Genomic DNA, 54,904 nt, shown 5'->3' on the forward strand with positions numbered 1-54,904 from the left:
CCGATGCCTTTGGTTGGGTCGAGTATTGGCCGCCTACGCTCAATCGGCTGGTGGCGACCGCGCTGCTGGCCGGGGTGCTCGGTTTCGTGGTCTGGAGCTGGCCTGGACGGCGCAGCAAGCGCTGGCCGGTGCGGCTTCCGTCGGGTCCGTTGGTGCTCGTCCAGATCCTGATCGGCTTGTTTGATCTGAGCGCCGCAGCGCTTGCGATGTACGTGCTGATTCCAGCAGAACTCGACGTTGAGCTCTCGCGCCTGATGGCCGTGTTCATTGCGGCCACTCTGCTGGGCTTTGCCAGCCATGCGCCGGCTGGAATAGGGATGTTCGATGCAACGATCCTGCTCGGTCTGGGAAGTGACGACAAGGATCCTGTCCTCGCCGCACTCCTTATCTTCCGGATTCTTTACCATCTGTTGCCGTTTGTGATCGCGCTTGCGCTGTTCGGCAGCGTCGAAGCATGGCGAACGCTGCGCCGTAATCATTCAGCCGCTCCAGGATCGGGCGACTAAGCGCTTGATCTTCGAGGCAAGTGCAACAGACTTGTAACAAGTCACGCGGGTCTCCCTGTCGCATAATTGCATTGCGTCGGCGCTATCCTTGTCGAATCGGTGAGCCGAGGCACGGATGACGACGCAACTGATTGCTGGAGCCACGCGCGGCAGCGGGCTTGAGAACGGGATGACGCTCTGGGATAGGGCGGTCGCGTTTTCGGTGCGACGGTTGATCCACACCCAGAGCTGGGACGATCCGGAAGCGGATCTCGCAGCCCTGCAATTGCCGCTCGGTTCCACAATCGTGACGGTCTCGTCTGGTGGTTGCAACGCTCTCTCTTACCTGACCGCACAGCCGGCGCAGATTTTTGCCGTCGATCGCAGCGAGTCCCAGTTGGCGTTGCTCAAACTGCGGCTCGCGGGTGTCCGTGCGTTTGACAGCTACGACGAGTTCTGGGAATTTTTCGGCGAGGCGGCGTCGCCAGCAAATGCCGAACGTTACCTTCAGAAGCTGCGTCCTCTGCTCGATGCGCCGACACGAAGTTATTGGGATGGACACAACGTCCTCGGGCGCCGCCGCTACACCTATTTCACCGATGGGCTCTACCGGCATGGACTGCTCGGTCGGGCGATCGGCTTTTCCCACCAGATCGCGCGTGTTCTTGGGATCGACCTTGACGTCTTGTTGATGGAGGCGGTTGATTCTCCGGCCCGGCTGGAAGCGATGGCGCGTCTTGGTCGTCTGTTTCATTCGACGCCGTTGCGGCTCGTGGCACGCGCCCAGGCGCTCTTGTTCAGCCTCGGAATTTCACCGCAACAGCGGGCTGTCTTGCAGGCCGAAGCTCCTCTCGATGTGGTTCTCTACCGGCGACTGCTACGTCTGATCGACGGTCATCCCGGCGACAGCAACTACTTTGCCTGGCAGGCTCTGCGTTGCGCCTATTCCGGTCCTGATGATCGCTGCTTGCCGCCCTATTTGCAGCGCCGTCATTTCCCTCGAATGCGCAACGGCGTTGGCGTGATCATTCCCGTCCAAGCCAATCTCGCCCAATTCCTGGACAGCCTGCCGGCGCGCGAAGTCGACGCCGTCGCATTATTGGACGTGCAGGACTCGATGAGCGTCGACGATATCCGCAAGCTGTGGACCGCGATTGATCGCGCCGGGAGCGAACGCATCCGCGTCGTATGTCGTACGACGGGCAGCGCCTCCCCGCTGGAGGCCGTCACGCTTTCTGGACTCCGCGGCCGCTGGCAGCGCGACGAAGAGCGCAGCGCCATCGGCGCCGAACTGGACCGCTCCGGGATCTATGGCGGTTTTCATTGCTACGTCAGGCGCGCGTGACCGCGCTCATCTCGCTGAAACGTCCTGTTGCGCTGCAATAGATGTTGCGGACAGAAAACGCGGCCTGAGCACGATGCCGTGACGCCAATTCCCACTGGACTTGCTAGAGTGCGATGCCTGCTTGGGTTTGTATCTCGGGAGTGAGCATGATCAGACTCGTGGAAATCCGCAGTCAGGAATATTTGTGCCGGGAACGTGCCGCGGTGGATGTGCAACGGCGGGCGTTTTGGCTGGCGCAGGCGGAGGAGTGGGAGAGGCGAGCTCTGGACGAGATCGCGCACCACTTTCGCGAGTGCCATCTGAATTGGAGTGAGGTTCGCCAAGTGACGCATTAAGCGAAGCACGAGGCCTTGAACAGCGGCGACGTGAACGTGGCTGTGCTCCGTTTCCGGCCTTCGCGTATATCATCACGCACTTGGCGGCGAACTTCGGAAGCGAAGCGCTAGTGGCGCAGAGCGGGCCTGTGCACGCTGTGTCTGACCTCGGCGCCACAATCTGCGCATTCGAAGACCAGGTCGATCCTGGCCGAGTTCCAATGCGGCTCGACTTCCCGAACATGCATCGGCAAGAACCCCAGACAACCGGGGCACACGACCGGAGCCAATCCCTGCTCTTCGCTTGGTCTCGTATAGGCTGGCATTTTCGCTCTCCTTCGCAAAGCGCACCCAACCTAGTCCCATTCTACTGCGCCTGCTCTGGAGTCCTCATCAACTGTGCCGAACGGACAGAGAACGGCGGCTGATTGTGCGCCGCTGTGACCTTCATGTAACATCTCGGCCGCAGGCCGGTTCCAATCAGCGCGCGGAGTGCTCGAACTCCAGCGGGGTCTTGATGCGGGGGAAATCATGAAGGTGTTCATCGTGCTCGCGCATCCCGAGCACCAGAGCTTCAATGGCGCGATGTATCGGGCGGCGGTCGAAGCGCTGAGCGCTGCAGGCCATGAGGTCAAGACGTCGGACCTCTATGCGATGCAGTTTGATCCCGTGTCGAGCCGGCATAATTTCATCACGGTCAAGGATCCCGACTACTTCAAGCAACAGATTGAGGAGCTGCACGCGTCCGAGAGCTACGGTTTTGCGGAGGATATCGAGCGTGAAATCCAGAAGATTGAATGGTGCGATCTGATGGTCTGGCAGTTTCCGCTGTGGTGGTTTGGCTTGCCGGGAATCCTCAAGGGCTGGGTCGACCGCGTGTTTGCGATGGGCCGCACCTATGGCGGCGGCAGGATCTATGCGGACGGCGTGTTCAAAGGCAAACGTGCCATGCTGTCACTGACAACCGGCGGCCCGAGCACCGCCTATGAGAAGGGCGGCTTCAATGGCGATATCACAGCGATCCTGCGGCCCATTCACCGCGGAATTCTCCAGTTCACCGGCTTTGACGTGCTTGCGCCGCAAATTGCTTACGGGCCCGTCCGGCTGGAGCAGAGCGAGCGGGTGACCCTGTTGGCATCTTACACCGACCGTCTCAAGACAATCGCGTCGGAGCAGCCGCTCGACGTTGGCATCTACTGATGACGCGACGTTTCGCGGGCTCAGCGCTTGTCCATCATAGTGAAGACAAAGCCGGTCAGGGTTGCGCCGACGGCAAAGACAAGTGTGAAGATGCCGACGAAGACTGCAAACGTCAGATGTGGTTCCAAGTCATGTGCGATCAGGCGGGCGATACCGAACTTGTCGACGAACGCCAGGACGAAGGCGGCACAGAGCCCAAGCGCCGTTCCCATGATGGCGTGACCCGCAAGTTCATGCCAGATCGTCAGCTCGAGCGACGCAGCGCGTCTTTTCGGAGGCATCAGTTGAGCTCCCGACTAATAGGGCCTGAACGCTCGGGCCGCTGCTCGGTTCCTAGACATCGCGTCGATTCCAGGCGCGCTGCAAAGATCTCATCGTCACGAAAGGGAGTAACGCAATGACCTACGCCATCCGTTTTCATCAACCCGGCGGACCCGAGGTGCTCAAATGGGAGAAGGTCGATGTCGGCAAGCCGGGCCGGGGTGAGGCACGCATTCGCCACACGGCGGTCGGGCTCAACTTCGTCGACATCTACAACCGCTCCGGGCTTTATCCGGCGCAATTGCCGAGCGGCCTGGGCAGTGAGGCCGCCGGCGTGGTCGAGGAGGTGGGGGAGGGCGTCACCGACCTCAAGGCCGGCGACCGTGTAGCCTATGGTTCGTCCCCGCTCGGGGCTTACGCGGAAGCACGCCTGATCCCAGCCGCTTCCCTGGTCAAGCTGCCAGATGGGATTGATGACCAGACGGCCGCGGCCATGATGCTCAAGGGCCTCACGGTGCAGTACCTGATCCGGCAGACCTATCGTGTGACGGCTGGCGACACCATTCTCCTGCATGCCGCAGCCGGCGGAGTCGGCTTGATCCTCGGCCAATGGGCCAAGCATCTCGGCGCGACCGTCATCGGCACCGTCTCGAGCGACGAGAAGGCCAAGCTGGCGCAGGCGCATGGCTGCGACCACACCATCGTCTACACGCGCGAGGACTTCGTGAAGCGCGTCAACGAGATCACGGCGGGCAGGAAAGTCCCGGTGGTCTACGATTCCGTTGGCAAGGACACCTTTCTCAAGTCGCTGGATTGCCTTGCGCCGCTCGGCTTTGCGGTTCTGTTCGGACAATCCTCGGGCGCGGTCGAGCCGCTCAATCTTGGCCTGCTCGCGCAGAAGGGCTCACTCTTCGTGACGCGGCCGACGCTCTTCACCTATGCCGCCAAGCGTGAAAGTCTGGTCGCAATGGCGAAGGAGCTGTTCGACGTCGTCCAGTCCGGCGCGGTGAAGGTGGAAGTTCACCAGACCTATCCGCTCAAGGACGCCGCCAAAGCGCATGCCGACCTGGCCGGTCGCAAGACAACGGGATCGACCGTGCTTCTGGTCTGACTGTGAGGCGAGCAAGCGGCGGCGCCGGTTCGTCCGGCGCCGCCGGCTGAGTCAGCACGCCAGGCGATCAGGCCCGCTCATGCTTGCGGAGATCGTGAATATGGTCAAACCGCACGGCCTGCAGATCCGGGCCGTCGTCTTCGATCTCGGGTAGGGCCGCCTCTGCCAGGATGTCGGTCGTCAGGTCTTCGACGGATCGATCGGCGATCTCGTGGATGAAGCTGATATTGGCGTATTCACCGGATGCGACGCGCGCAACAACGTCGCGCCGCGTCATCTCGGGATCGACCACGGCCTCGCGTCCGCGCCGTCCGTAGTCGATCATCACAACAAAATATTGCATGCAGGGCAATTCGCTTTCGGCCATCGCAACAGGCGAGCCTGTCCATAATTTCTGAAAATCGGAATTTTGTCAAGCGAAAGTTCCGACATCCGAAATCGCGCGAAGGGCCGCCGCCAGTGGACGTGGCGAAGCGTCACAATCGCCTGGCTCGGAGAACTGCTCTTATCTGGCGGCTCCCTTGGCTCCGGCCGATTTCCCCTGGCGGCCGCGGGATGCTTTCGATCGCATCCGCGAAATCTGCCCGCGCGGAAGAGTGACACAAATCTCGCCGATCCATTCAAGCTTCACGCCGATGATCGGCTTGGCGTTAAAACTGATGAGGTTCACTAGGGAAGGCGACTTTCCCCGCTCGATCGTTTTCAGATAGCGTTCACCGGTTTTCAGCCGCACTACCGCCTCTTCGCCGTAGAAGCTCGACAGCGGATGACGCTGTTCGCGATAGACGACGATGACGTCCCCGTTCTCATATTTCGGCAGCATCGAATCGCCCGTCACCTCGAAGGCGATCGTCTCTTCGGAGATTGGAAATGGCACGGCGACCTCGCCCAACCCTTCTGCCGGGACCTGCTCATATTCCGGCTCGATCACAGCGCCCGCGCCGACCCGCCCCATGATCGGCACCGCATTCAGTTCCAGATAATCGATGATCAGGCCGATCTCGGCCGCCTTGATCAGCCGTTGCCCCGAGAGGATCTCGGACACGGCGCCCGGGCGTACGCCCATCGCGCGGGCAAGCCCGCCCTTTGTCTTCCCCGGCTTTTCCAGCCCACGCTCGATCATGGTGACGTCCAGCATTGTCTTGTCCTCGCTTGCGAATCCCGCCGGAACATAGCATTTCCGATTATCAGAATTCAAGCTTGACTTTTGTTTCGGAATATCGGAAATTCAAGCAACGCTTGGCTGTGGTGCGTCAAGCAACTTTTGAGCGAGAAGAAGAGGCGAGGAATGCAATCGAGCGACTGGCCGCCGCGACACTCCGAAACGCTGCGGGAGCTTCACGCCATGGGACTATCTTATGGAGATATCGCGAAGGAAATCAATTTTAAGTTTAAGATGGCCTACACGCGAAACGCGGTATTGGGCCGGGCAAAACGGATGGGGCTGGTCAGGCCCGAACGTCCCAAGGACAGAGGACCCAAATTCAAGACCCGCAACGAGCAGCGGCGTGTCGGTTGCCACACGGAATCGGTGATCCAGGCGCGGCCAAAAGCCGAGCGGACCGAGCCGGTGCAGCTGCGTTGTGTCGGCATCAGCCCGCGCTTGATTTCTTTCGACAATCTTGAACCCGGGGATTGCCGCTATCCCTATGGGGGCGACAGGGACGATGAGCCGATCACGTTCTGCGGCCATCCGCGTCAGCCGGGATCGCCGTACTGCACGCCGCACTTCCATCTTACGCGCAATCCGGAAGGCTCGGTGGAACGGCCGCCGGCGGCGGTGGTGCTGCGGCTGGTTGCAGCTGCGTAGTGGGCCAGCGACCGCCGTTCTGTCCGCATTGATCCAATCACATCGTTCATCGGAGGTTCGCGATGGCACGCGCCAGACGCCACAAATCCCACCGCATTTCGAAGGTCCATGATCGACGCCCCAATGACCTGCCGTTCAACGCCGAGGTTGCCACCATCGAGGTCGACGATCCCCTGGCGCTGGAGCCGGGCGAGAAGATCGTCGCGCTTCGCTCGATTCGGAACGATCCATTGGGACGGCTTCACTCGCACCGGCAGATCGACGATGCGCAATATCGGGCCGGCCGCGCCTTTCAAAACGATTGGGAGCGGGCCGAGCGCGGTCCGCAAGCGATCGACCCATCACGCGAATATGTCGACGGTGCGCAGGGACGCGAGCCGGTCACAGAAGGGCAGCGTCAAGCCGTCTTGCGATTGAATCGGGTCGAGCGCGAGCTCGGCGCAGACGGTGCGGCCATCGTCCATGACATATTGGTGCAGGGGTTGACCATGGAGCAGGTCGGACTGAAACGCGATCTGTGCAGCCAGCGTTGGAATGACTATTTCGCGCGTCGCTTCCGCGAATGCCTTGACCGCTTGGCTCTGGTCTACGGCTTTGCGACTGAACGCGTTCCCAAGAAGCCGCTCTCGGCCGACGCGGTCCGCCGGCCGACCATCCCCGGACGCTGATCAGGGATGCGATAGGATCACGTAAGAGGTCGAATAGGGCTCGACGCGCAGCGACGCGTTGGCCAAAAGGCCGATCTTGGCCGTGGGCGCCATCTGCAGCTCGCCGTTCTGGCCGCGATGGACATTGTACTGCCACACCGTCAGGTCGCCCTTTTGTGCCAGCGCATGCGCGATCGCGCTGGCGTCGCCTCCGCCAAGCGTTTTCAATTCGTCCGCCGAGAGCCCGATCACGATCTCATCCTTCACCGTAACGACCTTGAACAGAGCTGTCTTGCTCTCCTCGGCGTTCGCCGGAGCTATGGCGATGGCCAAGATGGTCAGGAGGCTGCAGATCAGAGTGGCGCGGGACAACATGGCGGATCCTTACGTTCAGTGATGCGGGACGTCGGTGCGGCAGAGGGGGTTTGCGTCGACCCGCATTGGTCGCAGCAGCATGCTGGGCGGTTCGCGATCTCGGACCCAGTGGATCGGGCCGGTGCTATCGAACCCTGCGGCAAGCAGCCGCAGGAAACGGGTATCGTCGACAATTTCCCGGCTGAAATGCCAGGACACGGTGCAGAGGTTGGCCGTGCGACATCGTGCGCTTGACCTCGGTCAAGCCGTTGTCCTCGGCCTGACGTATGAAGGAGCGGCCGCCGGATTATTGTCCGCCTGACGAGGGAAACACCATGTTCAGCCGCATCAAGCCGCTCTCTTCGACCCGCCACCATGTAACCGTCGCGATGGCGGCAACCTTGGTGCTCACGCTTTCCGAACCGACGATGGTCTTCGCCCGCGAGCCGAGTTCAGTCGGCAAGCAGACGTTAGCGGCGAGCACACCCAGCAGCACAACAGATTTCAGCGCCCGTCGGCGTCATCGCCACTACTATCGGGGCAATCCTGCTGCCGGCCTCGCGATCATGGGGGCGATGATCGGCACCATCGGTGCGATCGCCGCCAGCCAGCACGACGATTATTATTATGGGCCGGGATATTATGCAGGACCCGGCTACTATTACGGGCCGCCGCCGGTCTACTACGCGCCCCGCCCTTATTATTATGGGCCGCGCGTCTATCATTACTATGGTTGGTAGGCTCGCCCTGTTGCTTCGCACCCGCGCGCGGACCGAAGTCCGCTGTGAGGCGAGCAGAGAAGAGCGGGAGGCTAGAATCCTCCCGCGCTGAAGCGGAGCGGCTGCACGACGTCATAGGCCGCTTTGCTCAGCGGCACGGCGTAGTCGACCGTCAGAGGGCCGAACGGCGAGGCCCAGGTCAGCCCGGCCCCGACTGAGGACCGGACGATGTTCTTGTTGGCGACCTGGACCGACTGAGTCGGGCCACGATATCCAAATACACTCCCGGCGTCGACGAAGGCCGACGCTTTGAGACCATACTCCTGAGGCAGGCCGGGGATGTTGCTCTGCAACTCCGCAGTCGTCGCCCAGTATAGGCTGCCGCCGACATTGTCCATCGTGGAGCCCGGCGTCAGGTCGCGAGGGCCGAATCCGTTCGGCGCAAATCCCCGCACGATGTTCGGGCCACCGAAAAAGCTGTTCAACAGCGGAGCCTGCTGGCCACCCCAGCCGGTGATGTAACCGCCCTGGGCTCGGACCATCCCGGTCAGATCATTCGATAGAGAATGATAGTAGCGGACATCCTCGGTCGTCCGCAGAAAGCGCACGTCGCCACCGAGACCGGCGAGGTCCTGGCTGAGTTGCGACCGTATGCCGCTGGTCGGGGTCGTGTTGTTATCCAGTGTGTTGAAGGTCGCGGTGTCGCCAATGGAAGAGACGAGCTGCCGCCCGGCCGCGGCGGCCTGCCGCACCGGCAGTGAGACCGTCGCGTTGGACGCGGTCGGCGACAGCGTGACGTTCTGATCGTACAATGAGTAGCGCCAGAGGATGTTGGTCTGCTCGGTGACCGGCGTGCCGAGCGTCAGGGTGCCGCCGTACGTGTTGCTGCCGTAGGACTGATAAGGGCTGAGGGTGGTCTGTCGATCGAACACCTCCGCGCCCGCCGTCGCGCGGCCCAGGCTGTAGGGGGCCGACACCGAGAGGTCGGCGCTCCGCGCATATTGGCCATAGGTCACCGCGGCCTGGACGGCGTTGCCGCTGCCGAGCACGTTGCGGTCGCCGACCTTCACCTCTGCGAGCAGCCCGTCGGTGGTCGAATAGCCGCCGGAGATGTTGAAGTCGCCGGTCGATTGATCGACGGTCTCGACATCGAGCACGACCCGATCAGGCGCCGAACCAGGCTTGGTCGTGATCTTGACCGTCTTGAAGTAGTTCAGGTTCTTCAGTCGCCGTTCCGCGCGATCAATCAGCGTCTTGTTGTAGGCGTCGCCTTCGCCGACATCGAACTCCCGGCGGATCACGTAGTCTCTGGTGCGGCTGTTGCCGTGGATCTCGATCCGCTCGACATAGGCGCGCTGGCCCTGCTCGATGACGAAGCTGACTTTGGCGCGCTGCGCCTGCACGTCGCGCGTGATGCGTGGCTCGGCCTGCGCGAACGGAAAGCCAAGTTTGGCCATTTCGGCGGTGAGCGCCTCAGTCGTCTTGTCGAGCTTGCTCGCATCGAACGTCGTGTCGTGGCGAGCGAGCAGCTGACTGCGCAGCCGATCGCAGTCGAGCCCGGGAACGTTGCAGGTGAGGTCGATATCACCGAATCGATAGGACGGGCCCTCGTCGATCACGAAAGTGACGTTGAAGCCCTTGCTCGCAGGATCGAACTCGGCGCCTGCCTTGGTCACGGCGGCGTCGGCATAGCCATGATTGCGGTAGTACTGCCGTAGCAGTTCGCGGTCCTCGTTGAGCCGATCGGCGTCGTAGACGTCGCCGCCGGTGAGGAAGCTCAGGAGGTTGGTCGGCGAGGTCTTGATGATGGCACGGAGCTGGCGCGCGCCGAAAGCCTTGTTGCCGACGAAATCGATCTTTTGCACCGTGGTCTTCTTGCCCTCGGTGATGGTGTAGACGAGATCAACCCGATCGTTGCCTCGGTCGATGATTTCCGGAACCACGCGGACGTCGTCGCGCCCGGCCCGATGGTAGGTTTCGAGGATCCGGGCGACGTCACCCTGCACCGTGGCCCGCTGCAGGCTGCCGCGCGGCTTGGACTGGACGACGGCGGTGAGATCCGTGTCCTTGACCTTCTTGTTGCCCTCGAAGGCAACGCGGTCGAGCACCTTGGCTTCCGTGAGATGGACGATGATCTGCTCGCCTGCGTGCTCGATGGTGACATTGTCGAACAGACCGCTCGCGATCAAAGCCTTCAGGCCGTCGTCGAGCGCGGCGGCATCATAGTGGCCGCTGCTATCAGGATGAAAATAGGTGCGCACCGTATCGGCTTCGATGCGGCGATTGCCTTCGACGCTGATCGTGCTCTGGGTCGCCATCGCTGCTGCCGACGCGATCAATGTGCCCAGCGCCGTGACCAGCAGCAGCGCAGCCAGCGCTCGCGGCTTCGGCCCATGTGTCGGCAAGTTCCTAAGCATCATCACGTGCAGCCTGTGCCAGCTTGAACGGATGGAAATGCAAGTCACCGCGCGGGGCGAAAGGATGTCCGACACGGGCAAGTTGCGCAATTGTGAACGGCATCACGATTTTGACGCAATGGAGAGGCCTGTCGTCGCAGAATCGTCGCAGTGCGGGATCAAACGCCTCGCTGCAACAACGCCCAAACGTTCGGGCCGCCGACACGACGGGCCCAAACGTCCTCGTCGGAGCAGCACATGCGCTACGTTGTTCTTGCGATCCTCGCCAGCCTCGTTATCCAGCCAGCCGGTGCTGCGGTCACGCCTGAGATCGATCCGCGCGCCTCGCTCGCCGTCGTGCAACAGTGGATCTACAACTATCGTACCAAACCGGACTACGCCCATGTGCCCGCTGCGGTGCGTGTGTTGTTCCATTCGCAGACCTTCAAGGAGCCGGAGAACGCCGGAATCTATCTTGGCTTCATCGCTGGCGCGATAGGCTCGAATCCCGCCAAGGCCGAGCAACTCGTCAACAGCTTCTTTCCGGTGCCGCCTGAAGATGAATGGGTCATCGTCCGCGCGATCGCCTATTCCGGCCTGCCTGACTGGCGCAATCTGATGCGCAAGATTGCGCCCCGACTGCCGGCACGGCGGGTGATGATCGAAGGCTATCTCAACGGAACGCAACCGACACTGCTCGAGATACCACTCGAAGAGACGAAGCCAGGCATGCTTGAGAAGCTGCGCGGTACGTTGACGCGCAATCCCTTTGCCAAAGAGGAGCGCAAGATCGATACCACGCTGAGCTTTGCCAGCAACCAGGACCTGCTCGACACTCTGTGGGGCTACTACTTCGCGACCGGATCGCACGTCCCGATTCAGCGCATCATGCAGTTGCTGCCGTGGTCCAAGAGCCGCGACACCGTCGACAAGCTGACCATCGGCAGCATGGCGCGCTATACGCTGGCAAGCTATGCGGTGCGCGACGGGGAGCTGCGCGACTATTTGCGCAGCGAACTCGCTCGTCAGTCGGATCCGATCAAGGCGCCCTTGACCGAGGTCGTGCAGGCGGCTGATACGGTCCAGCTCGGTGCGGTGCGTCGGGACGCGCTCGCTGCGGTCGAGGAGCTCAAGACCAAGGGCTCCGATGCGCGCCGCAATCTCGATTTCTGGGGCCAACTCGGCGTCGGCGCCGTTGCGCTTGGCTGCGTGTCGGCCGCGGCGCTCGGGCAGGTGGCCATCGGGATTCCCTGCGTGATCGGGGGCTCTGCCTCGCAGGGGCTGTTGTCGTTCTGGGAGAAGCAGCAGTGACCTCGACGCTGCACAAATCGACCGAACTTGCGCCATCCTCATGATAAGCTCAGGCCATGTCCGCCCTTGGTCGAAGAGCATTTGCGAGCTTGGCGATTGTGATCGTCGTGATGGCGATCTTGCTCTTCACCGCAGCCGGAACACTGCACTACTGGCAGGGATGGCTCTTTCTCCTGGTTTATTTCACGGCGTCGGTCGTGATCACGCTGGACCTGATGCGACGAGACCCGGCCCTCCTGGAGCGTCGTATGAGAGGTGGGCCTTTTGCCGAAAAGGAACCCGCACAGCGGTTGATCATGGCGTTCGTCTCGGTGGGCTTCATCGCTCTCGTCGTTGTTCCCGGGCTTGATCGTCGCTTCGCTCTGTCCCACATGCCGCCAGCGGTCGTCATCGCCGGCAATGTGCTTGTCCTGCTCGGCTTCGCCGGCGTGTTTCTGGTGTTCAGGGAAAGCAGCTTTGCCGCCGCGACGATCGAGGTCGCGAGTGATCAGAGAGTTGTTTCCAGCGGGCCGTACGCTCTGGTGCGCCATCCGATGTATGCGGCGGCACTCGTGATGCTCATCGGGATGCCCGTCGCGCTCGGATCCTGGTGGGGACTGCTCCTCATTGTCGCGATCTTGCCGCTCCTGATTTGGCGGCTGCTTGACGAGGAACGACTGCTGGAAATGAATCTACCCGGCTATCGGGCCTATCAGGGCAGAGTGAGGTACCGCCTGGTGCGCTGGATCTGGTAGGTCGAGCAGAGAGGTCCCGAACTGCCCGGCCAAACTACACTTTGCAGACGGACTGACCCGGAACTCGCAACCTATCCAAATGCAATAGTGTGGGGAAGCTCGCGTGGCCGGCAGGGCCCTATGTCGCACCGCGCAGGCTCCACTGAAGAGATCTTGCGCGGCGGCATGATGGCGGCCGTCCGTGCCATGACAGTGCTGCGCTATCGCGACGCTTGGCTGTCGCTGATGCTGACGCTCGCTACCATCGGGTAAACCGGTTCGCAGTGGATCTCGGTGCCGGACTCGTCGACCACAATGACCGACAGCCTGCGATCGGTGATTCGAGGATCGTGACGCAATCTGCGCGCTAGATCCCGGCTATGCTCGATCGCTCCGGCATGGGTCGCGAATTCGAGGCCCCCTCTATCCCTGGTTGGAATGGTGTCCTTCATATCAAAATAGTATGTCCGCATGGCAATTCCTGCAGTCGCATATTTCGGACAATCAGGCTGCGGCGCCATCGTGCCAGCAACCCATTGTCACCCTGCAGAAATGATTAAGGCTCCCGGAAATACCGGACAAGCTCGGCGGTACCAAATTCCGGTCGATAGCCGTAACAATCGACCATTTTTGCTGGCTTTGGAGGCCAGAAGCTGCCAGACAACTCAAAAGCTGCCATAAGAGCCGACCGCCGGTCAGTTCGGCTTGCTGCTGGAGTTGTTCCCTGGCATACTTTCAACCTCATCGGGTTCCGCGCGGTCGATTTCCAAACGTGCCATGCGAAGGATCAAGGTCGCCGTTGTCAGGCCGAGACTTTCAGCTTCGATTGCTGCAGTATCGACTTTGCGCGCTAGGCCTTCACGTTTGCTAAGAACTGCCATTACCGTTCCCTGTCAAAGGTGCGAGATGAAAAATCCCACAATCATCGCGGAGCTGCACAAAAAGCTCGGAGCTCCATCGAGCGAAGCGGTGGAAAGCCTTCGGCTGTTGAAAGCGTTCCTGAAGCTGGCGCCCAGCCAGCGGTTCGAGGTCATCGAAATGGTCGAACGTCTCTCGACGGATCCGTCGCCCGAGTCCGACCGTCACCTGTCCTGACGGTGATCAGTTTCCGGCAGCGAGACTTGCCGGCGGACGTGTCGCGATCGCGTAGATCGCATCCTCCAAAGCCTCTGATTCATGAAGCGTCCCGGCTGGTAGCAATATCTTGTCGCCGGGATTGCACACGCGCTCTCCTCCCTCCCATTTGAAATTCAGCCTGCCGCTGATCACGATGAGAATCTCGTCGACCGGGTGGGTGTGAAACGCATGGACCTTGCCTGCGGCGTCGTGCTGCAGCTCGATGCAGCCCTGTTCCGGAAGCAGCGCCAGGATGTCCGGGTCGATCGAGAAATTCGTCTTCGTTCCTGCGATGATCTGCGTCATGCTGCTTGCTCCGTATCGTCGATGGTCGAAGTCTTGGTCTGGGCAAGTTTGTGAAACGGACAGGCGGGCGGCGCCTGATTGTCGTCGTAGAGGAAGTACTGCTTGTATTCCCGCCCCTCCGGATGGCCGTAACGACCGAGCAGAGGGGACGGGCTCGTCGTATCGAACGGCACCAGCCGTTTGCGGACTTCGCCAAAAGCCGCGCCGGCGGCTTTCTCAGTTCCGAGAATCTTGTCGAACACCCAGCGCGGCTGGAATGTCATCATGAACGCGCTGGAGCGCCGGCTCTGTCGCATCACATGAGCCGGCGTGCTGCACACGACGAAGATCGGCTCGCCGGCGAATGAGAACTCCCACATCGGATGGTCGACCATGTCCGGGATCTCCGCTGGCCATGGGCTCTTGTCGATGCGAGCGAGCTGATCCAGCGTGAGCCAGAACTTCCGATAATAGGCGTCCATGGTTTGAACAGGCCGCGGCCGGGTGAACAGCACGAGCGACGTGTTCGGTCCGTGCGAGCGGCATTCGGAGACGAACAGCGCGAGCTGTTCGCCCAGGATGTCGACCTCGAACGGATCGAGAAACAGGTAGCGGAGCTGATCCTGGCGATACCCGGCGACGCCGAACACGCAGGGAAAAGGGCGCGCTTCGCTGCTCATTTGCGCTTCAAACTCAGAAAACAACACGCTCTGCCAGCTGCTAACCTGGTAGTTGGAGCGGACCTCGCCTTTACTCAAGTACAAGCGCGACATTCGGACCCTCTCTTTTCTAACTACGCACGAAGTATCAGTTTGCGTCGGATCAGCAGCGGTCCCACGATGCCGGGCAGTGACATCAAGAGCAGGATTCCGATGAGCGCGATGTAGCCGGCGTCATTTGCCGCCGGACGAGTCGTATGGATCGATGTCGCACCGAGGCCGCTCGCGGTGACCATCGCCAGCGCGATCACCGGCTGGGCGAGACCGGCGAAGATGCCCGCGGACGTCGTATTGACGGATGCGCCGACCCCGATCAGCTCCGCCGTATAGAGATGCTTCGTGCATTTCAGGACCAGCGGAACGGTGCCACCGGCAACCAGACCGAGGACCGCAAACACGGTTCCGACGTAGACGAGGCCGAATGTGTGGGCGAGCGCGGGCAGAAGCATCGCGATCAGCAGCATCCGCAATACGCAAATCCAGATCAGCGAACCGTCCAGCGACGTGGTCCTGTCCGCGGCATGACCGAGAAAGATCGAGCCGAGCGCATTCCCGACCATGAAGGCAAGCAGCGGTGCCCCTGCCGCCGAAGGAGAAATGTTGAAGTAGTGCGCGACCATGGGGATGCCCCAAACGCCGGACAGGGTGGTGACCACGGCGAAATGCGACGCGAAGGTCATCGCGCAACCCCAATTGGCGCTTGCGCCGAGCGCGCGCCAACTCGCGAGCAATACGCTTTTGAACGTCTTGTTGGTGTGCGTCGCAGCGGCCGGTTTCAGCGCCACCGACGCGCAGGCCAGGTTGGCGGCGCCAATGCAGGCGATGACGATGAAACAGGCGCGCCACCCGAAACCGCTGACCGCGGAAGCGAGCGGTGCCGTTGCGATGGCGCCACCGACGTAGCCGGACACCTGAGAAATGCCGGACATCACCCCGAAGCGCTCGTCGGCGAAGCTCTGCGCCACCAATTTGAGCAGCGCCGTGAAGACCAGCGCATCGCCGCAGGCCACGATCGATCGCGCCATGAAGACGTCAAGGAGGGTTGGCGAAAGGGCGAAAGCCGCGCTGCCGAGCGCGGAAGCCGCCATGCTGCAGAGCACAACCCGCTTGACGCCGTAACGGTCGACCAGGAGGCCTGCCGGAATTTGCATCAAGGTGTAGCCCCAGAAGTAACTGGAGGCGAGCAGCGCAACGCCGGAGGCGTCGGTGCCGAAGTCGTGCATGAAGCTCAGGCCGACCGTCTGCGGTGACACCCGCTGAAGGAACGCGATCGCATAGGCAACCGCGACGGTCGCCCAGGCAAAGTAGGCGCGGTCGACGATCCGGAGGGAAGGCGCGAGAACTGCTTGCTGTCCTGACAGTGCCATCACACCCTCGCGTAACCGACGGAAAACAGCGCATCTGCGGAGTTTGGAATCATGCGCGTCATCGCCGCATCGATCAGCGATGCCGTGCCGTGATAGTCCTGGCGATGATGCTTGATGTGGCCGTAGGCGCCGCGCATGATCATGCCGGGGACCTCGAGCGGCTTACCCGGGTAGAGCGCGGCGCACATTTCGATGCAGGCGGCCTGCAACTCCGGGTCTGGGGCATCGCCGAGCAGCGAGGGGGCGACCTTTTCGCAGATCTTGGCGTTGGCTGCCCAGACGATCGGATTGCGCGTGCGCCATCCATAGAGGATTCCAGCCTCGCCGCTCGCGGCGGCGTCCGCGCTCCTCAGGATCTGCGACGTGAAGAAACCATACAGGCCGCGCCCCTGGTGCTGTGGAAGCACTTCCGTGCCACTGCGGTAGATGGCCAAACGGTTCGCGATGCACATCGTGCGATAGACCGAAAATGCCACCAGCCCCGGCTGACCGTAGACCAGAATGAGACCGAATTTGCCGTCGAACGGTGAGGATGCTGCGGTCCAATGCGGCTCGGTTGCCTTCCAGTTAACGGCAATGATCGCATTCATCGCATCCATTAGCGGCTGCTGATCAGCGAGATCGACCTCGGAGGCATTCGCAAAGCTGTAGACCGCGTAATCGTCCCACGGGGAGGCGATCGTCTGGTATCGGCCGTCCAGTTTGCGTGACATGGCTGAAACTCCAGCTCTCTCACGTCGAGCTATACAGGCCGCGGTCTGATGGCTTAAAGGACAATATGCCCTCGAATTCTGCCAAATCCCGGCGGTCGTCGCCGCGTCAGAAGCTCCCGATGAGGCGCGTGGCGGTTGTCGCTTTCCCCGGCGTCACGCTGCTCGACATATCGGGCCCGGCACAGGTCTTTGCCGAGCTCAGCGAGATCGAACTGCCGAGTCCGAATTACACGCTGACATACGTCTCAAAATCGGGAGGGCTGGTGCCGACCGATGTCGGCTTGATGATCGACACGATGCCGATCGCGAGCGTGAAGCCGCACCAGGTCGATACATTGCTGATCCCGGGCGGGCCGGGGATCTGGAAGTTGCGGCAGGACGAGGTCGTCATGCCCTGGATCGCGCGCACGTTGCCGAGGGCGCGCCGGATCGCATCGGTCTGCCTGGGTGCCTTCGCCCTGGCCTGGGCCGGCGCCTTGGACGGCAAGCGGGCCGCGACCCATTGGCGCTATTGTCCTCGCCTTCAGGACAGCTTCCCTGAGGTCAAGGTCGAACCCGACGCGATTTTCGTCCAGGACGGTCGGGTGTGGTCATCGGCCGGGGTCAGTGCCGGGATCGACCTGGCCTTGGCGATGATCGAGGAGGATTTTGGCCACACGATCGCGCTGGATATCGCGCGGCGGCTGGTCGTGTTCCTGAAGCGCCCGGGAGGACAGAGCCAGTTCTCGACGGTGTTGGCGGCGCAAGCCTCCGACGTGGAGGGCCGCTTCAGCGCGCTCCATGCCTGGATCATCGAAAATATCGCCAGCGATCTGCGCGTGGAAACCCTCGCCGCAAAAGCGGGGATGACGCCGCGAACCTTCGCTCGGACCTATGTCAGCCGTACCGGGATGACGCCCGCCAGCGGAGTGGAGGCGCTCAGGGTCGAAACGGCGCGGCTGCTGCTCGAGAGCCGCCAGGTCGGCAACGTGGTCGAGGTGGCCAAGCGGGCGGGCTTCGGTGATGACGAGCGCATGCGCAGGGCCTTTCTGCGCCATCTCGGCGTTTCGCCGTCGGAGTACCGCAGGCGTTTTTCCGGCTGACGGAGTGCACCGCGGCATGATGCGATTTTCGGAACGGAGCCCTGGATCCGGGGTAGATATGCTGATTGGATCTCCTTGGAGGAGGAAGACGACCATGAACCAACCGAAACTGGAAGTGCCTACGGAACTACGCGACCTCGCGGAGAAGACGATCGAGCAGGCTGAGAAGGCCTTCCAAATGTTCTTTGACGCAGCCGGCAAATCGATCGCGACGGTGCCGGGCCCGGCTGCAGACATGTCTCGGCAAGCCCTCTCGCTCACCGAGCAGAATATGAGAGCTGCCTTCGAGCACGCGCGCAAACTGGTGCACGCGACCGAACTGGAAGAGGCGATGCGGATCCAGTCGGAATTTCTCCGCAGCCAGTTCACCAACGCCGGCGAGCACATGCGGACGATCACGGCCGGCATGATGTCTGCCGCAACCAAGGCGACCGAAAAGCAACCCTGAGGCTCGGTGTCAAAGAACGCGGGCGCGCACGCGGCGAAACAGCACGGAAGCGGCCGGCGCGGCGCGCGCGGCCGCCAGCGCTTATTTGCGAAGCGTGCCGATATAGGCCGCGATGTCGGCCGCTTCGAGCCGGCTCAACGGAAAGTTCGGCATCTTGGGGTGCGGGTCGAGCAGGAAGAACGCGACCTTCTCGGCTGTAAAGTCCGGCCGCTGTGCGATCTGAGCAAATGTCGGCACGTCGGCGCTCGCCTGTTTCTGAGTTCCTTCGACCAGGTGGCAGGAAGCGCACCAACGCCTGGCCAAATCGGCCCCGTGGTCGGCGTCGGCGGCATAGCCCGGAAGCGGCCCGAGTGCCACGGCAGTCAGGGCGACGATCGGGATCGTTCTCAGGAAGGCTGGCATCTGCATAATCCTATCGGTTGTGTGTGCTTGAAGCCCGCGGGGGCGCGCATGGCGTAAGGGCAGCTCGCGACCAGGGGGATGTTCGACAAGCGCGCCGGAGGCGACATAGTTAGGGCAGGTGTTGCGTTAGGGCAGGTGTTGCGAATGTCCGGCCGGAGCGGGGCGGAGATACTGATACGAGCTACGCATCAGCTACAGCAGGACCGTGGAAAATGCGACAGATCAATCCGCGCTATGGCCGATCGCAACAGCGACCAAAGGCGTCGGAGCAACGGTTGCCCGTTCGGCGCCGAATTCAGCTGGCCGGCCGCGTGTGACATCAACGGTTCTCCGCTGCTTCAAGGGCACCTTGCCAATTCCGCGGGCGCAACGTTCGCGCCCGGGGTAGGCACATGATCTTCAATTGAAATCATGACAGGTTGCGGAGGGCGGACCTTGATCTGTCTCAACGAGAACAGCCGGCCTGCGTGCTGGCTTTGTGAGATACGTTGCGTCCGGACGCCGAGAATAGGCTCCGGTCAGGGCGAAGGCTGGGATAAACTGTCGGAGCGATCGTGGTTCGAGCTTACCCGTCCAGCGCGCAGCGCGGCGTCGATCTTGGACTGCACCCGGCGTGCGGCGAGCGCTGCGAGCCTCGTCTGCGTTCGACCGGTTTTGACCTGGCCGTCGAGCTCGTAGCGCCATTCCCAAATGTCTGGTTCCGACGTCGCAACGACCGTGTATTCGACCCCGCGATGGACCACGACAAACTCCTTTCGATCGTCTGGATCAAATCAGCTGCTTGGAGGCACGCAATCAATCCGGGCAAATACGGAGCGGGAACAAGCGCCGGATGTGGCGCCCCTGCGGTGACGTGCTCTGTTTGTTCCCGGTGCGGCATGGCTATTCCGGCACGAGAGCTGGTGCAAAATGGTCGGACGCTTTTGAAGGCAGCGCGTGCAGACGCTCGGAGATCCTGCAGAATGCCAGTGCAGCGGACTTGAGGTGTGGGGAGTGCGATGGTGGCCGGTCTTCATGTCGGGACTCATGCGCCTGCCATCAGTGCCAGCAAAGACCGCCGTGATCTGCGGCTCGATGCCTGCCGCGGACTGGCACTGTGGTTCATTTTCATCGACCATGTCCCGGATAATTCCCTGTCCTGGCTGACCCTGCGCAACTACGGCTTCAGCGATACGTCCGAGGTCTTCGTTTTCGTTTCGGGTTACACCTGTATGCTCGCCTACGGCGGCGCTCTGCGGGAGCATGGATGGGCCACCACCGTGATCCGTGCGCTGCGCCGGGCCTGGGAGATCTACGCGGCCTTTCTGGTGCTGCTGATCGCCTATTTCGCGCTGGTCTGGGTGGTCGGGGGAGGGACGCGCTATCTCGACGAGACCAATACCGGCTTTTTCTTCCGCGAGCCTGGTCCGACGATCATCCATATCGCCACGCTGCAGTTTGCACCCGTCAATACCGACATTCTCTTGACCTTCGCGCTGCTGCACATGAGCTTTCCCTTTTTGCTCTGGTTGATGACGAAGAGCGCGACGATAACGCTGCTATTGTCGTTCCTCGTCTACATGATGGTGCAGCTGTTCGATTGGCACGTGCCGGCGTGGCCGAGCGGAGAACTCTATTTCAATCCGTTCGCCTGGCAATTTCTATTCGTGATCGGCGGCTGGTTTGCCTTTGAAGGCGTCCCGCGACTGCGTCCGATGCTGCAGTCGCGGCTATTGCTGTCGCTCGCGTTCGCCTGCCTCCTGTTCAGTCTCATCGTCGCGCTGAGCTGGCAATTCGAAAGCCTGGAAGGCCTTGTCCCCTCAGCTATCACGAATCTGATCTACCCGATCTACAAGAGCCATCTGGCGCCGGTCCGGCTGTTGCACTTCCTGTCGCTGGTTCTTGTCGTTTCGAGGCTGGCGCCGCCGGTATGGCATGGCGCGATCACACCCTTGACGACAGCGATGATCCGCTGCGGGGAGAACTCGCTGTCGATGTATTGCTTCGGCGTGCTCTTGGCGTTTCTTGCGCAGGTGGCGTTGGCCGAAGTCTCCGGCAGCTTCGCGATGCAGGTCGCGGTCAGCTTCGGCGGTATTGCGCTGATGATCCTTGCGGCGACGCTGCTGACGCGGGAATCGCAACTCGACCGCCGCGGACCGAAACTTTTCTGATGAGGCCAGACGGCGTCAGCGCCGTCGCGCCACGGCAATGCCGAACAGGAAGGCGACGAACAGGCTTGCCAATGGGGCTTCGCGCGTAATGGCGCTGACCGTCGAGAGCGCAGTCCCCGGCCGCCGCGCCTCTGCCACGGTCTGGCTGAGGCGGTCGACGGCTGCCCGCAAAGTTCCGACCATTTCGCCGAGTGAGCGGGACATGTCGGTCGCGGTGTCGAGCGCGCGCTCGGCTACGCCCGGCTGCGGATTGGGTTCGAATGGTTCGGTGCTCACGTGATATGCTTTCTTTGCCTCTTGAGCTTATGCCCGCGCCATCGGTCAGCGAGCCGCTCAGCTCGATGGCGGCGACGGGAAAATGCCTGCGCTCGATTTTGGTTCCACCAAAGCTGCAGGCCAGAATAAATCCGTGATTATCGGGCTGGTAGAGCGAACGAATCTCGATAAGCCTCGATATGCTCATTGCACCGGACGGAGGGTCGCGCGGTGGTCAATGCAAACAACACGGGCTCGCCCCATCGCATCGCCGTGCTTGGCGCGCCGATCGATCTCGGCGCGTCGGTTCGCGGCACCCTGATGGGGCCGGCCGCGCTGCGCACCGCCGGCCTGGTCACCCTGCTCGAAAGCCTCGGCCTCCAGGTCACCGACTATGGCGATCTGGGCATCGCCGATATCGCTGATGCCAGCGACACACCCCCGCCAAACGCCAAGTACTATCGCGAGATCCAGCGCTGGTCACGGGTCTTGGCGCACCGCGGCTATGAGCTTGCGCAAACCGGCGCGATTCCGGTGTTTCTGGGCGGCGACCATTCATTGTCGATGGGATCTGTAACCGGCGTCGCGCGCCATTGGCAGGACGTCAGGCGCGAGCTGTTCGTCTTATGGCTGGATGCCCATGCCGACTACAACACGCCGGCGACGACAATCACGGCCAACATGCACGGCATGTCGGCCGCTTTTCTGTGTGGCGAGCCGGGACTCGACGGCCTGCTCGGCGACGACCCGCGTGCATGTCTTACGCCCGAGCAATTGGAGCTGTTCGGCACGCGTTCCATTGACCGGTTGGAAAAGGAGTTGCTGCGTGCTCGGAGTGTCAGGATCGCCGACATGCGGGCGATCGACGAATTTGGAGTCGGCGTGCTCATGAGGCGCGTCATCGAGCGAGTTCGCGCGCGGAATGGAGTTTTGCACGTCAGTTTCGACGTCGATTTTCTCGATCCCGAGGTCGCGCCCGGCGTGGGGACCACGGTGCCAGGCGGAGCCACGTATCGCGAGGCGCATCTGGTGATGGAGATGCTTCACGACTCGGGCCTGGTAAGATCAGTCGATATCGTCGAGCTCAACCCGTTTCTCGACGAGCGCGGCAAGACCGCGCGGGTCGCGGTCGAGCTGATCGGGAGCTTGTTCGGCCAGCAGATCACCGACAGGCCGACGCCGAGCAACGCGATCGTCCCGGAGCACTAGGCGGGCATCTCGGCTAAAGGGGCCGCCGCACCGGTCGGCGGCCCAGCATCGCCGGTTCAGCGCTCCCACCACCACCAGTCTGCGTGCGCCCGGCGCCAATCGGCATGACGCTGCTCGTTGCGTCCGATCAGAATCCCGAAGCGGATGCAGGCGCGGCGATCGCCCTTCTGACAAAGCTGGTGATAGCCGATCATCTCCGCTTCCATGGCATCTTGAGCGCGTGCCGGCTGCAGGCTGGCCAGGGTCGATAGGCCGACCGTCAGCGCGCACGCAATTATCGAAAGCCTTGGCAACATGGTCTTTACCCTCTCTAGCAGACAGTCCCCCGCGATCGCTTAGATGGACGATGCTGAACATCAACTGAACTGCAAGAGCTGAACTTGCAAGGCGATGCAGTCACGCCCCGGCTGTACCACGTCAGCGGATAGCGCGTGCTCACCGGCTTGCGCGACGCAAATCTCGCGCGCCGTCGAACAATCCATCGATCCGGAACGAATAGCCGACGCCTACGATGTAGGTGGGGGAGTTGTGGTTGAGGCCAAACGCCACGTGGAAGTCGATCTGCTCTTTTGGGCTGAGATGGTAGAGCCCGCCGGAATTGATCAGTTGGACAGGACCAGCGTGCTCGGGATAATCGCCGACATATTCGGTGAAGAGGCTGAGCTTCTCGTTCAGCTTCTTTTCCAGCACGAAGGTGGCCTCAGTGACGTGCTTGGTATCAGTCTCGGCCGGGCGGAAGAACTCGGTGAACATGCCGCTGATGCCCCAGCCATCATGCAGCTCGACCGACCAGGGCATCTGCAGATAGGGCTGAGTGCCGCGGCCGGCGACCTCGGCGGCTCCGGTCGGCAGCGCCGCGCCGACAACGAACGAGAGATCAACCTTTCCGGGGAGCGGGCTGACCTGCCATTTGACAGCAGGCGCAATGTCGGTGAACCCCGAAGCTGCAGAACCGCGGATACTGCCGACATAGTTCGGCAGATCCACAAACACCTCGAGGCAAGGCGCAACGCCCAGCCGCCAGCGGGTGTTCGATCCGTCAAGGGTGCGACCTCCGTTCTGGGATGTCAGGTTCACGCCGTTCTCGCTTTGGAAGCTGCCCGTCGGGACGACGAGGCTCGAATTCGTCACATCCGGCCGATCGGTGGCGAGTTCGTCGGCCGAAGTCGGGCAGGTCTCGGCCCGGGCGTCGGAAATGGCAACGAGGAGAAGAAGCCCCGCCAGGATGGCGATGAAGTCGCGCCGGATAAATGGCTCCGAACGCCCCGGATAAGTCGGTCTCACATATGCCCCCAAAGGCCATTGCTCCCAGGAGCACGGCCGTATTTCAAATCAACGCAATACAACCCGCAGGCATTCCTCACGGGTTTGCGATGTTTCTGTACAGTGCATTCAGACGATATTCAGGCCGTTCTGTCCAAAATGAGATCGAATCACGATTGGGGCTGAGAATGCGACCACCCGGCACATCATCCATGATCGTCCGGCGGAGCGCGTGGAGGTCGATGGTTGTGTCCGCCGCGCTCGCGTCGGGCGCGTTGCTGAACACAGGTCGATCCGCCTCCGCCGCGAATTTTTCTGCTTCCGACCTCGCCTTGCTCGACCGTCTGACATGGGGCGTGAACGCCTCGAGCGCGGAGCACTTCCGCGCCGTCGGGACAGAGCGCTGGTTGCAGGAGCAGTTGCACCCGGCTGGAGATATGTCGCTTCCGCCGGCTGCCAAGGCCCAGATCGAGGCGATGCCGGACGTGCACAGCTTTCCGTTCGACATTGCGGTCGCCTTCGAGCAGCAGGCCAAGAGTGCCAATCAGGTCGCGGATCCCGAGCAGAAGAAAGCCGCGCAACAGGTCTATCAGCAGGCGATGAACGACCGCGCCAAGCAGGCGACGGCGCGGACCATCCTGCGCGCGCTTTATGCGCCCGACCAACTGCGCGAGCGCATGACTTGGTTCTGGTTCAACCATTTCAACGTGCATCAATACAAGGGCAACATCAGGATCCTGGTCGGCGACTATGAGGATCGTGCGATCCGGCCGCACGCGCTCGGCAAATTTCGCGACCTGCTGGCCGCCACGCTTCGCCATCCCGCGATGCTGCGCTATCTCGACAATGCCGATAACGCCGCGGGCCATCTGAACGAGAACTATGCCCGTGAGATCATGGAGCTGCACACGATGGGTGTCGGCTCCGGTTACACGCAGGCGGATGTTGAGGCGCTGGCAAGGATCTTGACTGGCGTCGGCATCGACCTGAAACCGGAAGATCCGAAGCTGAAGCCTGAGTTGCAGTCACAGCTGGTGCGGGAAGGTGCTTTAGAGTTCAATCCCGCGCGTCACGACTATGGCGACAAGACCTTTCTCGGCCATGTGATCAAGGGGCGCGGCCTTGCGGAAGTCGATGAGGCACTGGACATCCTGGTGCATCATCCCGCCACGGCCACGCACCTGTCGCGCCAGATCGCGACCTATTTCGTTGCGGACAATCCGCCCGAAGCGCTGGTGCAGAAGATGGCCCAGACGTTCAGGACCAGCGACGGAGATATTGCTGCCGTTCTCGGCACCATGGTCCATTCGCCGGAGTTTGCAGCATCGCTGAAGCCTGGCGCGCGCTTCAAGGATCCCGTGCAATATGTCCTGTCGGCGGTGAGGCTCGCCTATGACGACAAGATCGTTCTCAATACTGCGCCGATTCAGGGCTGGATCAACCGCCTGGGCGAAGGCCTGTTCAATCACGAGACGCCGGACGGCTATGCGCTCACCTCCGCGTCATGGAACGGGCCGGGACAGATGATGGTCCGTTTCGAGATTGCCCGGCAGGTCGGCTCGGGGTCTGCCGGCCTGTTCAAACCGGACGGCCCGAACGCCGTCGAACGGCCGGCTTTTCCGCTGCTGCAGAACGCGCTCTATTATGAGGGCCTCAAGCAGACCCTTACGCCGACGACGCAAGCGGCCTTGGAGCAGGCGATTTCGCCGCAAGACTGGAACACGCTGTTTCTGTCGTCACCTGAGTTCATGCGCTGAACTGATCCCGCCGGAGGTTGTGATGAACCGTCGTGAGCTGATCAAGACTTTCGCCGCATTGACGCCGCTGACGATGGCGGGCCGCGTCTGGGCGGCGCCCGCCAGCGACGCGCGACTGCTCGTCGTCTTTCTCCGGGGCGCGTATGACGCTGCCAACGTGCTCGTGCCGGTCTCGAGCGATTTCTACTACAATTCGCGGCCGACTCTGAGCGTTGCAAAACCCGATGTCGGAAATCCCAACGCGGCGCTGCCGCTTTCGGCAGATTGGGGGCTGCATCCGTCGCTGCGAACCAGCGTTTACCCGATGTGGGCCAAGCGCGAGATCGCCTTCATTCCGTTCGTGGGATCGAGCGACGATCTGACGCGAAGCCACTTCGAGACACAGGACACGATCGAACTGGGCCAAGCTGCGGCCGGGTCGAGAGACTATCGCTCAGGCTTCATGAGCCGGCTTGCAGCCGAACTGACGCGAGCCCGGCCAATCTCGTTCACGGATCAGCTGCCGCTGATCTTCCGTGGCCAGGGCCAGGTGCCGAATATTGCGTTGAACAGCGTCGGCCGGCCCGGTGTCGATGACCGCCAGGCGCAACTGATCAGGGAGATGTACCTCCACACCAACCTCGCGGCCGCGGTCGCGGAAGGGTTCAAGGTGCGTGACGATGTTTATCGGTCAATCTCCGAGGAAATGGCGGCCGCCAATCGGGGTGCGGTTTCGCCACGCGGCTTCGAGCTCTCGGCGCGAAGGATCGGCCGATTGATGCGCGAGCAGTACAATCTCGGCTTTGTTGACGTCGGCGGTTGGGACACCCACGTCAATCAAGGCGCAGCGACGGGCTATCTCGCTGACCGTCTCGGCGAACTCGGGCGTGCCCTTGCCGGTTTCTCCGAGGAAATCGGCCCTAACGGATGGCGGGACACCGTGGTCATCGTCATTTCCGAGTTCGGGCGGACCTTCCGGGAGAATGGCGACCGCGGTACGGACCATGGCCACGGCAGTGTCTATTGGGTCCTGGGCGGCGGCATCAATGGCGGCCGCATCGCGGGGGAGCAGGTCAAGGTGGAGCAGGCGGCTTTGTTTCAGAATCGTGACCTGCCTGTGTTGACCGACCATCGGGCCATGTTCGCGAACCTGTTCCAGCGCATCTATGGTCTCGACACCGCTGCCCTGACGCGGATCTTCCCCGGCGTGCGTCCGACAGAACTGGGACTCGTCTAGCCCTCTCGTTCAAACCCGCGGGATCGACAATCGTTTCTTCCGGCTCGACGTATCGCTCGATACAATCCCGCGATATGACGCCTGACGCGACGACACATGACGGCAACACCAGCTTCGGTTCGGCAGTGAGCGAAAACCAGTCAGCAATATCATATCCTGCGGACCATCAAGGCCCTCAGGGGCGCCTCGGTCTGCTGGCACTCTCCGCCTTGGGCGTCGTGTTTGGCGACATCGGGACCAGTCCGCTCTATACGTTCAAGACAATTCTCGGCACGGCTGGCCAGGCGCCTGACGCCGCTGCCGTGCTGGGCGCCTTGTCCCTGGTGCTCTGGACGCTCTTCATCATCACCACGATCAAATACGTCACATTTGCGATGCGCGTCGACAATGACGGCGAGGGTGGCATCCTCGCCTTGATGGCGCTGCTCGGGGTCAAGCGGCAGCGCCGCCCGACCATCGTGGCGGTGGGCCTGTTTGGCGCGGCGCTGATCTATGGTGATGGCGCGATTACGCCGGCGATCTCGGTGCTTTCCGCGCTCGAGGGCTTGAACATGGCCACCCCGGCCTTTCAACCCTATGTGGTCCCGGCGGCCGTCCTCATTCTGATCGGCCTGTTCGCGATCCAGTCGCGAGGGACGGCGAGCATCGGCCGGTTTTTCGGGCCTGTGATGCTGCTGTGGTTTGCGACCATCGCGCTCTTGGGAATCGTCGGCGTCGCGAGGCATCCCGGAGTCCTTGCCGCGATCAATCCGGTCTACGGCCTCTCTTATCTGTTTTCGAGCGGAGCGACCGGCTTTCTGGTGCTCGGCGCCGTGTTCCTGTGCGTCACCGGAGCGGAGGCGCTCTATGCCGATATGGGGCATTTCGGCGCGGGCCCGATCAAGATGGCCTGGTTTGCGATCGTCTTCCCAAGCCTGATTCTGAACTATGCAGGTCAGGCTGCGCTGGTGCTCGATGGAGCGTCCACCGACGGTAACATTTTCTATCGGCTTTGCCCGGACGCATTGTTGCTGCCGCTGATCGCGTTGGCGACCGTGGCCACGATCATCGCGAGTCAATCGATCATCACCGGCGCGTTTTCGATGACGCGGCAGGCCATCCAGCTCGGCTGGATGCCGCGGCTTTGGATCACGCAGACCTCCTCCGAAGGCTACGGCCAAATCTACGTCGGCGTGGTCAACTGGCTCTTGATGATCGTGACGGTCGGGCTGACGCTCGGCTTCGGCAAATCCGATAACCTCGCATCGGCTTACGGCATTGCGGTTTCGCTGACCATGCTCATGACCTCGGCCCTGCTGTTCATCGCGATGCGGGAGATCTGGCATTGGAGCCTGCTTGCCGCGGGTGCTGTCGCTGCGGTCTTCCTGATCATCGATGGCGCGTTCTTCCTGGCCAATCTCACCAAGATCGCGGAGGGCGGCTATGTCCCCTTGCTGCTCGCGACTGCCGTCTATGGGATCATGTGGGTCTGGCATCGCGGCGCGGCCGCAGTGTCGTCGCGCATGCACGAGGCGCTGATTCCGGTCGCGCAGTTCATGGCGGATATCGAAGCCAAGCGGATACCGCGGGTCCCTGGGACGGCCGTGTTTCTGACACGCACCGAGCGCGATACGCCGCCCGTCATGCATTGGCACGTCAAACACAACCGCGCACTGCACGAGCATCTGTTCGTGTTGCGGGTGGAAATCCTGTCCGTGCCCTGGGTCGCATCAAGCGACCGATTGACGATCACCGAAGTTGCACCGAACTTCTGGCGCGCCGACGCCCGTTTCGGCTTCATGGAGCGCCCGCACATTCCGGAACTGGTCGTTGCAAGCAAGATGCTCGGATGCATCGTCGATCTCAATGACGTGACGTACTATGTCGGCCATGAAACCGTGATCGGCCGCGAGGACGGCATGGGCTTGCCGGCGTGGCAGGAGCGGCTGTTCGCGGTCATGGAGCGCAACGCAGTCCACGTCAGCGATTTCTTCAGCCTGCCTCACGACTGCGTGGTCGAGATCGGGCGTCAGATCGCGATCTGATCGGAACGATCCGGGCACCGTCTGCGCCCGGACCATCGTCGCCGCATCACCGAGATTTTCGCTCAATAGCGCGGATCGTACATCTGGGTCTCGACATAGCCGAGCAGATCGTTCGGGGCCTGGCCCTGCGTGAGGCCGGCCTGATAGGCGACATGTGCTACCGCAGCTCCGATATGCGCCGACACCTCACGGATCCGTGGCAAGGCCGGATACAGACTGCCTTGCTCGAGGTCCGCGCCGGTCACGCAGTTGGCAAGCGTATGCGCGGCCGCCATGAACATCTCATCGGTGACGAGTCTTGCGCCGCTGGCGATCGCGCCAAGGCCGACACCGGGGAAGATGTAGGAATTGTTGCCCTGCCGCGGCACGAAGGTCCGGCCGTCGAGCCCGACGGGATCGTAGGGACTGCCACAAGCAAACAGCGCGCGACCGCCGGTGTGGCGATAGGCTGCTTCCGCTGAGCATTCAGCCTTCGATGTCGGATTGGAGAGCGCAAAAATGATCGGGCGCTCATTGAGCTCCGCCATAGCCTGCAGCACCTCCGGCGTGAAGGCGCCGCCGACTGCAGCGACGCCGATGATTGCAGTCGGCCTGAGCGCCTTGACTGCGGCCAGGAAGTCGCCGATCGGCGCGTGCTCATGCGCGTAACGCAGCTTATGACCGCCGAGATTCTCGCGCCCTTTCACCACGAGGCCCTTGGAGTCCACCAGCCAGTTGCGTTTCAGCGCCTCCGCCTCCGACAGGCCCTCCGCCATCATGGCCGAGACCGCGAGGTCGGCGATGCCGGTCGCCGCTTCGCCGGCGCCGAGAAACAGCACGCGCTGATCGCATAGCTTGCCGCCGGTGATCCGCAGCGCTGAGAACAGGCCAGCGAGCGCGACCGCAGCCGTGCCCTGGATATCGTCGTTGAAGACGCAGGCGTCGTCGCGATATTTGTGCAGGAGCTTGAACGCGGAGTGGTTGGCGAAGTCCTCGAACTGGATCAACACGCCCGGGAAGGCCGCGCGGGCCGCGGCCATGAACTCGTCGACGAAATCGTCGTAAGCCGCGCCACTTATGCGCTTCTGGCGGAGGCCGATATAATAGGGATCGTTCAACAACTCTTCGTTGTTGGTGCCGACGTCGAGCATCACGGGAAGGCAGAGTTCGGGATGGATCCCGGCGCAGGCCGAATAGAGCGACAATTTGCCGACTGGAATGCCCATGCCATTGGCGCCGAGATCGCCCAGGCCGAGGATGCGTTCGCCATCGGTGACGACGATCAGCTTGGCCCGGTAGGGCCAGTTGGCGAGGATCTCTGCGATCCGGCCGCGATCATTGGCGGAGATGAACAGCCCGCGTGGGCGCTGGAAGATCAGCCCATATTTCTGGCACGCCAGACCGACCGTCGGCGTATAGATCAGCGGTTGGACTTCGTCGATATAGTCGCAAACGACGCGGAAGAACAGCGCCTCGTTACGATCATGTAGCGCGTTCAGCGCGACATATTTCTCGAGGTCCGTCGGCAGGCTGCGCAGGTTGGCCAGGATACGCTCGACTTGGGCCTGCATCGACATCACGCCTGCCGGAAGAAAGCCGCGCAACCCCAGCGCATCGCGCTCCTGCTCCGTGAAGCCCGTACCCTTGTTGAGCAGGGGATCGCGCAACAGCGCAAGTCCGCGCGGCGAATAGGTTGAAATGCTGTGTGCGCTCATGCGTTGTGGTTGTGTCAAGGCTCTCTCCCAAACGTTCTCATGGAGCGTCGCCATCCCGGAGCGCGTCCGCGTTGACCGAAATCAACCGCAGCAGGAGCAGCGACGACGCTGCCCTGTATCACAAAACTGCTATCGCAGTGCATCAATGTGATTGTGCAAGTGCGTTGCGTTGGCCGGCGAGGTCTATAGAGCAGCGTGGCCAAATGACCAAAATAGCGCCAGCACGGCGACGGCCATGTTCGCGGTGCCTATCCACCCCAAGCCTATCAGCCAGCCCCGAGCCTTGAAGTGCCCCATCAATTTGATGTTCGAGACGATCAGCATCATCATCGCCATGATCGGCACGGCGACGATACCGTTGAGGACCGCGCTCCATACCAGCATGTGAATCGAATCGATGCCGGTAAAGCCGAGCCCGAAGCCGATGACGGTTGCTGCAGCAATGATCGTGTAGAAGCCGGCCGCTTGCGGGGCTCTCGCCTCCAAGCTCGCACGCCAGCCGAACACCTCTGCCACTCCATACGCGGCCGCGCCCGCCAGGACCGGAATCGCAAGCATCCCGGTGCCGATGATGCCAAGCGCAAACAGCACGAAGGTGAAGTCGCCGGCCAACGGGCGCAGCGCTTCGGCGGCCTGGGTCGCAGAATCGATGTTCGTGACGCCATGCGCGTGCAGCACGGTCGCCGTCGTCAGGATGATGAAAAAGGCGATTGCATTGGAGAAGATCATGCCGACCGCGGTATCGATCCGCATTCTGCGCAGCTCGGGATGGTCTTTCTTCCGCTGATTGCGCAGTGGCGGATCGACTTTGCCCTGGTTCATCTCCTCTACCTCCTGCGAGGCCTGCCAGAAGAAGAGATAGGGGCTGATCGTGGTGCCGAGAACGGCGACAACCATGAGAAAGTAGTCTGCATTCGGAGACACCTGTGGCCAGACGGCGGCGAGCAGGGCCTCGCCCCAGGGGACATTGACCATCAATGCCGTCGCGACATAGGCGAACAGGCTGAGCGTCAAGAACTTCAATATCGGTGCGTATCGCCGATACGGCACGAACACCTGGAGCAGGGTCGATGTCGCCGCGAAGATCAGCGCGTGCTCGTGATTGAGCCCTCCGATGACAAGTGACAGCGCCTCAGCCATTGCGGCAATGTCGGCGGCGATATTGAAGGTGTTGGCGCTGACCAGCAAAAATACGAGGCCTAGGACCGCCCAGCGCGGCGCGACTTCCATGACATTGGCGGCAAGCCCTTTGCCCGTCACCCTTCCGATCCGCGCACTCACCAATTGGATCGCGATCATGAAGGGGGTCGTGAGAAAGACAGTCCAGAGCAGGCCAAAACCGAATTGCGCGCCGGCCTGCGAGTAGGTCGCGATGCCTGAGGGGTCATCGTCTGCAGCGCCGGTCACAAGGCCGGGCCCGAGGAGCCGCAACAAGCCCCCGCCGGATGTTTCCTTGCTTGCTTCCGAGCTTGGAGAGATGGCCACGTCGTGTACCCCGGCGGATGTCTTATCAGCCAAGTCAGTCGTCATCGATTTGTTCCGGCGTCTGGAACCTCAGCCGATGCCTTCGCGTTTGCGTGTTGCCAAGAGTTATGCGCGAAAGGGGACGTGCTTGCCGGACATGCCGCTGCCAGGACAAGGGTTCGAGACACGAAACGAGAGGCATCGTCTGGCCGAACGCGAGCGGCTCTTTTCCGGTGGCAGCGAGCTCGCGCGGCTGATGCTGGATTTCGATTGGGAGGCCACCTCGATCGGACCACCCGAAAACTGGCCTCGGAGCCTGAAGACTGCTGTGCGGATCATGCTCACGTCGCAGCAGCCGATCTGGATCGGCTGGGGGCAGGAGCTGATCTATCTCTATAACGATCCCTATAAGGCGATCATCGGCGGCAAGCATCCTTGGGCGCTTGGCCGTCCGACCTCGGTCGTGTGGAGCGAAATCTGGGACGACATCAGCCCGTTGCTGGCCAGGGCGAGCGGAGGCAACGAGGGGACCTACAGCGAGGCGCAGCTCCTGATCATGGAGCGCAACGGCTTTCCGGAAGAGACCTACTATACGTTCTCCTACAGTCCGATCCCCGACGATGACGGCTTGCCGGGAGGAATCTTTTGTGCAAACACCGATGATACTCAACGCGTGATCAGCGAGCGTCGGCTATCGTTGTTGCGCGAACTCGCGAGCGCCGCAGCCGAGGCCCGCAGCATCGAAGACGCCTGCACGCGTAGTGCGCAGGCGCTGTCGCGTGATCTCCGCGACCTGCCGTTTGCGATGCTCTACATGATCGGGCCGAGCGGGGAGTCCGCGAGCCTCAAGGCGCTCAGCGGCATCGACCGTGATCATCCGGCCGTCCAGTCGTCGTTGTCTCTTGCAGGTGACGGCATATGGCCCGTTGCGGCTGCGCTTCGGCAGCTTTCACCCGTGCCGGTCGGCGACCTGTCCCGGCGATTTGGATTGGACTTTCCGAGCGGCGGCTGGCGACGGTCGCCGAGCGAGGCGGTGGTGCTTCCTATCCTGTCGAGCGGGGAAACAGCACCGTGGGGTTTTGTGATTGCCGGTCTCAACCCTTTCCGTCCTTATAGCGAGGGTTATGCAGGTTTTCTTGATCTGGTGGCCAGTCAGATCGCCGCGGCCGTCGGCAATGGCGGGGCCTATGAAGCGGAGCGCCGGCGCGCCGAAGCCCTGGCTGAGATCGATCGCGCCAAGACCACGTTCTTTTCCAATGTGAGCCACGAATTCCGAACCCCGCTGACGCTGCTGTTGGGGCCGCTCGAAGACATGCTCGCCCGCGAGCAGGCTGAGCTCGGCACCGATGAGAGGTCGACCCTGCAGGTCATCCACCGCAACGGCATCCGCCTGCTCAAACTGGTCAACACGCTGCTGGATTTTTCGCGGATCGAGGCGGGGCGGCTGACGGCAAATTACGAGCCCCTCGATTTGGCCGCGTTGACGGCGGAGCTTGCTTCCAACTTCCGGTCCGCAACGGACCGCGCCGGCTTGCGCCTCGTCATCGAGAGCCGGCCTCTGCCTGGGCCGGTTTTCGTCGACCGCGACATGTGGGAGAAGGTTGTCCTGAACCTGATCTCGAACGCGTTCAAGTTTACCTTCGATGGCGAGATCGTGGTTTCGATCGGGGTTGCAGAGGATGGGCAGCACGCTGAGGTCCAGGTTCGGGACACCGGGACAGGCATTCCGTCCGCAGAGCTGCCGCACCTGTTCGAACGATTCCGCCGCGTCGAGGGGGCCCGCGGACGCTCGTACGAAGGCAGCGGCATCGGCTTGGCGCTGGTCCAGGAACTGGTCAAGCTGCATGGCGGAACGATCCGCGCCGACAGCGAGCTTGATCGCGGCTCTGTATTCACTGTCGTGCTTCCGTTCGGCTCATCGCATCTTCCGTCTCATCAGCTCGTGAATTCCGGCGCACCAGCTTCGAGCAACACCCGCGCTCAGGCCTATATCGACGAGGCTCTTGGATGGCTGGAAGGCGATCCACCGCTTGACGCACCTCATCCATCGTCATCGGATGATCTCGGCGTGAGCCTCTCGGGAGCGGAAAGTCGGGACCGGATTCTGTTGGCCGACGACAACCCGGACATGCGCGACTATGTCCGGCGGCTGCTCGGCGAAAGCTATGAGGTCGAAACGGTCGGTGACGGCGAAGCCGCGCTCGCGGCAGCGAGGCGGCGTCGGCCGGATCTGTTGCTGACCGACGTCATGATGCCGAAGCTGGATGGTTTCGGCCTGCTCAGGGCGTTGCGAAGCGATAGCCTGATCCACGACATCCCCGCGATCATGTTGTCCGCGCGTGCCGGCGAAGAGGCCAAGGTCGAAGGTCTTGATGCCGGCGCCAGCGATTATCTCAGCAAGCCGTTCAGCGCCCGTGAGCTGTTGGCGCGCGTGCGCGCCAACATCGACCTGGCCCGCGTGCGAGGCCATGCGGAAAAGGCTCTGCGCGATCTGAATGAGCGGCTGGAGACCCAGGTCGCCGAACGCACGGCGGAGTTGCAGGCCAAGGAGGCGCGCCTGCGGACGGTGTTTGAGACCAGCTACACATTCCAGGGGCTGCTCTCTCCCGACGGGACGGTGCTCGACGCCAACGCCACCTCGCTCTCCGCGATCGGACGACATCTGGATGAAATTGCGGATGCGGCATTCTGGATGACGCCGTGGTTTGCCGGCACGCCAAACATGCCGGAGATGATCCGCGACGCGGTTTCGACGGTAGCTAGCGGACAATCCGTTCGTCAGGAAATCCATCTCAACCTACCGGTCGGCGGCTGGCGCTGGTTCGACTTTCAGATGCGCCCGGTGCGCAACGAAGCCGGCCGGGTTGTCGCGATCGTGCCGGAGGCTGTCGAGCTGACGGAGCGGCGGAAGGCCGAGGAAGCATTCCGCGAGGCGCAGAAGATGGAGGCCATCGGGCAATTGACTGGAGGTGTTGCGCACGACTTCAACAATCTCCTGACCGTGATCAGGTCGTCGGCGGACCTGCTCCGCCGACGCGATATTCCGCCGGAGCGGATGCGACGCTATGTCGATGCGATCTCAGATACTGCAGACCGTGCTGCAAAACTCACGAGCCAGCTGCTGACCTTTGCCCGCCGCAAGCCAATTGAGCGGCAGGTATTCGACGTCGCCGATCATCTCGAGCGGATTGCCGACATGCTGCGGACAGTGCTCGGCTCGCCTGCAATATTCGAGCTCGATGTCGCGGACCGGCGCTTGCCGATCGATGTCGATCTCAATCAGTTTGAGACCGCGCTCGTGAACCTGGTCGCCAACGCGCGCGACGCGATGAACGGGCAGGGAACGCTGAGCATTCGCGTCGACCGCTATCGTGCAATCGATCAGCAAGGGGCGGAAGCGTTCGTCAGGATCGCAGTCCGCGATACCGGGTGTGGTATTCCGGCAGACCATGCCGACCGAATCTTCGAGCCCTTCTTCACGACCAAGGACGTCGGCCGTGGCACCGGCCTTGGGTTGTCCCAGGTCTACGGCTTCGTCCATCAGTCCGGTGGTCGGGTGCAGGTCGAAAGTGAAGTCGGACGTGGAACGACGATTACGCTGCACCTGCCATTGAGCAGCAAGCCAATTGACGCGCGCCAGGACGTCGCACGCAGCGCGGACGATGTCGATGACCGGTGGAACGTGCTGGTGATCGAGGACAATCCCGAAGTCGGCGAATTCTCAACGCAGCTGCTTCAGGATCTCGGCTACTGCACTGTGCTTGCGCGGAACGGCGCCGAGGCGCTGCGGCTCCTGGACGAGAATCCGACCGGCTTTGACGTCGTGCTGACCGATGTGGTGATGCCCGGCATGGACGGTGTGACACTCGGCAATGAAATCCGCCGGCGACTTCCGACCATTCCGGTCGTGCTCAACAGCGGCTATAGCCATGTGCTTGCCAGAAACAATGAGCATGGTTTCGAGCTGATCCAAAAGCCGTATTCGATCGACGAGCTGTCGCGCGTGCTGCGCCAGGCGATCGCGGCTCATCGCTCAAGATGAAGCGAGGCCGGCTTGCTTCCCGCGATGAGGCTGCGCTTCGTGCCGGCCAGCTCTCTGGATTGGATGTCGATCTACGCGAGCAAATAGACCAGCGCGTCGAGCGTGAGGCAAGCTAACGTATGCTGACGAACTTGCCCCAGGCGGCAGCGAGCATCGCGCCGGTGAAGACGTAATGCGGCTTGTCGCAGAACAGGCTTCCATATTGGCACACGTCGGCGCCGACCGAGCCGAGCTCATGATGGCCGGGCGGCATAGAACAACGCGGCGAGCGTGGCCAGAATGGCCGCAACAGCGTACATCTCGAGGCCTCCTTCCTGCTTTCGTCGCTTTAAGTGCCCGTCGGGCCAACGACCATGTGATGCTGAAAACGGCGCTTGACTCGTCGGGCAAATCAGGAGCATTTTGACATCATCGAAAAACATCATAGAGCCCGCGCCGCGAGGGTGGCAGCGGGCTTTTGCTTGTCCTGCTCGAAAGTTGTTGGATCGGTCTCGATCCGTTGAAACCGACCTGCAGCATTTAGCTAAAGTTTGACATGTCGGGCAAATCACCTGCATGATGGCATCATCGACCCGATCATCGTTCAGATGATCATGACCCGCATCCGGAGCAGTTCGGCAGCGGGTTTTTTATTGTCCCGACATTCGAATCGGACGGCGGCCGCATAGCAGGACGCCCGAGAACACTTTTGCCGCGCGCGCGTCGTCGTCCGAACCTCTTAACTATTCGTCGCGCAGCGATCACTGCTGACGCGACGTCGAAGAATATTGGCTGGTCCGCGCGAACGGACCAGCTTGCGGCGCGCCGACACTGGCGAGCGCCGCTGCGGCCCCTCGAGTCTTGAGGGATAGGGTTCGCGCCCGAAACGATCGCCCTCGACGCGGTCTGCCGCATCTTTGTTTCGATGGAGTGAAGCACGATGACCGCTTATCTGATCTCTCTTGCGATCGTCGGCCTCGTAGTCCTTGCGATCTGCGACGCCTTGTTCTGACGTCAGCCGATGCCCGTCTCTCGTCTTGCCTTCTCCCGCCGGAATTGAAAAGCGATGCCTAAGACGCTGACCGATATTCGCTCCCTCGCTCGCAGCCACACGCGATCGGCGATCCTCGCCTTGGCCGGCGTGATGCGATCGAAGGACGCATCTCATGCCGCGCGCGTCTCCGCCGCGACCGCGCTTCTCGATCGGGGGTGGGGCAAGCCGCCGCAGGCGCTCCAGAACGGCGAGGACGGCGCGCTCGAACTCATCCATCGCATCGAACGGGTGATCGTTCGTCCTGACCAACAGGAAAGTGACTTGGATCCGGAGGAGGTCGGCTGAACCATGTTGGCATTTGGCGGATGAGCCGATGGACGTCGTGGAGGCTTCAATCCGAGATTGCGCTTGTGTTTGTTCTTATTTTGTTCAATAACGATTCTTAGTATTTCCGGGGCGGGAGCTTGTCATGCGGCTGAACAAGGGAGGTCTTGCCGCCTCCGGCCTCTACACGGTGCATTATTTAGTTTTTAGCGCTCTTTCGCACTTCGCGAGTCTCAAGTCTAGCATCGTGCTTGCTGGGCTTGCCGTCCTGCCCGGCGGCCTGTTTCTCGGATTTGTCTGGTCTCTTCTTGGTCTCCATGATCCGCCATTCGCAGCCGATTCCTGGATGAATAGTGACTTGTTGTATTATCCTGTGAGCTTGTTGGTCTCATATCTCCTTGGTTGGGGACTCAATTTGTTCTGGCACGTTCTGATCCGGCTGGTCGGGCCGCGATTGGCGCGCCTGGACGAGCGCTTGACCACATATCTCGACAGGGACTCATGACAACCGAAGGCCGACAATGACCCTACGACCTAATAGAGGCGGTCTCATCGCCTGCGCGATCTATACGCTGCACTTTGCCATATTCTTCGGCTGGGCCTTCTTCTCCGATCTGAAGGCGAGCGTTTTCTTCGCCTCTATCGCCGTCTTCCCTGCGGGCTTTTTTTGGGCCGGGTTGGGAATGCTGCTGGGATCGAATGTTTTCCCATTTCCGATCGACTCCTGGCTGAACAGCATTCCGGCCTATTACGTTGAGAGCTTGATCATTTCATACATCATTGGCTGGGCAGCGAGCGCCAGAACGTCAGCTGCAAAGATCCAGTAGTCGTATTCGCGGTGAGAGGGCGGCTCCTCATCGGAGAATGGCAGCGTCGACCCAAACGCCCTAAATTAAGTTTCGCTTCCATTTCATATGCAGGCAAATCATGGCATCCAGATATTCCTTAACAGTTCAGATCAACCCTAATTTTCCGGGACACGCTGCAGTCGTTGTGAACGAGCCGTCCAAACAGACCTACGCGGGGTTTGGTCCTCAACGCCACTATTCACCGTGGAGTTACGGCAAGTTTGACATTCACTCTCTTTCGCCTGGTGAGATACCGCCGCCCGATTTCTCAAGCGTTATTGGCCAGGGACAATACAAGACCTTTACGGTCCCAATCACGGAACAGCAGGCGACGAGGGCCCTACATGAGATTGAACGCATTCATAATGCAAACGGAAATTACAACTTCTTCGATTCAAATATCTGCACCACGATTGTCAACCGGATTGCCGAGGCTGCCGGTCTAGGGAGAGACGTTCTCCCTCGTGTGCTTCCATCTTACAATGGTGAGTACCTTTCGAACATAGAACAGACGCTGGCCGCCAACCCCAAGGCCAAGGTGGCATTCGACGGGGCAGGGATGCCGGCCGCTATTCCTGAATCGCTTCGCGGTGTGCAGCAAGACTACGCATTCGTTGGAGCCGGATACGATACGCCTTCGGAGCGGAATGGCCATCTTCCGAGTGGACCGATTTCCGATCAGGAGGCGTCGCCCACGTTCGAAGACCGGTTTGGGAAATGGTCGAATTCGCCTGAAACTTCTGAATCGTCCAGTCTTCCGCAGTCAGCCGGATCCGGTGAGCGTCGGCCGCCGGAGCGCTATCTGCGCAGCCGGCAGGTCAGCCCGTCGGGTGCATCGGTATTCGATAGAGGTAGCACGCCTGTTCCGTTCGTGCCGAACTCGGCGCTATCACAGCCAACATCGCCAGCATTCGACCAGCGCTTTGGAACCTGGGCTCCGCCTGCTCGAGGCGCGATGCCAACGGCTCCGTCGCAGGCTCAGTCTGAGTTCAACTCATGGTCTGGTCCGGATGGCGCCTCCAGCAGGCAGCCGCTGCCGCTCTACCCGGCGCCGCCGATCTTCGGCGGCAACGATCCTTCGGCGTCGTCCGGAGATGACATGAGCGACTGGTTCGCCCGCTGGATCAAGCCGCTGATGCAAAGATGATTGTGTGGGCAAGAGCACTTGCCGTTTGTCAGCACTCATGAGGAAACGTGCCTGCTGCGCGATCTCCTAGCCGTCGCTGAGCACTTGCAACGAGGCGCCCTTGTCCACGTTACGCATCCCGACCGCAAAAGTGTTCGAGCCGCTGCTCGCCCCGGCCCGCTACAAGGCAGCCTTCGGGGGGCGTGGCTCGGGCAAGTCGCATTTCTTTGGTGAACTGCTGGTCGAGACTTGCCAGGCGCAGCGCGGCACGCTCGCCGTTTGCATCCGCGAGGCACAGCGCACGCTAGCGCAATCGTCGAAACGGCTGATCGAGAACAAGATCGCTGGCCTCGGGCTCGGCCACGGCTTCAAGCTCTACAGCGACAAGATCGCAACGCCCGGTGACGGACTCATCATCTTCCGGGACATGCAGGATCATACGGCGGACTCCATCAAGTCTTTGGAGGGGTTTCGGATTGCCTGGATCGACGAGGCGCAGACCTTGAGCGCACGCTCGCTGTCGCTGTTGCGACCGACCGTTCGCGCGACCGGCTCCGAGCTGTGGGCCTCGTGGAATCCGCGCCGGAAGTCGGATGCCATTGATGATTTCCTGCGCGGGCGCAAGCCGGACGGCGCGATCATCGTCAAAGCGAGCTGGCGCGACAACCCGTGGTTTCCGGCCGTTCTGGAAGAGGAGCGGCGGCTCGATCTTGCGCTCTATCCTGAGCGCTACGATCACATCTGGGAGGGCGACTACGTGCGGGCCTTCGAAGGAGCCTATTTCGCGGAATTGCTCGCGCAGGCCAAGCGCGAGGGTCGGATCGGTAAAGTCGCGGCAGATCCGCTGCTGCCGCTGCGCGGCTTTATCGACATCGGCGGCGCCGGCGCCACTGCCGACGCTTTCACAATGTGGATTGTTCAGTGGGTCGGCAGCGAGATCAGGGTGCTCGACTACTATGAGGCGGTGGGCCAGGTGCTGGCCTTCCATGTCAACTGGCTGCGCTCGCGCGGTTATCAGGATGCGATCCTGCATCTGCCGCATGACGGTGTGACCCCCAACAGCATCACCGGCAAACGCTATGAGGATCATCTGCGCGAGGCGGGCTTTGCCGTCGAGCCGCCGGTCAAGAACCAGGGCAGGGGCGCTGCGACGATGCGGATCGAGGCGTTGCGCCGCCTTGGGCCGCAGCTCTGGTTCAACGCGGCTACGTCTGAAGCCGGCCGGGAGGCGCTCGGCTTCTATCACGAGCGCAAGGACGAGGCGCGCAACATCGGTCTGGGTCCTGAACACGACTGGTCCTCGCACGCAGCTGACGCGCTCGGCCTGATGGCGATCTGTTATGAGGCGCCCGGTCGCGCGCTCAGCTTCAACCGGCCGCTCCGCTATCAGGACGCAGGGTGGCGATGACAGTCCGACGAGCGCGGACGCGATCTTGCAGGGGAATTGCGCCAGTCAACGGAAGTCATGTAAGGTAGGACCAGAGCCCCTGACCAACGCAATGCCGATTTTCCCATGACATCATTAATCCGGCGAGCCACCTTCGCACTGTCCGTGTGCATTTTCACATTCAATCTTGGTTTTGCTGTGCGCGGCCAGACCTTGCCTGAGCAAGACGAACTGGCCACAACCCAAGACAAGGCGCGAAAGCCGTGTATCGAATTTGAGCAGGTGCCGCTCACTGAAAAGCGGATCCTGGGTCTGCTCGACTCCGCGGACGAGATAGACGAGATCAGAGAAAACAGTCAGGACGGATTCTACAAGACCGGTCCGGAGACAACGGCAAAGCTGGATGCCGTTGCAACGAAGCACGGACTTGCGGGATACGATGAATACAAGACAATCCGCGCCAATGTTCTCTTGGTCTTCTCAGGCTACGATTGGGTGGCGAAAAAGTATGTTGGCAGAGAACCACTGATAAGACTTCGCGTGGCGCGCACCAAGGCAGACCGGCGCATGTCGGAGAAGGAAAAGAAGGAGGAGATTGCATCTCTCAATGCGCAACGAGTCTGCACGCTGCCGGAGATCAAATACACGGGCAACATCGACCTGGTGCACAAATACTATGCTCGTCTAGACGCGAGCAAATTCCAAAAGTGAGGCTCAGGTAAGCGGCCGTCCTGCGTAGCGCCGAGGTATAAAGTAGAGCCGCTTGAGTTCATTGCTTCTGCGTCGACTCCTTGGCTTTCTCCTCTTTGGCTCGCGCGGAGTTTCTCGATAGGTGCGCTGTGCGTCTTCGGAGCAGTAAGCGAACGTTACGCCGGGGGTACTGGCGCCGCGGGTGATCTGGCTCCACGAAAAACTATTATCGTCGATCCGTTTCAGTAGGATCAGTTCATTCTTTGGCTTTTCGGTCTGGGCATCATCACACTGCGCTTCGAGCTTCATGCGCCCAGGCGCGAGGTCGGTGATCTTCCGTATGGCACAGCCATATTCGTTACCCCCGATAAAGTTCTCGCCGAGCTCGACGTAAGCTTCGGCCTGATCCCCGCACCGGGTTGCATGGTCGGGACCCGGGACCGCGTATATGCCATCCTTCGGGCGCCATTTCTGTGGCGGAGGCTTTGAGCTGTCCTGGGCATAAGCTGCCGCGCCGCCCGTGCCGATCATCAAAGCGATAGGCAGCAATATGTGATGCAACCCCAAGTTTACCTCCAAGGCGCCAGTCGGCGTGCTTCAAGTAGTCGGTACCCGCTAGCCAAAAATTGGATAGTTGTCATTGAGCAAGCGCTGGTAGTCTCGTTCATCGCCTCGGCGCCCGCTCCTCGGCCGCTTTTCGTTCGGCCTCAGCTTTGTCCCGTGCGGCATTCTCTCGATATGATTGTTGGATATCCTCCGGGCAGTAGGAAAACTTCATGCCTTTGTCCTTGCTGCCGGGCGTGACCTGTCGCCACAGGAAGGTGCTATCGTCGAGGCGCTTGAAGAGCATCACTTCTTTGGTCGGCTTCTCAGATCCGACCCCCCTCACAGATCGCCTCGAACCTGATGACGCCAAGTGCGCTATCCGTCGTCCTGCTAATCTTGCACCGATCTTCGTCGCCGCCGATCCAATTATCGGCCAGCTCAACGAACGCACCGTTCGTGTCGCCGCACTGCGCGCTGAAGCGAGGGCCTGGAATCGCGTTGACGCCGTCTTTTGGGCGCCATCTCGTCTGCGAGGCCTTGGTCCCGTCTTGCCCAAGGGCGTGATGGCTGACGCTGCATATGCCGACGATAAGCAACAAAAGCCGTGGGTTGAACGTCAGTTTCAGCCGTCTGTTTTTGGTTGACCCTTAGGCGAACCCTAATTTCGGTGCTTGGCTCCATCAATAGACATTTGTGACATGGCGCCGCTCTGTTCGCTTGGCGTTCAATAGAAGGGAAATTGACGATGTCGTGGAATGAAGCGATGCGCCGCATGCTCCAACCTGTAACGGAAGGAGACCCGAAGGTCACGCACGTACCTCACATGACGAGTCCTCCAGGCCTGCGATGGCGAGAACGTCAGCAGAAGTGGGAAGATCATCCGGGGGCGGACGCCAACTATGAGGGCGGCCAGGCACTCCCGCTGAACAGGAGCTATCCGGCGCTCCGTTCACCGGTGACCGGGGTTGTGACCAGAGCGGGAGAAGGAGATTACGGCACGATTGCGATTCAAGATAAGAACGGGCTTTCGCATCAGCTTCTTCATACCCATAGTCGACACGTTTCAATCGGCGATCCAGTCCTGGCTGGGCAGTTGATCGGAACGATGGGCAACACTGGTGTAGATCATCCGGGGCTCGAAGGAGGGGATTTCCATCTCCACTACCAAATCAAGGATCCCCACGGAAACCGAGTCAATCCGATCGACTATTGGGACAGCCAGGGTCCCATCGATCCCACTCCTTACGCTCCGGCCTATCTCCAGGACTATCTCCAATATCGACGCGAGCTTGGTGCGGCCGCCGATCGTGACTTCGGCAACACGCCGGACGCCGGCCCGCGCTATGGCTCGCAACTGGTCGATGCCAACCAGCCAAATGGCGCGGTTCCGGGACAAACACCTGCTCCGCTTGAAGGAAGTGCGGTCCGCATTCTGCGCTCGCGTCCGGCGAACTCGCCGGCTGTTTCTGGTCTGAAGGTCGATGCCACTGGGACCATGCCCAATCAACTGCCGCCATCGGATCGTGTTCCGTCATTCGATGACCGCTTTGGCAGCTGGGCGTCGGCGGGCGGAGCGAACGCGCCGCTGTCTCCCTATCAGCCGCTATCGCCGCCGCCGCAGTCCGCCAGGCCTCTTGGCATCGTCCCGGGCGAGCCAATGCCCGACTATCCATTTCCGCCGCCGATCTTTGGAGGCGCCACACCCGGGCTGGAGGATTGGGCTGCGCGACGGCGCAAGTCCGCCGACTGGAATCCGCGACGTTGAAGTTCGCGGCTGTGTCCTGGCGCAAGCAGCGGTCAAGTTGCGCCGGTCTTGTCGAACGAGAGCTCTGCCGAACGTGCCTTGAGGGGATGCATAAGAGCCGGAACCTCGGGCTGGCACTTATTCCTGCAATGCGCGCGCGATCCGGTTGAGTCTCTCTTCGATGGCCGCCACCTCTCGCCGTAAAGTTTCGATTTGAGGTCCTGTCATGGGATCGAGCGCGCCAACCGGCGTACCGCAACCTGCGCATTGGACCAGCGTCAGCTTGCGGTTTTCGCCGAGCGGCGTCAGCAACGTGAGCTCAAACGCATGCCCGCCGCATTTCATGCAGGTCGTGGTCGCCATTCGGCATCTCCTTCTCGCGACCTCTCACACCACCACCAGAGGTGGTTGACAAGCGTCATTCTTTATGTTCCCTGTATGTTCTAATTAATGATTCAAGGCACTTTCGTGAAGAATGAGCGCGCTTCGTTCATCGAGACCCCTTCTCGCGCGGCCGCGCGGTGAATGCATTTCCAACGTCGTGCAGTCAGCGAACCGGGATTCTCTTTGGCCAACGATGATCGGGCGTTGTCGCCAATCGAGCGTCCGATCTGGCTCCATGTCTCGCTGTTGTGTGCTGATCGTTTCCACGACTTGTCCCTGCTGCTTTGGCGGGCGACTCCGTCCCCAACGGCGCAATCGATGCGGGCGGACGTACGAATGCGCGGAAGATCGAAGGCTGCCGCCGCGAGACAGTGTATGCCGTTCGAGAGGTGGCCTGCGCATCCGATTGAGGTGTATCCCCGCGTGACGGACCTTTCATCCTTGGATCTGGCTATCCTGGGCTGCGGGCTGTTGCTATACGCGGACGATGTTTGCTCACGGAAGTGAGAGGCTGATGATCACAAACGCGAACCCTGACCGGATTTCTTCCACGGCTTCCGTCATCGGCTGCGCATGCCTGCTGATGTGGTTGGTGCTGACCGATCTTGTGAGCTACACGATGGAGTCTCGGCCGGAGGAGTTCGGCTATCCAGACCTTGTCATGCATTTCATCTGGCAGGCTCCGATCTTTGTTCTGTTTATTTTTCGCCGTTATCGCTTGCTGACGTTTCCTTACGCATTTCTCCTCTTTGCGATCTTAGTTTCGCGCATCGACGACAGCTTGCGTGTCTTGATGGACGGGTCGAGCGCCTTGGCCAAGTTCACCTTGGCAGATCTTGGGGCAGCCCTGCTCGGCGTCCTGTCCCTTGGCATCATTTTGTTGTGGGCGGCGCATCAGCTGACCCATCTCGTATTCATTGTCGTGCGACGAATTGTTGGAGCATTCAGAGATGGCTAATGGCTATTCGAGGAACAAGCAAGCTTCGTTGACCGAAGGCCCAATGGCGCACGGGCGCGGTGGGTACATTTTCAGTGTAGCGGAATGAGCGAACAACGCATTCTCATTGCCAGGCAGCTATCGAGCGCTCCTGCGAAGCTGGTGGCTGCGATCTGGTCTCTATGTATCGCCGGCGTGCTGATCGTTGCCGTCACGCAAGCCTGCGCGGCAGGTGACTTCGTCCTCAACTACGCAATCGATGCAAACGGAAATACGGACGCCGGTAAGATCGAAAGCTGTCGCTATGAGGAGCCGTGCGAAATCCGACCCGTTGGTTTGCATATCCGAATCTATGTCCACCCCCGCAAGGAAGACCTTCCATCCTTGGATATGGACGTCCTTGGGCCGCCCGGTTGTTGCTACACCGCGGATGCTGTCGAGCAATTTCACGTTGCCATCAAGCCTGGTTTGGTACGCCTGCCAATCTATCGAGGTGTACGGCGAAAGCGGAACGAGTTCGTTCAAAACGAGCGATTTGGTACGGTCTATGTCGCATTTTCTCAATTGCAGTAGATGAAACGGGCCGACGCCCGAGTGAAAGGATTTAAGAAATGGCCAGCACAAAGGGCATCATCGAGCGAGCCCCGCTGCCGCCGCCTAACGCTCCACTCATCGGTGAAAAGGATCGCTCACGCATTTTCGGGTTGATCGGACAGCAGCTTCAGGATGTCCTCAATGGACCGGGTTCCTATTATCCAGATGGAGTCAAGAAGAGCCCAGATGCTCTGATGGACGACCTAACCAGCTTTTATTCTTCTGTTGAAGGGCTTGGGAGGCAGCTCAACGACCCGAGCAATATCATGGGAGACGTCCTGAACGAACTGCAAAAGTTTAATGCCGCGTTCGCTCCGGCGACGAAATGGAGCGACCCTCATGATGAAAGAGACAAAGCGATCGAGCTACCGCGGGATGTCTCACCGACAACACGCGACCAAAACATCATGGAAGTTGATCCCGGGTTCGGTGTTCCATATCCGATCCCTTATCCGTATTCGAATCAGTCGACTAAGGAGCGTCCTATCTCGGACACGCCCTCCAGTCAGGCGCCTGCGGGTGAGGAGCCTAGTACGTATCGACGGCTTGCAACTCGGCTGGTCTTTCCGTCCAGGTAGCTGCCGAACTCATTTCCGGTCAATAAAAGATGAGCTTCATATGTCAAAAATGTCGATCTCCGATCTGAAAGCGATGCTGGCGTCGGAGAAGGCCGACGCGCTCGCTGCGATTTCCGCTGCACGGCTTGCCGAGGAGCGGGCTGATGCAATGGATTATTATTTGGGCAACATGCGCAAGGACATGCCGGCGCAGGACGGCCGCTCGCGCGCGGTTTCGACCGACGTGGCCGACACGATCGAAGGGCTGATGCCGCATCTGATGGATATCTTTGCGGGCTCCGACGAAGTGGTCCGTTTCGAGCCGGTCGGCCCGGAGGACGAAGCGGCGGCTGCGCAGGAGACCGACTTCGTCAATCACGTCTTCATGCAGCAGAATCCGGGCTTCATGATCCTCTATTCGTTCATCAAGGACGCGTTGTTGTCGAAGGTCGGCATCGTCAAGGTGTGGTGGGAGGAGCGCGAAGAGGAAAGCCGCGAGACCTACTACGATCTGACTGACGATCAGTTCGCCTTGCTGGCGCAGGCGGTGATTGAATCAGACGGCGCAATGGAGATCGTTGCTCACACGATGAATAGCCGGTCGCAGCAGGAGTCGAAAGCCGCCGGATGAAGCTGTGCTGGCATCGGGGCAAATGCGATGAAGGCCGCGGTCAGCGTCGATCACCGCTGTCGCAGATGGCTAGCCCCGACGAGCTCGTATCTGCCGCGACCCCATCCAGCATGGATGGCTGATTATGAACATGCTCGGACGTGCGCGTTTGATCACTCAAGTCGCTGCAAGGCATCAATGAACAGATGAATCAGGCCGAGCTATCCCGATCTGGCTCGTGGAGAGAGGGCACAGGAGGCGGATTGCCAAAGACCTTCAGGAAGATTCTGGCGGAATGCATGGCAATGAACGCCATGATGCCGATAAGAATCCCCTTGTCTCCGTATAACAAATACCACCCGCAGCAAAAAAAACTCAGAACAAGCGCGTTCACCAACAAAGACTTCAAGCAGCCTTGCTCAGTCTGATTTCCGCGATCTTGCTGCATCTGTTGCACTTTCGGGGGCGGCCCGAGAGGAGGATTTCTGGAGGGAATAGATGGTTGCCGAAAATCTTATTGCAAGACTGATTAACATCATCGCCCAGGGTCAAACAAAGAAGGAGTTGTTGTCGCGCTATGCTCCGCCATCTCGCGGGGACGTTCTTCACGACGGGATGGTCGGTTCTGGGAAAACTTGGGGCGGGATCCTCGGCGGAGCGGCCGGGTGGGCTGGTGGGCAGGCGGTTGGCGGCCTGCCGGGAGCAGTTGTCGGTTCAACGGCGCTCGGAGCCGGCGGATCACTCGCAGGCGGGTGGGCGGCCCACGGAGCCTATCGTGAAGGGCAACTGATCAGAGACATCCTGTCGAATCCCCAGGATTGGACCGTCGATGCAGCTGGTGCGATCGTGCCTGTGACGCGGCAATCGCCCGTGGAGTCGAATCGGGGGGATACCAGCGCACCTGATATGAAAGGGTCACGAGCACCGCAGCCGACACCTTCGATGTCGAGCGATCCATCCAGCTCGGCATCCTGGGCCGCGCCGTCCAGCACGACTGCTGCCTCGCCGTGGTGGGCGCAACCGTATCTGGGAGCTCCGGCTCCAGGAGCTCCGGCCCTGCTGGGCTATCAGGTGTGCCGACTGCTGCTGCGCCGCCCCCTAATCGGCCGGGCGGCATCCCCGGTATGATCGCCGATCTCACCGGCGGCGAAGCATCCGATCCTACTCAATTCCAGCCGCCTGCCGGCGGTCTACTTGGAATGATCCAGGATTACATGCGTAGCCATGCAGTCCGAAGCGGAAGTCGCTGATCGGTCGGCGGCTCCAGTACCAATAGGAGTGGCCGTTGTATTCTTCGTCCTGGGGGGAGTGCTCATATTCGTTGCGGCGGTCAGGACGCATTTGTCTACGTCTCCATCATCGATCTGTTACCTCCGCAATTCCAAGATGGTTTGACCTCGCGCTATGCATTTCCTGCCCATGCGTTGCACTCGTCGACGCCGCTGCCGGTGCAGGCCGAGTATGTGAAGGCGGCTGCCAGCTCGTGCGCAGCGCTTCTTCGCATATCGCTTGGCTTCTTCGTTGCAAAAAACCTCGTTTTCGGGAGTTTGCTGCTGCTTTGCTTCGCGTGGGCAGTGCATGCGACGGTCGCCTCTTGGGCCGCCTGGGCGGGACCTATTATTGGAATCCAGGCGCGCCCGGCGCACCGATTGGCGATCTGTCCGGCTTGATCGCATCGGTCACCGGGAGCGATCCGTCGCAATTCCAGCCGCGGGCGGGCGGCCTGCTCGGCATAGTCCAGGACTACATGCATAGTGATGCGACCGAAGGAGCGCACGCTGGGGCAGGCTCAAGTTCTTTCAAGCGCAAGTGATAGGTGTGCTGCCAGCAGCGTCTTGATCATATTCGTGCTTTGTTCTAGTTGTTAGCTCCGTCAGCCGTCCGGAGGACGTTTCTTGTTCACCCTGATCGTGATCGGATTTGCATTCGTGGGGGTCGGCGCGGTTTTGGTCCTTGTCGGACATCCCATCGGCATCTTCGACGTTATGATCGAGGCGGTCGGTTATACCATCGCGCGGCTTGTTCTCCCGCTTGTTTCGTTCGGCAGAGTACATGTGCAGCCGCTCAGTTCTGCTCAGAAGAACTTCAATGTGCTTGGCTACCGGAGCGACGGGACCGGTCACATCGAGATTGAATGTACTGTGGCCGGCTTCATTGGATTTCTCATTTTTCTGATCGGGTTCTTCACCCTTGGCCTGTTGATACAGGCTTTCATCTGAACTCATCCAACGACGGCCGGCTCAAAGCAGAAACCGCTAGCGAACTGTAAGCTGCGAGCAGCAGGACTCTGGCTGGCGAGAGCGCAACCGTCATTTGTCAGATTTTATTGTCAGATTTATGCATGCTGGAGGTGATTGATGTGGGAACTCATTTTAAGGCAACTCCTGGCGCAAGCCGGACGGTCGATTGCGGGTGGATTCTTCCATAACGAACTAAATGGCCCCGAGGTATATGCAGACCGAATAAAGAGAGATTTCCATCTCAACGACTATGCGGACGCGTGGGCGCTCTATAGTTCGGACCCTAAGTACTGGGAGAAATACTACGGTGCGCCGCCTAGGCCTGCCTGGAATGATGAACTGGTTCGCGACTCTGCAGCGGCCGCAGGTGTCCCAAGCCGCAACAATGTTTTTGAGTACGGCTTTCCAGCACCAGGCGCCAGTCAGCCGCGGACGGACGCGACGCCGCGGACCAACAGGTCAACTGCACAACTCGCTCCGTCTGCTGGCCCGATACCGGGGACGGGTCTTGCTCCATCCGCCGGTGCCGTTCCCAGCGGCCCTAAGTGGCCGCCGCCTTCTCAGCCCTCGGGTTTTCCCGCCTGGCCGCCGTCCAATTTGTCCTATCCGGCTCCAACGCCCTCTCGTTCGTCGGCTTCGGACACGATCGCTGGTGGGCTTCCCGGCCTGATCGCATCCGTCACTGGCAACGATCCATCGGATCCCGCACGATTCCAGCCGCCGGCAGGTGGTTTGCTCGGCCTCATTCAGGACTACATGCGTAACAATCCGGTCGAAGGCGGAAGCCGTTGATCGCCGCACGCGGCATACTTTTCTTCATCTTCTGACGAGTTCATCATCATGACCATGTCCCAGCCGTCGGCGCCGCTTCAACCGGCGCCGGCTCCGATCACCCACGACGTCACCATCGTCACCACCCGCAAATTCGCCCAGGCGCGGGTGATGGGCGTGCCGCCGGAGGAATTTGGGATCGAGCGTGGCGCGCGCTCGATCCACGATTGCAACTATTGCTTCCACGAGGTCGTGACCAAGACCGAGGCGCAGCTGATCGCCGAGGGCTTCGATGCCGGGCAGATCAGATCGCTCGGCGAATACACCGGAACGACCGAGATCGAGACGCTCGCTCGCGACACAGTCGAAGAGCATCTTCGTTCGTCGTCGAGCGCCGCGAACTCGGCGGCACGTCTCGTGCGGATCACCGAACATTACCTGCGGATGGACTACGAGGGCGAGGGCAGGCCGTGCCTGTATCAGGTGATTACCGGCGGCGACCAGGGCGAGATCCTGCGCAAGGACGGCAAGGAGTGCATCACCCCGTTCGACGCCATTCCGTTCGCCGCAACCACGCCGGTGCCGATGACGCATCGCTTCTTCGGTCGCTCGATCGCCGATCTCGTGATGCCGCTGCAGCGGGAGAAAACCGCGCTCAAACGCGGGGCGCTCGACAACCTCTATCTGCACAACAATCCGCGCGTCGAGGTGGCGGAGGCCAATGCGGGGCCGAACACGCTCGACGATCTCCTGGTGTCGCGGCCGGGCGGCGTGGTGCGCACCAAGACCGCGGGCGGGCTGAACTGGCAGGTGGTGCCCGATATCACCACGTCGATCTACCCGATGCTGCAATATATCGATGCCGAGCTCGAGACGCGCACGGGCCTGTCCAAGCAAGCCCAAGGCATTGACGCGAACGCGCTGCAGAACCAGTCGGCAACCGCCGTGGCACAGGTGTTCTCCGCCTCGCAGATGCGGATCAAGCTGATCGCACGGATCATGGCGGAAGGCGTTCGCGACGTCTTTGGGCTGCTGCATGCCACGATCCGCAAGCATGGTCAGCAGCGGCAGACAGTGCGGCTCCGCAATGCCTGGATCAGCGTCGATCCGCGCGGCTGGAAGACGCGAGATGACATGACCATCAATGTTGGCCTGGGCTCAGGTGGAAAGGCACAGCAATTCGCCCAGACCATGGCCATCGCCAACGTGCAGAAGGAGCTGGCTATGGCCGGCAAAGTCAACCTGGTCAGCGATCGCGAGCTCTACAACACCGCAGCCGAGTTGACCCGCATCATGGGGCACAAGAATCCCAATCGCTTCTTCAACGATCCCACTGCGGTCAATCCGCAAACCGGCCAGCTCTTGAATCCACCACCGGCACCGCCACAGCCGCCGCCTGACCCAAAGCTCCTGGCGGCGCAGGCGAGGCTGCAGACCGAGCAGGCGATCGCAGCGCAAAAGGCGCAGCTCGCACAGCAGCAGGCGCACAACGACATGATCCACCAGCAGATCAAGATGCAGGCGGAGATCGAACTCGCCAAGATCAAGGCCGGCCTCGACGCCAAGATTGCGCTGCTCGACGCGCATTTGAAGTCCATTGCGGAGGCGCAAAGCCGCGAACACGCCCAGGCCGAACACGAGATGGCGCTCGCGGCGTCTGCGCTCGGCGCAGCCGCCAAGACGGGCGGCCCAGCGAACCGGCAGTCCCGCACCACGACGGAGCAGTCCAATGGCTGATGAGTGGGAGCTGCAGCAGACAGCAGCGAAGGCGGTCCGCGCGCAAGCCTTACTGGAAGACGAGCTGCTGTCGGAAGCCTTTTCGGCGCTTGAGGCGAGCTACACCTCCGCTTGGCGGCGGACCATCATTGATGATGTGGCGGGCCGCGAAAAACTCTTCCTCGCCATCAACGTCGTCGGGAAAGTCCGCGACCATCTTTCTGGAGTAGTCGCCAACGGCAAGCTGGCGCAGGCCGAGCTGAAGGAGCTTGCCGAACTAGCGGAGCGCAAGAAGCGGTTCGGGATTTTGTGAAGCGTTCGACTTTAGGGCGATCCCAAAAAGAGTAGTAGATAATGTTCATGTTATGTTCTATAGTCAGGCTGGTCTCGATGTTGAGGGCTATTGATGTCGGGAGCAGTCCATTCTTGGCCGGGCGAGAAGCCGGTGAGCATATCTATTCTCAGGCGGCGGAGGATGCTTGGTAGCCTCGGCGCGTGGGCCTCTTCAACGTGCTGGCTATTCGCCGTCACGGCGTTGGTTCTTTTCGTTTCGGACGAGAGCCGCGCGCAAGAGCGAGTTTCCGACAAAGAGATCTACCATCTCGCCGTGGATTATTGCCGGGGACCTCTCCCGCGTCCAATGGCGCTGAGTGCGGGCCAAATGCTCATATGTTTCGACGGATGGATCGATGATGGTATGGATCTGTCGTCGGTGCGCGGCCTGAAAGACCATGGTCTCTTTGTTGTCAGAAGCTTAGGAGGGCATGCTGAGACCACCATCACCTTGTCCAACCTGCTTCGCGATCGCCACGCCACCGTTGTCGTTTACGATTACTGCATGGCCGCCTGCGCAGATTTTCTCTTCGTGGCGTCAGACCAGTCATATGTCCTCGCAGACGCTCTGGTGGCGTGGCGCGATCCGCTAGCTGGTCTGGCGGATTGTACGTCGTTGAAGACACCGCGCGACGATGGGCCCAAAAGAGTCGAGAGTGTTCCCTGTCCAGACGCGACCTCAGCAGAGCTGCACAAGTACGAGGCGGCGGTGTCAGCGGTGGACGGCTTCTATTCAGAGCGAGTAGCTGATCCGAAATTTGAGCGGCCGCCAATTAGCTTCGATATCAGAAGGTCGGTTGTTCAATTGTATCGTGAAACCGGTGTTTATCCGAAGGTCACGTGGACCCTAAGTCCCAGATATAACGGGGCATTCAGGACGAATATTTTTTATGAAGCTTATCCAAAGAGCCAGGAGGAAGTCGACGCGATAGCCGCGCGGCTGCACCTTGGAAGAGTGATCTATGATCCCTAAACAGATGATTGGGCAGCAGGTGGGTAGGGTACTGGCCACCAACGAGTCAGTCGTTTGATCGATCAATACTGTAAAACTAGTAGGAGGTATAACGTGAGTCGATGGGCAAGTTCTCAGGTTCCCCCCTGGATCGCAAAGAACCCTCATTCTGTCGATATTGACCCGGCCATCCCAGGTCAGTTGAAGGCTCCTACGATCAAGGAGTTGATGGAGCGTGCGCCTCCTTCTTGGATTCCGTCAGTGCCCGTCGTGCCGCCGCCCTCGAACCGCCGGGATCCATTTGGGCCGGTACCGGCCGTGCCGCAGTTCTTAGGTCCGCCGATTGAAGTCGATCCGCCGTCTCGTCCCCCACAATGGATGTTTGGGCCGCCGGAGATCGCCAAGGGCTCGCCACCTGGACCGCGATTTCCGCTCGAAGCTTTGCTTGCGCCGGATCCCCGGCGCGCTTTGAACGAGTGGGCTTCTTCTCCAACACCTCGTGCCACAAGTGGGCCTGCGCGTCCGTCCGATGGGCTCGAAAGGTCTCAGTTATCTGTGCTCGATTTGCTCATGAACCACATCCGGCGTTAGGGACAGGACCACTCAACTCCGAAGAGCGCGAACTCAAGTCGCTCCGGCGAGAAGGGTCTACTTTCTGTCAAAGCGGGAGGAATTAACTCGTATGCGATCTGAAGATGCCGTTTCTTGGCTGGCGCGACGCCCAGTATCGGGCGGAGCTGCCCGAAGGCTCTATCCCTGTGCGACGACTTATCCGTCGGCTTGTGCGATATTGAGAGTTTGCGAAATCGCTGACGAATCGATTGTGATTTGCTGTTGACAGTGCGGGCAGGCTCAAAAGAGCGTCTTGATGGGTTCTTTTTTGTTCTACTGTGGAGTGCGAAGAATGTGTCGATCAACTCGCGTATCGGATGGGCGCATGTCTCGTCGTGCAACTCGTGTTCTTGAGCCGGGTACACAGTTTCGCCCAGCGCGTCTCATCCGGAGACGTTTTTGCGCGGTGCAGGGGAAGGCGAGATGATTTGGTTCAGGTTAGTTTCGATCGCCGTACCCTTGCTCGACGTCTATGGCGGGATGTTCTGTTACTTTTTTGCGCCGGCCACCCTCGTGTGGCTGTTCTTCGGCAGTCTTGTATTCGTAGTTCCGCTTGCTTGCTTATCGATCGAGGCGCTCTTCTGCAGAAACAGGAAGTGGAGCGCAGTTTTTGCCCTGACATGGTTGCTGCTTGTCCTTCCCTTCGCGGGCGTTCCGGAGACGCGTGAATGGCTCAGGACGCTCGGCTTCTACGCGAGGACCAAGCTGGCTTCGGACTACATGGCGCAGTGCCGGCTTTCGGAATTCACCGAGAACGGCGTCACGCAGACTGCCGGATCCTGCGAAGGATTCGATCGTGGCGACTATTTCGACTACATCGTCTACGATACAAGCGGCGAATTCATCTTGCCTGTATCGAAGCGCACATCAGAGTGGAAAAAGGTAATGTCCGCCGCGACGACGGAGGTTACGGTGGATCGGGATCGGACTGCCTATCATCTGTTCGGAAACTACTATGCCGTCGTTGTTGGTCTTCTCGATGGGAAGGGCTGAGCAGGAGAGAGGCGAGCTTCCACGCTCGCCGCGGAAAGTATTGTGAGTTGCTAGGTTCAATTTCTTGACCAGTCTTAAAGTATCACCGTAGGAGTTCGAAGTGTCGGATAGAATTTTTTACGCGGCGGCTGAAGATCAAAAAGGGACGAGAAAAATCACGGGTTATGTGCCTTCAAGATTTCTCGTTCGAAATGGCATGTATGTAGTCGATCCGGTGCCAGGTGCTTCGCAAAGAGCAAATCTATACTCCGATGCATATGGGAGCAATCAGACCGATGGAAGAATAGCGAATCCGAACAACTATATCATTGTGCCTGGGAATTACACTGAGCAATCGGCCCGAGATGCCGCCGCCCGCCGTTCACCGGCTAGGTATTCCGGGTGGGACACTCGGCCTCATGACACGGGATTTCTGGCCGGGTGGTCCCGAAGAGCTGCAGCGGAATCCGCGTTGGGGTATTCCTGACAATTCATTCGTCCGTGCCTATATCAGTGCCGCCTCTGACCATTTTGGGTATGTTACGGGGGCGGCGGGATTGCCTGAAGAACTCGCCCAGTTTGGAGGAGGTCTGCACAACCGTCTCAGCAAAAATATCTTTAAACCTGATGTTGATACGAGTGGAAATTGGGGCTTGTCGAAGGTTAACGAGGCCAATATCGGCCAGGGTTACGCGGCTGGTGTGGCCGCGCGCCGG

Annotated in this window: 59 protein-coding genes (2 of these 59 cut by a window edge); 38 read left to right on the top strand and 21 right to left on the bottom strand. The window is 60.8% G+C overall.

Annotated elements, in window-relative coordinates:
* The 4 genes from ACQR1W_RS37910 to ACQR1W_RS37925 all read left to right on the top strand — a co-directional run.
* Positions 1–506, top strand: the 3' portion of a protein-coding gene (locus ACQR1W_RS37910; RefSeq protein ID WP_434855591.1) for a lysylphosphatidylglycerol synthase transmembrane domain-containing protein. Its footprint begins 403 nt before the window's first position; 506 of the gene's 909 nt are visible here — the last part of the coding sequence; its start codon lies off the left edge, out of view; its stop codon occupies positions 504–506.
* Positions 507–621: 115 nt separating this feature from the next.
* Positions 622–1,830 carry a DUF3419 family protein gene (locus ACQR1W_RS37915; protein ID WP_434855542.1) on the top strand — a complete coding sequence of 403 codons (1,209 nt, stop codon included), beginning with the start codon at positions 622–624 and terminating at the stop codon, positions 1,828–1,830.
* Positions 1,831–1,976: 146 nt separating this feature from the next.
* Positions 1,977–2,165, top strand: coding sequence for a hypothetical protein (locus ACQR1W_RS37920; protein WP_434855543.1), 189 nt, complete (start codon positions 1,977–1,979; stop codon positions 2,163–2,165).
* Between the two features lie 510 nt (positions 2,166–2,675).
* Positions 2,676–3,344 (top strand): NAD(P)H-dependent oxidoreductase, encoded by a 669-nt coding sequence (locus ACQR1W_RS37925; RefSeq protein ID WP_434855544.1) that lies wholly within the window; start codon positions 2,676–2,678, stop codon positions 3,342–3,344.
* A 20-nt stretch (positions 3,345–3,364) separates the two neighbouring features.
* Here the strand turns inward: ACQR1W_RS37925 and ACQR1W_RS37930 are convergent, their stop codons facing one another.
* Positions 3,365–3,625: a hypothetical protein gene (locus tag ACQR1W_RS37930; protein ID WP_434855545.1), complete on the bottom strand. Its 261-nt coding sequence runs from the start codon at positions 3,623–3,625 to the stop codon at positions 3,365–3,367.
* A 116-nt stretch (positions 3,626–3,741) separates the two neighbouring features.
* Here ACQR1W_RS37930 and ACQR1W_RS37935 point away from each other — a divergent pair, with 116 nt between their 5' ends.
* Entirely contained in the window at positions 3,742–4,716 is a 975-nt protein-coding gene (locus ACQR1W_RS37935) for a quinone oxidoreductase family protein (protein ID WP_434855546.1), read from the top strand.
* Between the two features lie 67 nt (positions 4,717–4,783).
* Here ACQR1W_RS37935 and ACQR1W_RS37940 read toward each other — a convergent pair whose 3' ends face one another.
* Positions 4,784–5,059: a hypothetical protein gene (locus ACQR1W_RS37940; RefSeq protein ID WP_434855547.1), complete on the bottom strand. Its 276-nt coding sequence runs from the start codon at positions 5,057–5,059 to the stop codon at positions 4,784–4,786.
* A 162-nt stretch (positions 5,060–5,221) separates the two neighbouring features.
* On the bottom strand, positions 5,222–5,854 hold the full coding sequence (locus ACQR1W_RS37945) for a LexA family transcriptional regulator (RefSeq protein WP_008973852.1): 633 nt from the start codon (positions 5,852–5,854) through the stop codon (positions 5,222–5,224).
* A gap of 150 nt (positions 5,855–6,004) precedes the next feature.
* On the opposite strand from ACQR1W_RS37945, the gene ACQR1W_RS37950 reads away from it, so the two are divergent.
* Positions 6,005–6,526: a GcrA family cell cycle regulator gene (locus tag ACQR1W_RS37950; RefSeq protein WP_434855592.1), complete on the top strand. Its 522-nt coding sequence runs from the start codon at positions 6,005–6,007 to the stop codon at positions 6,524–6,526.
* A gap of 62 nt (positions 6,527–6,588) precedes the next feature.
* Positions 6,589–7,194, top strand: a complete 606-nt coding sequence (locus tag ACQR1W_RS37955) for a hypothetical protein (RefSeq protein ID WP_434855548.1) — start codon at positions 6,589–6,591, stop codon at positions 7,192–7,194.
* On the opposite strand, the gene ACQR1W_RS37960 is transcribed toward ACQR1W_RS37955, so the two are convergent.
* Complete coding sequence (locus tag ACQR1W_RS37960) at positions 7,195–7,548, bottom strand: hypothetical protein (RefSeq protein ID WP_434855549.1); 354 nt, start codon at positions 7,546–7,548, stop codon at positions 7,195–7,197.
* Positions 7,549–7,862: 314 nt separating this feature from the next.
* On the opposite strand from ACQR1W_RS37960, the gene ACQR1W_RS37965 reads away from it, so the two are divergent.
* Positions 7,863–8,267, top strand: a complete 405-nt coding sequence (locus tag ACQR1W_RS37965; RefSeq protein ID WP_008973847.1) for a hypothetical protein — start codon at positions 7,863–7,865, stop codon at positions 8,265–8,267.
* A gap of 71 nt (positions 8,268–8,338) precedes the next feature.
* On the opposite strand, the gene bamA is transcribed toward ACQR1W_RS37965, so the two are convergent.
* Complete coding sequence (gene bamA, locus ACQR1W_RS37970; RefSeq protein WP_434855593.1) at positions 8,339–10,564, bottom strand: outer membrane protein assembly factor BamA; 2,226 nt, start codon at positions 10,562–10,564, stop codon at positions 8,339–8,341.
* Between the two features lie 336 nt (positions 10,565–10,900).
* Here bamA and ACQR1W_RS37975 point away from each other — a divergent pair, with 336 nt between their 5' ends.
* From ACQR1W_RS37975 to ACQR1W_RS37985, 3 genes are all read left to right on the top strand, one after another.
* A complete protein-coding gene (locus tag ACQR1W_RS37975) occupies positions 10,901–11,953 on the top strand; it encodes a hypothetical protein (RefSeq protein ID WP_434855550.1) in 1,053 nt (350 codons plus the stop codon).
* Positions 11,954–12,009: 56 nt separating this feature from the next.
* Entirely contained in the window at positions 12,010–12,687 is a 678-nt protein-coding gene (locus ACQR1W_RS37980; RefSeq protein ID WP_008973844.1) for a methyltransferase family protein, read from the top strand.
* Between the two features lie 120 nt (positions 12,688–12,807).
* Positions 12,808–12,939, top strand: a complete 132-nt coding sequence (locus ACQR1W_RS37985) for a hypothetical protein (protein ID WP_434855597.1) — start codon at positions 12,808–12,810, stop codon at positions 12,937–12,939.
* On the opposite strand, the gene ACQR1W_RS37990 is transcribed toward ACQR1W_RS37985, so the two are convergent.
* Both ACQR1W_RS37990 and ACQR1W_RS37995 read right to left on the bottom strand, forming a co-directional pair.
* Entirely contained in the window at positions 12,888–13,187 is a 300-nt protein-coding gene (locus ACQR1W_RS37990) for a DUF6894 family protein (RefSeq protein ID WP_434855551.1), read from the bottom strand. The two genes, ACQR1W_RS37985 and ACQR1W_RS37990, sit on opposite strands and share 52 nt — an antisense overlap.
* A 174-nt stretch (positions 13,188–13,361) precedes the next feature.
* Complete coding sequence (locus ACQR1W_RS37995) at positions 13,362–13,547, bottom strand: hypothetical protein (protein ID WP_008973842.1); 186 nt, start codon at positions 13,545–13,547, stop codon at positions 13,362–13,364.
* Positions 13,548–13,572: 25 nt separating this feature from the next.
* Here ACQR1W_RS37995 and ACQR1W_RS38000 point away from each other — a divergent pair, with 25 nt between their 5' ends.
* Positions 13,573–13,761: a hypothetical protein gene (locus ACQR1W_RS38000; RefSeq protein ID WP_008973841.1), complete on the top strand. Its 189-nt coding sequence runs from the start codon at positions 13,573–13,575 to the stop codon at positions 13,759–13,761.
* A 6-nt stretch (positions 13,762–13,767) separates the two neighbouring features.
* On the opposite strand, the gene ACQR1W_RS38005 is transcribed toward ACQR1W_RS38000, so the two are convergent.
* The 4 genes from ACQR1W_RS38005 to ACQR1W_RS38020 form a co-directional block, all read right to left on the bottom strand.
* Positions 13,768–14,088: a cupin domain-containing protein gene (locus tag ACQR1W_RS38005; protein ID WP_434855552.1), complete on the bottom strand. Its 321-nt coding sequence runs from the start codon at positions 14,086–14,088 to the stop codon at positions 13,768–13,770.
* Positions 14,085–14,747, bottom strand: coding sequence for a YqcI/YcgG family protein (locus ACQR1W_RS38010; protein WP_434855553.1), 663 nt, complete (start codon positions 14,745–14,747; stop codon positions 14,085–14,087). Before ACQR1W_RS38010 ends, ACQR1W_RS38005 begins: the two co-directional genes overlap by 4 nt.
* 113 nt (positions 14,748–14,860) lie before the next feature.
* Positions 14,861–16,153, bottom strand: a complete 1,293-nt coding sequence (locus tag ACQR1W_RS38015) for an MFS transporter (RefSeq protein ID WP_434855554.1) — start codon at positions 16,151–16,153, stop codon at positions 14,861–14,863.
* The gene (locus ACQR1W_RS38020; RefSeq protein WP_008973837.1) at positions 16,153–16,866 is read right to left on the bottom strand and encodes a hypothetical protein; all 714 of its coding nucleotides are present in this window, start codon (positions 16,864–16,866) and stop codon (positions 16,153–16,155) included. The genes ACQR1W_RS38015 and ACQR1W_RS38020 overlap by 1 nt, the downstream gene beginning before the upstream one ends.
* Positions 16,867–16,931: 65 nt before the next feature.
* Between ACQR1W_RS38020 and ACQR1W_RS38025 the strand changes: the two genes are divergently transcribed.
* Complete coding sequence (locus ACQR1W_RS38025) at positions 16,932–17,948, top strand: GlxA family transcriptional regulator (RefSeq protein WP_035983780.1); 1,017 nt, start codon at positions 16,932–16,934, stop codon at positions 17,946–17,948.
* Between the two features lie 94 nt (positions 17,949–18,042).
* Positions 18,043–18,396, top strand: a complete 354-nt coding sequence (locus ACQR1W_RS38030) for a phasin (RefSeq protein WP_434855555.1) — start codon at positions 18,043–18,045, stop codon at positions 18,394–18,396.
* Between the two features lie 81 nt (positions 18,397–18,477).
* Here the strand turns inward: ACQR1W_RS38030 and ACQR1W_RS38035 are convergent, their stop codons facing one another.
* On the bottom strand, positions 18,478–18,798 hold the full coding sequence (locus ACQR1W_RS38035; protein WP_008973834.1) for a c-type cytochrome: 321 nt from the start codon (positions 18,796–18,798) through the stop codon (positions 18,478–18,480).
* A gap of 518 nt (positions 18,799–19,316) precedes the next feature.
* Positions 19,317–19,541 carry a hypothetical protein gene (locus tag ACQR1W_RS38040; protein ID WP_008973833.1) on the bottom strand — a complete coding sequence of 75 codons (225 nt, stop codon included), beginning with the start codon at positions 19,539–19,541 and terminating at the stop codon, positions 19,317–19,319.
* Positions 19,542–19,796: 255 nt separating this feature from the next.
* Between ACQR1W_RS38040 and ACQR1W_RS38045 the strand changes: the two genes are divergently transcribed.
* Positions 19,797–20,948 (top strand): OpgC domain-containing protein, encoded by a 1,152-nt coding sequence (locus ACQR1W_RS38045; RefSeq protein ID WP_434855556.1) that lies wholly within the window; start codon positions 19,797–19,799, stop codon positions 20,946–20,948.
* 15 nt (positions 20,949–20,963) lie between these two features.
* Here the strand turns inward: ACQR1W_RS38045 and ACQR1W_RS38050 are convergent, their stop codons facing one another.
* Positions 20,964–21,224, bottom strand: a complete 261-nt coding sequence (locus ACQR1W_RS38050) for a hypothetical protein (RefSeq protein WP_008973831.1) — start codon at positions 21,222–21,224, stop codon at positions 20,964–20,966.
* Between the two features lie 210 nt (positions 21,225–21,434).
* Here ACQR1W_RS38050 and rocF point away from each other — a divergent pair, with 210 nt between their 5' ends.
* Positions 21,435–22,412 carry an arginase gene (gene rocF / locus ACQR1W_RS38055; RefSeq protein ID WP_434855557.1) on the top strand — a complete coding sequence of 326 codons (978 nt, stop codon included), beginning with the start codon at positions 21,435–21,437 and terminating at the stop codon, positions 22,410–22,412.
* A 56-nt stretch (positions 22,413–22,468) separates the two neighbouring features.
* Here rocF and ACQR1W_RS38060 read toward each other — a convergent pair whose 3' ends face one another.
* Together ACQR1W_RS38060 and ACQR1W_RS38065 are read right to left on the bottom strand one after the other, a co-directional pair.
* Entirely contained in the window at positions 22,469–22,708 is a 240-nt protein-coding gene (locus tag ACQR1W_RS38060; protein ID WP_434855558.1) for a hypothetical protein, read from the bottom strand.
* 139 nt (positions 22,709–22,847) lie between these two features.
* Positions 22,848–23,696, bottom strand: a complete 849-nt coding sequence (locus tag ACQR1W_RS38065) for a transporter (protein ID WP_434855559.1) — start codon at positions 23,694–23,696, stop codon at positions 22,848–22,850.
* Between the two features lie 221 nt (positions 23,697–23,917).
* On the opposite strand from ACQR1W_RS38065, the gene ACQR1W_RS38070 reads away from it, so the two are divergent.
* From ACQR1W_RS38070 to ACQR1W_RS38080, 3 genes are all read left to right on the top strand, one after another.
* Positions 23,918–25,432 carry a DUF1800 domain-containing protein gene (locus ACQR1W_RS38070; protein ID WP_434855560.1) on the top strand — a complete coding sequence of 505 codons (1,515 nt, stop codon included), beginning with the start codon at positions 23,918–23,920 and terminating at the stop codon, positions 25,430–25,432.
* Between the two features lie 22 nt (positions 25,433–25,454).
* Positions 25,455–26,648, top strand: coding sequence for a DUF1501 domain-containing protein (locus ACQR1W_RS38075; protein WP_434855561.1), 1,194 nt, complete (start codon positions 25,455–25,457; stop codon positions 26,646–26,648).
* A gap of 125 nt (positions 26,649–26,773) precedes the next feature.
* Positions 26,774–28,672, top strand: coding sequence for a potassium transporter Kup (locus ACQR1W_RS38080; RefSeq protein ID WP_434855594.1), 1,899 nt, complete (start codon positions 26,774–26,776; stop codon positions 28,670–28,672).
* A gap of 62 nt (positions 28,673–28,734) precedes the next feature.
* On the opposite strand, the gene ACQR1W_RS38085 is transcribed toward ACQR1W_RS38080, so the two are convergent.
* Together ACQR1W_RS38085 and ACQR1W_RS38090 are read right to left on the bottom strand one after the other, a co-directional pair.
* Positions 28,735–30,366, bottom strand: coding sequence for an NAD-dependent malic enzyme (locus tag ACQR1W_RS38085; RefSeq protein WP_434855595.1), 1,632 nt, complete (start codon positions 30,364–30,366; stop codon positions 28,735–28,737).
* A 183-nt stretch (positions 30,367–30,549) separates the two neighbouring features.
* On the bottom strand, positions 30,550–31,896 hold the full coding sequence (locus ACQR1W_RS38090; RefSeq protein WP_434855562.1) for an NRAMP family divalent metal transporter: 1,347 nt from the start codon (positions 31,894–31,896) through the stop codon (positions 30,550–30,552).
* A 91-nt stretch (positions 31,897–31,987) separates the two neighbouring features.
* Here ACQR1W_RS38090 and ACQR1W_RS38095 point away from each other — a divergent pair, with 91 nt between their 5' ends.
* Entirely contained in the window at positions 31,988–35,872 is a 3,885-nt protein-coding gene (locus ACQR1W_RS38095) for an ATP-binding protein (protein WP_434855596.1), read from the top strand.
* A 112-nt stretch (positions 35,873–35,984) separates the two neighbouring features.
* Here ACQR1W_RS38095 and ACQR1W_RS38100 read toward each other — a convergent pair whose 3' ends face one another.
* A complete protein-coding gene (locus ACQR1W_RS38100; protein ID WP_434855563.1) occupies positions 35,985–36,125 on the bottom strand; it encodes a hypothetical protein in 141 nt (46 codons plus the stop codon).
* 792 nt (positions 36,126–36,917) lie between these two features.
* On the opposite strand from ACQR1W_RS38100, the gene ACQR1W_RS38105 reads away from it, so the two are divergent.
* From ACQR1W_RS38105 to ACQR1W_RS38130, 6 genes are all read left to right on the top strand, one after another.
* Positions 36,918–37,190: a hypothetical protein gene (locus tag ACQR1W_RS38105; RefSeq protein WP_434855564.1), complete on the top strand. Its 273-nt coding sequence runs from the start codon at positions 36,918–36,920 to the stop codon at positions 37,188–37,190.
* Between the two features lie 124 nt (positions 37,191–37,314).
* The gene (locus ACQR1W_RS38110) at positions 37,315–37,674 is read left to right on the top strand and encodes a hypothetical protein (RefSeq protein WP_434855565.1); all 360 of its coding nucleotides are present in this window, start codon (positions 37,315–37,317) and stop codon (positions 37,672–37,674) included.
* Between the two features lie 16 nt (positions 37,675–37,690).
* A complete protein-coding gene (locus ACQR1W_RS38115; protein ID WP_434855566.1) occupies positions 37,691–37,996 on the top strand; it encodes a hypothetical protein in 306 nt (101 codons plus the stop codon).
* Positions 37,997–38,096: 100 nt separating this feature from the next.
* Positions 38,097–39,164 carry a hypothetical protein gene (locus ACQR1W_RS38120; RefSeq protein WP_434855567.1) on the top strand — a complete coding sequence of 356 codons (1,068 nt, stop codon included), beginning with the start codon at positions 38,097–38,099 and terminating at the stop codon, positions 39,162–39,164.
* A 100-nt stretch (positions 39,165–39,264) separates the two neighbouring features.
* Complete coding sequence (locus ACQR1W_RS38125) at positions 39,265–40,551, top strand: PBSX family phage terminase large subunit (protein ID WP_434855568.1); 1,287 nt, start codon at positions 39,265–39,267, stop codon at positions 40,549–40,551.
* 105 nt (positions 40,552–40,656) lie between these two features.
* Positions 40,657–41,241: a hypothetical protein gene (locus ACQR1W_RS38130; protein WP_434855569.1), complete on the top strand. Its 585-nt coding sequence runs from the start codon at positions 40,657–40,659 to the stop codon at positions 41,239–41,241.
* A gap of 3 nt (positions 41,242–41,244) precedes the next feature.
* Here the strand turns inward: ACQR1W_RS38130 and ACQR1W_RS38135 are convergent, their stop codons facing one another.
* Positions 41,245–41,787, bottom strand: a complete 543-nt coding sequence (locus ACQR1W_RS38135) for a hypothetical protein (RefSeq protein WP_434855570.1) — start codon at positions 41,785–41,787, stop codon at positions 41,245–41,247.
* A gap of 209 nt (positions 41,788–41,996) precedes the next feature.
* Between ACQR1W_RS38135 and ACQR1W_RS38140 the strand changes: the two genes are divergently transcribed.
* Positions 41,997–42,410, top strand: a complete 414-nt coding sequence (locus tag ACQR1W_RS38140; RefSeq protein WP_434855571.1) for a hypothetical protein — start codon at positions 41,997–41,999, stop codon at positions 42,408–42,410.
* A gap of 101 nt (positions 42,411–42,511) precedes the next feature.
* The gene (locus ACQR1W_RS38145) at positions 42,512–43,531 is read left to right on the top strand and encodes a M23 family metallopeptidase (protein WP_434855572.1); all 1,020 of its coding nucleotides are present in this window, start codon (positions 42,512–42,514) and stop codon (positions 43,529–43,531) included.
* 117 nt (positions 43,532–43,648) lie between these two features.
* Here the strand turns inward: ACQR1W_RS38145 and ACQR1W_RS38150 are convergent, their stop codons facing one another.
* Complete coding sequence (locus ACQR1W_RS38150) at positions 43,649–43,873, bottom strand: hypothetical protein (protein ID WP_434855573.1); 225 nt, start codon at positions 43,871–43,873, stop codon at positions 43,649–43,651.
* A gap of 535 nt (positions 43,874–44,408) precedes the next feature.
* On the opposite strand from ACQR1W_RS38150, the gene ACQR1W_RS38155 reads away from it, so the two are divergent.
* The 10 genes from ACQR1W_RS38155 to ACQR1W_RS38200 form a co-directional block, all read left to right on the top strand.
* Positions 44,409–44,852 (top strand): hypothetical protein, encoded by a 444-nt coding sequence (locus tag ACQR1W_RS38155; RefSeq protein ID WP_434855574.1) that lies wholly within the window; start codon positions 44,409–44,411, stop codon positions 44,850–44,852.
* An 84-nt stretch (positions 44,853–44,936) separates the two neighbouring features.
* Positions 44,937–45,404, top strand: a complete 468-nt coding sequence (locus ACQR1W_RS38160) for a hypothetical protein (RefSeq protein ID WP_434855575.1) — start codon at positions 44,937–44,939, stop codon at positions 45,402–45,404.
* 38 nt (positions 45,405–45,442) lie between these two features.
* A complete protein-coding gene (locus ACQR1W_RS38165; protein WP_434855576.1) occupies positions 45,443–46,003 on the top strand; it encodes a hypothetical protein in 561 nt (186 codons plus the stop codon).
* A gap of 40 nt (positions 46,004–46,043) precedes the next feature.
* Positions 46,044–46,613, top strand: a complete 570-nt coding sequence (locus tag ACQR1W_RS38170; RefSeq protein ID WP_434855577.1) for a portal protein — start codon at positions 46,044–46,046, stop codon at positions 46,611–46,613.
* Positions 46,614–48,487: 1,874 nt separating this feature from the next.
* Positions 48,488–48,811, top strand: coding sequence for a hypothetical protein (locus tag ACQR1W_RS38175; RefSeq protein WP_434855578.1), 324 nt, complete (start codon positions 48,488–48,490; stop codon positions 48,809–48,811).
* An 861-nt stretch (positions 48,812–49,672) separates the two neighbouring features.
* Positions 49,673–51,340 carry a portal protein gene (locus ACQR1W_RS38180; protein WP_434855579.1) on the top strand — a complete coding sequence of 556 codons (1,668 nt, stop codon included), beginning with the start codon at positions 49,673–49,675 and terminating at the stop codon, positions 51,338–51,340.
* Positions 51,333–51,632 (top strand): hypothetical protein, encoded by a 300-nt coding sequence (locus ACQR1W_RS38185; protein ID WP_434855580.1) that lies wholly within the window; start codon positions 51,333–51,335, stop codon positions 51,630–51,632. Before ACQR1W_RS38180 ends, ACQR1W_RS38185 begins: the two co-directional genes overlap by 8 nt.
* A 93-nt stretch (positions 51,633–51,725) precedes the next feature.
* Complete coding sequence (locus ACQR1W_RS38190; protein WP_434855581.1) at positions 51,726–52,625, top strand: hypothetical protein; 900 nt, start codon at positions 51,726–51,728, stop codon at positions 52,623–52,625.
* A 1,014-nt stretch (positions 52,626–53,639) separates the two neighbouring features.
* On the top strand, positions 53,640–54,209 hold the full coding sequence (locus ACQR1W_RS38195) for a hypothetical protein (RefSeq protein WP_434855582.1): 570 nt from the start codon (positions 53,640–53,642) through the stop codon (positions 54,207–54,209).
* Between the two features lie 398 nt (positions 54,210–54,607).
* A protein-coding gene (locus ACQR1W_RS38200) for a hypothetical protein (protein ID WP_434855583.1) crosses the window boundary here: on the top strand, positions 54,608–54,904 show its 5' portion. The gene runs 195 nt beyond the window's last position; 297 of the gene's 492 nt are visible here — the first part of the coding sequence; its start codon is at positions 54,608–54,610; the stop codon falls past the right edge of the window.

The organism is Bradyrhizobium sp. HKCCYLS1011 (genome assembly GCF_051167795.1).
GTDB lineage: Bacteria > Pseudomonadota > Alphaproteobacteria > Rhizobiales > Xanthobacteraceae > Bradyrhizobium.

What these genes read in the sequence shown, in the direction of transcription:
- ACQR1W_RS37915 (WP_434855542.1), top strand. Translation starts at nt 622, where the DNA reads ATGACGACGCAACTGATTGCTGGAGCCACGCGCGGCAGCGGGCTTGAG.
- ACQR1W_RS37920 (WP_434855543.1), top strand. Translation starts at nt 1,977, where the DNA reads ATGATCAGACTCGTGGAAATCCGCAGTCAGGAATATTTGTGCCGGGAA.
- ACQR1W_RS37925 (WP_434855544.1), top strand. Translation starts at nt 2,676, where the DNA reads ATGAAGGTGTTCATCGTGCTCGCGCATCCCGAGCACCAGAGCTTCAAT.
- ACQR1W_RS37930 (WP_434855545.1), bottom strand. Translation starts at nt 3,625, where the DNA reads ATGCCTCCGAAAAGACGCGCTGCGTCGCTCGAGCTGACGATCTGGCAT.
- ACQR1W_RS37935 (WP_434855546.1), top strand. Translation starts at nt 3,742, where the DNA reads ATGACCTACGCCATCCGTTTTCATCAACCCGGCGGACCCGAGGTGCTC.
- ACQR1W_RS37940 (WP_434855547.1), bottom strand. Translation starts at nt 5,059, where the DNA reads ATGCAATATTTTGTTGTGATGATCGACTACGGACGGCGCGGACGCGAG.
- ACQR1W_RS37945 (WP_008973852.1), bottom strand. Translation starts at nt 5,854, where the DNA reads ATGCTGGACGTCACCATGATCGAGCGTGGGCTGGAAAAGCCGGGGAAG.
- ACQR1W_RS37950 (WP_434855592.1), top strand. Translation starts at nt 6,005, where the DNA reads ATGCAATCGAGCGACTGGCCGCCGCGACACTCCGAAACGCTGCGGGAG.
- ACQR1W_RS37955 (WP_434855548.1), top strand. Translation starts at nt 6,589, where the DNA reads ATGGCACGCGCCAGACGCCACAAATCCCACCGCATTTCGAAGGTCCAT.
- ACQR1W_RS37960 (WP_434855549.1), bottom strand. Translation starts at nt 7,548, where the DNA reads ATGTTGTCCCGCGCCACTCTGATCTGCAGCCTCCTGACCATCTTGGCC.
- ACQR1W_RS37965 (WP_008973847.1), top strand. Translation starts at nt 7,863, where the DNA reads ATGTTCAGCCGCATCAAGCCGCTCTCTTCGACCCGCCACCATGTAACC.
- bamA (WP_434855593.1), bottom strand. Translation starts at nt 10,564, where the DNA reads ATGGCGACCCAGAGCACGATCAGCGTCGAAGGCAATCGCCGCATCGAA.
- ACQR1W_RS37975 (WP_434855550.1), top strand. Translation starts at nt 10,901, where the DNA reads ATGCGCTACGTTGTTCTTGCGATCCTCGCCAGCCTCGTTATCCAGCCA.
- ACQR1W_RS37980 (WP_008973844.1), top strand. Translation starts at nt 12,010, where the DNA reads ATGTCCGCCCTTGGTCGAAGAGCATTTGCGAGCTTGGCGATTGTGATC.
- ACQR1W_RS37985 (WP_434855597.1), top strand. Translation starts at nt 12,808, where the DNA reads ATGTCGCACCGCGCAGGCTCCACTGAAGAGATCTTGCGCGGCGGCATG.
- ACQR1W_RS37990 (WP_434855551.1), bottom strand. Translation starts at nt 13,187, where the DNA reads ATGGCGCCGCAGCCTGATTGTCCGAAATATGCGACTGCAGGAATTGCC.
- ACQR1W_RS37995 (WP_008973842.1), bottom strand. Translation starts at nt 13,547, where the DNA reads ATGGCAGTTCTTAGCAAACGTGAAGGCCTAGCGCGCAAAGTCGATACT.
- ACQR1W_RS38000 (WP_008973841.1), top strand. Translation starts at nt 13,573, where the DNA reads ATGAAAAATCCCACAATCATCGCGGAGCTGCACAAAAAGCTCGGAGCT.
- ACQR1W_RS38005 (WP_434855552.1), bottom strand. Translation starts at nt 14,088, where the DNA reads ATGACGCAGATCATCGCAGGAACGAAGACGAATTTCTCGATCGACCCG.
- ACQR1W_RS38010 (WP_434855553.1), bottom strand. Translation starts at nt 14,747, where the DNA reads ATGAGCAGCGAAGCGCGCCCTTTTCCCTGCGTGTTCGGCGTCGCCGGG.
- ACQR1W_RS38015 (WP_434855554.1), bottom strand. Translation starts at nt 16,153, where the DNA reads ATGGCACTGTCAGGACAGCAAGCAGTTCTCGCGCCTTCCCTCCGGATC.
- ACQR1W_RS38020 (WP_008973837.1), bottom strand. Translation starts at nt 16,866, where the DNA reads ATGTCACGCAAACTGGACGGCCGATACCAGACGATCGCCTCCCCGTGG.
- ACQR1W_RS38025 (WP_035983780.1), top strand. Translation starts at nt 16,932, where the DNA reads ATGCCCTCGAATTCTGCCAAATCCCGGCGGTCGTCGCCGCGTCAGAAG.
- ACQR1W_RS38030 (WP_434855555.1), top strand. Translation starts at nt 18,043, where the DNA reads ATGAACCAACCGAAACTGGAAGTGCCTACGGAACTACGCGACCTCGCG.
- ACQR1W_RS38035 (WP_008973834.1), bottom strand. Translation starts at nt 18,798, where the DNA reads ATGCCAGCCTTCCTGAGAACGATCCCGATCGTCGCCCTGACTGCCGTG.
- ACQR1W_RS38045 (WP_434855556.1), top strand. Translation starts at nt 19,797, where the DNA reads ATGGTGGCCGGTCTTCATGTCGGGACTCATGCGCCTGCCATCAGTGCC.
- ACQR1W_RS38060 (WP_434855558.1), bottom strand. Translation starts at nt 22,708, where the DNA reads ATGTTGCCAAGGCTTTCGATAATTGCGTGCGCGCTGACGGTCGGCCTA.
- ACQR1W_RS38070 (WP_434855560.1), top strand. Translation starts at nt 23,918, where the DNA reads ATGGTTGTGTCCGCCGCGCTCGCGTCGGGCGCGTTGCTGAACACAGGT.
- ACQR1W_RS38075 (WP_434855561.1), top strand. Translation starts at nt 25,455, where the DNA reads ATGAACCGTCGTGAGCTGATCAAGACTTTCGCCGCATTGACGCCGCTG.
- ACQR1W_RS38085 (WP_434855595.1), bottom strand. Translation starts at nt 30,366, where the DNA reads ATGAGCGCACACAGCATTTCAACCTATTCGCCGCGCGGACTTGCGCTG.
- ACQR1W_RS38090 (WP_434855562.1), bottom strand. Translation starts at nt 31,896, where the DNA reads ATGACGACTGACTTGGCTGATAAGACATCCGCCGGGGTACACGACGTG.
- ACQR1W_RS38095 (WP_434855596.1), top strand. Translation starts at nt 31,988, where the DNA reads ATGCCGCTGCCAGGACAAGGGTTCGAGACACGAAACGAGAGGCATCGT.
- ACQR1W_RS38100 (WP_434855563.1), bottom strand. Translation starts at nt 36,125, where the DNA reads ATGCCGCCCGGCCATCATGAGCTCGGCTCGGTCGGCGCCGACGTGTGC.
- ACQR1W_RS38105 (WP_434855564.1), top strand. Translation starts at nt 36,918, where the DNA reads ATGCCTAAGACGCTGACCGATATTCGCTCCCTCGCTCGCAGCCACACG.
- ACQR1W_RS38110 (WP_434855565.1), top strand. Translation starts at nt 37,315, where the DNA reads ATGCGGCTGAACAAGGGAGGTCTTGCCGCCTCCGGCCTCTACACGGTG.
- ACQR1W_RS38115 (WP_434855566.1), top strand. Translation starts at nt 37,691, where the DNA reads ATGACCCTACGACCTAATAGAGGCGGTCTCATCGCCTGCGCGATCTAT.
- ACQR1W_RS38120 (WP_434855567.1), top strand. Translation starts at nt 38,097, where the DNA reads ATGGCATCCAGATATTCCTTAACAGTTCAGATCAACCCTAATTTTCCG.
- ACQR1W_RS38130 (WP_434855569.1), top strand. Translation starts at nt 40,657, where the DNA reads ATGACATCATTAATCCGGCGAGCCACCTTCGCACTGTCCGTGTGCATT.
- ACQR1W_RS38140 (WP_434855571.1), top strand. Translation starts at nt 41,997, where the DNA reads ATGCCTTTGTCCTTGCTGCCGGGCGTGACCTGTCGCCACAGGAAGGTG.
- ACQR1W_RS38145 (WP_434855572.1), top strand. Translation starts at nt 42,512, where the DNA reads ATGTCGTGGAATGAAGCGATGCGCCGCATGCTCCAACCTGTAACGGAA.
- ACQR1W_RS38150 (WP_434855573.1), bottom strand. Translation starts at nt 43,873, where the DNA reads ATGGCGACCACGACCTGCATGAAATGCGGCGGGCATGCGTTTGAGCTC.
- ACQR1W_RS38155 (WP_434855574.1), top strand. Translation starts at nt 44,409, where the DNA reads ATGATCACAAACGCGAACCCTGACCGGATTTCTTCCACGGCTTCCGTC.
- ACQR1W_RS38160 (WP_434855575.1), top strand. Translation starts at nt 44,937, where the DNA reads ATGAGCGAACAACGCATTCTCATTGCCAGGCAGCTATCGAGCGCTCCT.
- ACQR1W_RS38165 (WP_434855576.1), top strand. Translation starts at nt 45,443, where the DNA reads ATGGCCAGCACAAAGGGCATCATCGAGCGAGCCCCGCTGCCGCCGCCT.
- ACQR1W_RS38170 (WP_434855577.1), top strand. Translation starts at nt 46,044, where the DNA reads ATGTCAAAAATGTCGATCTCCGATCTGAAAGCGATGCTGGCGTCGGAG.
- ACQR1W_RS38180 (WP_434855579.1), top strand. Translation starts at nt 49,673, where the DNA reads ATGACCATGTCCCAGCCGTCGGCGCCGCTTCAACCGGCGCCGGCTCCG.
- ACQR1W_RS38185 (WP_434855580.1), top strand. Translation starts at nt 51,333, where the DNA reads ATGGCTGATGAGTGGGAGCTGCAGCAGACAGCAGCGAAGGCGGTCCGC.
- ACQR1W_RS38190 (WP_434855581.1), top strand. Translation starts at nt 51,726, where the DNA reads ATGTCGGGAGCAGTCCATTCTTGGCCGGGCGAGAAGCCGGTGAGCATA.
- ACQR1W_RS38195 (WP_434855582.1), top strand. Translation starts at nt 53,640, where the DNA reads ATGATTTGGTTCAGGTTAGTTTCGATCGCCGTACCCTTGCTCGACGTC.